Origin of the sequence: Pantoea brenneri (genome assembly GCF_038594305.1) — a bacterium.
In the GTDB taxonomy this organism is placed as follows: Bacteria; Pseudomonadota; Gammaproteobacteria; order Enterobacterales; family Enterobacteriaceae; genus Pantoea; species Pantoea brenneri.
Window position 1 is genome coordinate 57,382 of record NZ_JBCGBG010000007.1, and the last position, 57,671, is coordinate 115,052.

Annotated in this window: 45 protein-coding genes and 3 tRNA genes (2 of these 48 only partly in view); 12 read left to right on the forward strand and 36 right to left on the reverse strand. The window is 56.9% G+C overall.

All coding sequences use genetic code 11. The annotated features are described in order from the left end of the window. Positions 1 to 1,491, reverse strand: partial view of an assimilatory sulfite reductase (NADPH) hemoprotein subunit gene (cysI, locus tag AABB92_RS19800; protein WP_031374741.1) — the 5' portion only. Its footprint begins 231 nt before the window's first position; only the first 1,491 of its 1,722 coding nucleotides appear in the window; its start codon is at positions 1,489 to 1,491; its stop codon lies off the left edge, out of view. Next, a complete protein-coding gene (gene cysJ, locus AABB92_RS19805) occupies positions 1,491 to 3,299 on the reverse strand; it encodes an NADPH-dependent assimilatory sulfite reductase flavoprotein subunit (protein ID WP_031374740.1) in 1,809 nt (602 codons plus the stop codon). The genes cysI and cysJ overlap by 1 nt, the downstream gene beginning before the upstream one ends. A 299-nt stretch (positions 3,300 to 3,598) precedes the next feature. Here cysJ and queD point away from each other — a divergent pair, with 299 nt between their 5' ends. Continuing rightward, positions 3,599 to 3,958: a 6-carboxytetrahydropterin synthase QueD gene (gene queD, locus AABB92_RS19810; RefSeq protein ID WP_031374739.1), complete on the forward strand. Its 360-nt coding sequence runs from the start codon at positions 3,599 to 3,601 to the stop codon at positions 3,956 to 3,958. Between the two features lie 132 nt (positions 3,959 to 4,090). On the opposite strand, the gene queE is transcribed toward queD, so the two are convergent. From queE to rlmD, 6 genes are all read right to left on the reverse strand, one after another. After that, a complete protein-coding gene (queE, locus tag AABB92_RS19815) occupies positions 4,091 to 4,762 on the reverse strand; it encodes a 7-carboxy-7-deazaguanine synthase QueE (RefSeq protein WP_031374738.1) in 672 nt (223 codons plus the stop codon). A gap of 418 nt (positions 4,763 to 5,180) precedes the next feature. Beyond that, complete coding sequence (gene eno, locus AABB92_RS19820; protein WP_031374737.1) at positions 5,181 to 6,476, reverse strand: phosphopyruvate hydratase; 1,296 nt, start codon at positions 6,474 to 6,476, stop codon at positions 5,181 to 5,183. Between the two features lie 76 nt (positions 6,477 to 6,552). Further along, positions 6,553 to 8,190: a glutamine hydrolyzing CTP synthase gene (pyrG, locus tag AABB92_RS19825; protein ID WP_031374736.1), complete on the reverse strand. Its 1,638-nt coding sequence runs from the start codon at positions 8,188 to 8,190 to the stop codon at positions 6,553 to 6,555. 229 nt (positions 8,191 to 8,419) lie between these two features. Then, on the reverse strand, positions 8,420 to 9,208 hold the full coding sequence (gene mazG, locus AABB92_RS19830; protein WP_031374735.1) for a nucleoside triphosphate pyrophosphohydrolase: 789 nt from the start codon (positions 9,206 to 9,208) through the stop codon (positions 8,420 to 8,422). 115 nt (positions 9,209 to 9,323) lie between these two features. Next, a complete protein-coding gene (gene relA / locus AABB92_RS19835; RefSeq protein ID WP_031374734.1) occupies positions 9,324 to 11,555 on the reverse strand; it encodes a GTP diphosphokinase in 2,232 nt (743 codons plus the stop codon). A gap of 20 nt (positions 11,556 to 11,575) precedes the next feature. Further along, positions 11,576 to 12,904 carry a 23S rRNA (uracil(1939)-C(5))-methyltransferase RlmD gene (rlmD, locus tag AABB92_RS19840; protein ID WP_031374733.1) on the reverse strand — a complete coding sequence of 443 codons (1,329 nt, stop codon included), beginning with the start codon at positions 12,902 to 12,904 and terminating at the stop codon, positions 11,576 to 11,578. A 92-nt stretch (positions 12,905 to 12,996) separates the two neighbouring features. Here rlmD and barA point away from each other — a divergent pair, with 92 nt between their 5' ends. Further along, the gene (gene barA, locus AABB92_RS19845) at positions 12,997 to 15,726 is read left to right on the forward strand and encodes a two-component sensor histidine kinase BarA (protein ID WP_031374732.1); all 2,730 of its coding nucleotides are present in this window, start codon (positions 12,997 to 12,999) and stop codon (positions 15,724 to 15,726) included. Positions 15,727 to 15,826: 100 nt separating this feature from the next. Here the strand turns inward: barA and AABB92_RS19850 are convergent, their stop codons facing one another. The 6 genes from AABB92_RS19850 to AABB92_RS19875 form a co-directional block, all read right to left on the reverse strand. Then, on the reverse strand, positions 15,827 to 16,966 hold the full coding sequence (locus AABB92_RS19850; RefSeq protein ID WP_031374731.1) for a glycerate kinase: 1,140 nt from the start codon (positions 16,964 to 16,966) through the stop codon (positions 15,827 to 15,829). A gap of 75 nt (positions 16,967 to 17,041) precedes the next feature. Continuing rightward, entirely contained in the window at positions 17,042 to 17,926 is an 885-nt protein-coding gene (gene garR, locus AABB92_RS19855; RefSeq protein ID WP_046289597.1) for a 2-hydroxy-3-oxopropionate reductase, read from the reverse strand. A gap of 19 nt (positions 17,927 to 17,945) precedes the next feature. Further along, entirely contained in the window at positions 17,946 to 18,716 is a 771-nt protein-coding gene (gene garL, locus AABB92_RS19860; protein WP_031374730.1) for a 2-dehydro-3-deoxyglucarate aldolase, read from the reverse strand. Positions 18,717 to 18,760: 44 nt separating this feature from the next. Continuing rightward, positions 18,761 to 20,092, reverse strand: a complete 1,332-nt coding sequence (gene gudD / locus AABB92_RS19865) for a glucarate dehydratase (protein WP_031374729.1) — start codon at positions 20,090 to 20,092, stop codon at positions 18,761 to 18,763. Positions 20,093 to 20,102: 10 nt separating this feature from the next. Beyond that, complete coding sequence (locus AABB92_RS19870) at positions 20,103 to 21,449, reverse strand: enolase C-terminal domain-like protein (RefSeq protein WP_031374728.1); 1,347 nt, start codon at positions 21,447 to 21,449, stop codon at positions 20,103 to 20,105. Then, positions 21,446 to 22,807 (reverse strand): MFS transporter, encoded by a 1,362-nt coding sequence (locus AABB92_RS19875; protein WP_031374727.1) that lies wholly within the window; start codon positions 22,805 to 22,807, stop codon positions 21,446 to 21,448. Before AABB92_RS19875 ends, AABB92_RS19870 begins: the two co-directional genes overlap by 4 nt. 610 nt (positions 22,808 to 23,417) lie before the next feature. Between AABB92_RS19875 and garD the strand changes: the two genes are divergently transcribed. Further along, entirely contained in the window at positions 23,418 to 24,977 is a 1,560-nt protein-coding gene (gene garD, locus AABB92_RS19880) for a galactarate dehydratase (protein ID WP_031374726.1), read from the forward strand. Between the two features lie 107 nt (positions 24,978 to 25,084). On the opposite strand, the gene AABB92_RS19885 is transcribed toward garD, so the two are convergent. From AABB92_RS19885 to syd, 4 genes are all read right to left on the reverse strand, one after another. Continuing rightward, positions 25,085 to 25,531: a flavodoxin gene (locus AABB92_RS19885; protein ID WP_031374725.1), complete on the reverse strand. Its 447-nt coding sequence runs from the start codon at positions 25,529 to 25,531 to the stop codon at positions 25,085 to 25,087. A gap of 12 nt (positions 25,532 to 25,543) precedes the next feature. After that, the gene (gene truC / locus AABB92_RS19890) at positions 25,544 to 26,323 is read right to left on the reverse strand and encodes a tRNA pseudouridine(65) synthase TruC (protein WP_031374724.1); all 780 of its coding nucleotides are present in this window, start codon (positions 26,321 to 26,323) and stop codon (positions 25,544 to 25,546) included. Next, positions 26,323 to 26,652, reverse strand: coding sequence for a YqcC family protein (locus AABB92_RS19895; RefSeq protein ID WP_031374723.1), 330 nt, complete (start codon positions 26,650 to 26,652; stop codon positions 26,323 to 26,325). The genes truC and AABB92_RS19895 overlap by 1 nt, the downstream gene beginning before the upstream one ends. Positions 26,653 to 27,241: 589 nt before the next feature. Further along, positions 27,242 to 27,790 carry a SecY-interacting protein gene (syd, locus tag AABB92_RS19900; RefSeq protein ID WP_031374722.1) on the reverse strand — a complete coding sequence of 183 codons (549 nt, stop codon included), beginning with the start codon at positions 27,788 to 27,790 and terminating at the stop codon, positions 27,242 to 27,244. A gap of 62 nt (positions 27,791 to 27,852) precedes the next feature. Here syd and queF point away from each other — a divergent pair, with 62 nt between their 5' ends. The 3 genes from queF (at position 27,853) to xni (ending at position 31,022) form a co-directional block, all read left to right on the forward strand. After that, positions 27,853 to 28,698, forward strand: a complete 846-nt coding sequence (queF, locus tag AABB92_RS19905; RefSeq protein ID WP_046289596.1) for an NADPH-dependent 7-cyano-7-deazaguanine reductase QueF — start codon at positions 27,853 to 27,855, stop codon at positions 28,696 to 28,698. Positions 28,699 to 28,867: 169 nt separating this feature from the next. Continuing rightward, the gene (gene ppnN / locus AABB92_RS19910) at positions 28,868 to 30,232 is read left to right on the forward strand and encodes a nucleotide 5'-monophosphate nucleosidase PpnN (protein WP_031374721.1); all 1,365 of its coding nucleotides are present in this window, start codon (positions 28,868 to 28,870) and stop codon (positions 30,230 to 30,232) included. Positions 30,233 to 30,266: 34 nt separating this feature from the next. Next, entirely contained in the window at positions 30,267 to 31,022 is a 756-nt protein-coding gene (gene xni, locus AABB92_RS19915) for a flap endonuclease Xni (protein ID WP_031374720.1), read from the forward strand. 24 nt (positions 31,023 to 31,046) lie between these two features. On the opposite strand, the gene rlmM is transcribed toward xni, so the two are convergent. From rlmM to AABB92_RS19935, 4 genes are all read right to left on the reverse strand, one after another. Then, on the reverse strand, positions 31,047 to 32,147 hold the full coding sequence (gene rlmM / locus AABB92_RS19920) for a 23S rRNA (cytidine(2498)-2'-O)-methyltransferase RlmM (RefSeq protein ID WP_031374719.1): 1,101 nt from the start codon (positions 32,145 to 32,147) through the stop codon (positions 31,047 to 31,049). Beyond that, positions 32,140 to 32,535: a DUF423 domain-containing protein gene (locus AABB92_RS19925; RefSeq protein WP_031374718.1), complete on the reverse strand. Its 396-nt coding sequence runs from the start codon at positions 32,533 to 32,535 to the stop codon at positions 32,140 to 32,142. The genes rlmM and AABB92_RS19925 overlap by 8 nt, the downstream gene beginning before the upstream one ends. A 50-nt stretch (positions 32,536 to 32,585) precedes the next feature. After that, the gene (locus tag AABB92_RS19930; RefSeq protein WP_031374717.1) at positions 32,586 to 33,503 is read right to left on the reverse strand and encodes a transcriptional regulator GcvA; all 918 of its coding nucleotides are present in this window, start codon (positions 33,501 to 33,503) and stop codon (positions 32,586 to 32,588) included. 334 nt (positions 33,504 to 33,837) lie between these two features. Continuing rightward, positions 33,838 to 34,062, reverse strand: a complete 225-nt coding sequence (locus AABB92_RS19935) for a YgdI/YgdR family lipoprotein (protein ID WP_031374716.1) — start codon at positions 34,060 to 34,062, stop codon at positions 33,838 to 33,840. A gap of 209 nt (positions 34,063 to 34,271) precedes the next feature. On the opposite strand from AABB92_RS19935, the gene csdA reads away from it, so the two are divergent. Further along, positions 34,272 to 35,480, forward strand: coding sequence for a cysteine desulfurase CsdA (gene csdA, locus AABB92_RS19940; protein WP_031374715.1), 1,209 nt, complete (start codon positions 34,272 to 34,274; stop codon positions 35,478 to 35,480). Positions 35,481 to 35,482: 2 nt separating this feature from the next. After that, positions 35,483 to 35,938: a cysteine desulfurase sulfur acceptor subunit CsdE gene (gene csdE / locus AABB92_RS19945; RefSeq protein ID WP_031374714.1), complete on the forward strand. Its 456-nt coding sequence runs from the start codon at positions 35,483 to 35,485 to the stop codon at positions 35,936 to 35,938. Here csdE and tcdA read toward each other — a convergent pair. Both tcdA and mltA read right to left on the reverse strand, forming a co-directional pair. After that, positions 35,929 to 36,729: a tRNA cyclic N6-threonylcarbamoyladenosine(37) synthase TcdA gene (gene tcdA / locus AABB92_RS19950; RefSeq protein ID WP_031374713.1), complete on the reverse strand. Its 801-nt coding sequence runs from the start codon at positions 36,727 to 36,729 to the stop codon at positions 35,929 to 35,931. The genes csdE and tcdA overlap by 10 nt on opposite strands. Before the next feature lie 48 nt (positions 36,730 to 36,777). Further along, on the reverse strand, positions 36,778 to 37,926 hold the full coding sequence (mltA, locus tag AABB92_RS19955; RefSeq protein ID WP_031374712.1) for a murein transglycosylase A: 1,149 nt from the start codon (positions 37,924 to 37,926) through the stop codon (positions 36,778 to 36,780). Between the two features lie 203 nt (positions 37,927 to 38,129). On the opposite strand from mltA, the gene AABB92_RS19960 reads away from it, so the two are divergent. The 3 genes from AABB92_RS19960 (at position 38,130) to AABB92_RS19970 (ending at position 38,495) form a co-directional block, all read left to right on the forward strand. Further along, positions 38,130 to 38,206, forward strand: a tRNA-Met gene (locus AABB92_RS19960). A 58-nt stretch (positions 38,207 to 38,264) separates the two neighbouring features. Continuing rightward, a tRNA-Met gene (locus AABB92_RS19965) sits at positions 38,265 to 38,341 on the forward strand. 77 nt (positions 38,342 to 38,418) lie between these two features. Next, positions 38,419 to 38,495 (forward strand) — tRNA-Met (locus AABB92_RS19970). 110 nt (positions 38,496 to 38,605) lie between these two features. Here the strand turns inward: AABB92_RS19970 and amiC are convergent. Beyond that, positions 38,606 to 39,850 (reverse strand): N-acetylmuramoyl-L-alanine amidase AmiC, encoded by a 1,245-nt coding sequence (amiC, locus tag AABB92_RS19975; RefSeq protein ID WP_082097605.1) that lies wholly within the window; start codon positions 39,848 to 39,850, stop codon positions 38,606 to 38,608. 232 nt (positions 39,851 to 40,082) lie between these two features. On the opposite strand from amiC, the gene argA reads away from it, so the two are divergent. Then, positions 40,083 to 41,423, forward strand: a complete 1,341-nt coding sequence (gene argA / locus AABB92_RS19980; protein WP_031374711.1) for an amino-acid N-acetyltransferase — start codon at positions 40,083 to 40,085, stop codon at positions 41,421 to 41,423. Between the two features lie 50 nt (positions 41,424 to 41,473). Here argA and recD read toward each other — a convergent pair whose 3' ends face one another. The 11 genes from recD to ptsP all read right to left on the reverse strand — a co-directional run. Beyond that, positions 41,474 to 43,315 (reverse strand): exodeoxyribonuclease V subunit alpha, encoded by a 1,842-nt coding sequence (gene recD, locus AABB92_RS19985; RefSeq protein WP_046289221.1) that lies wholly within the window; start codon positions 43,313 to 43,315, stop codon positions 41,474 to 41,476. Then, the gene (gene recB, locus AABB92_RS19990) at positions 43,312 to 46,851 is read right to left on the reverse strand and encodes an exodeoxyribonuclease V subunit beta (protein WP_046289222.1); all 3,540 of its coding nucleotides are present in this window, start codon (positions 46,849 to 46,851) and stop codon (positions 43,312 to 43,314) included. Before recB ends, recD begins: the two co-directional genes overlap by 4 nt. After that, a complete protein-coding gene (gene ptrA, locus AABB92_RS19995; protein WP_046289223.1) occupies positions 46,848 to 49,739 on the reverse strand; it encodes a pitrilysin in 2,892 nt (963 codons plus the stop codon). Before ptrA ends, recB begins: the two co-directional genes overlap by 4 nt. Before the next feature lie 107 nt (positions 49,740 to 49,846). Beyond that, on the reverse strand, positions 49,847 to 53,224 hold the full coding sequence (gene recC, locus AABB92_RS20000; protein WP_031376185.1) for an exodeoxyribonuclease V subunit gamma: 3,378 nt from the start codon (positions 53,222 to 53,224) through the stop codon (positions 49,847 to 49,849). Positions 53,225 to 53,327: 103 nt separating this feature from the next. Continuing rightward, positions 53,328 to 53,663, reverse strand: coding sequence for a prepilin-type N-terminal cleavage/methylation domain-containing protein (locus AABB92_RS20005; RefSeq protein ID WP_082097606.1), 336 nt, complete (start codon positions 53,661 to 53,663; stop codon positions 53,328 to 53,330). Next, positions 53,614 to 54,018 (reverse strand): DUF2509 family protein, encoded by a 405-nt coding sequence (locus AABB92_RS20010; RefSeq protein ID WP_031376187.1) that lies wholly within the window; start codon positions 54,016 to 54,018, stop codon positions 53,614 to 53,616. Before AABB92_RS20010 ends, AABB92_RS20005 begins: the two co-directional genes overlap by 50 nt. After that, positions 54,015 to 54,542 (reverse strand): prepilin peptidase-dependent protein, encoded by a 528-nt coding sequence (locus tag AABB92_RS20015; RefSeq protein WP_031376188.1) that lies wholly within the window; start codon positions 54,540 to 54,542, stop codon positions 54,015 to 54,017. The genes AABB92_RS20010 and AABB92_RS20015 overlap by 4 nt, the downstream gene beginning before the upstream one ends. Beyond that, positions 54,539 to 55,009 carry a prepilin-type N-terminal cleavage/methylation domain-containing protein gene (locus AABB92_RS20020; RefSeq protein ID WP_031376189.1) on the reverse strand — a complete coding sequence of 157 codons (471 nt, stop codon included), beginning with the start codon at positions 55,007 to 55,009 and terminating at the stop codon, positions 54,539 to 54,541. The genes AABB92_RS20015 and AABB92_RS20020 overlap by 4 nt, the downstream gene beginning before the upstream one ends. Before the next feature lie 191 nt (positions 55,010 to 55,200). Next, positions 55,201 to 55,995, reverse strand: coding sequence for a thymidylate synthase (gene thyA, locus AABB92_RS20025; protein WP_031376190.1), 795 nt, complete (start codon positions 55,993 to 55,995; stop codon positions 55,201 to 55,203). Next, on the reverse strand, positions 55,992 to 56,873 hold the full coding sequence (lgt, locus tag AABB92_RS20030) for a prolipoprotein diacylglyceryl transferase (protein WP_031376191.1): 882 nt from the start codon (positions 56,871 to 56,873) through the stop codon (positions 55,992 to 55,994). The genes thyA and lgt overlap by 4 nt, the downstream gene beginning before the upstream one ends. Positions 56,874 to 57,136: 263 nt before the next feature. Further along, a protein-coding gene (ptsP, locus tag AABB92_RS20035; protein ID WP_031376192.1) for a phosphoenolpyruvate--protein phosphotransferase crosses the window boundary here: on the reverse strand, positions 57,137 to 57,671 show its 3' portion. Its footprint extends 1,712 nt past the window's final position; 535 of the gene's 2,247 nt are visible here — the last part of the coding sequence; its start codon lies beyond the right edge, outside the window — the gene reads right to left on this strand; it ends in the stop codon at positions 57,137 to 57,139.

The following is a 57,671-nucleotide window of genomic DNA, read 5'->3' on the forward strand; positions in this document are numbered from 1 at the left end:
CGCTTTGCCAACCAGACCGAGTTCAGCCAGCATGGCACGGCCGCAGCCGTTGGGACAACCGGTAACGCGTAACACTATGTGCTCATCACCCACGCCGTGACCGTGCATGATCGCTTCGACTTTGGTCACGAAGGCAGGCAGGAAACGTTCAGCTTCAGCCATCGCCAGCGGACAGGTCGGGAACGCGACGCAGGCCATTGAGTTCTCACGTTGCGCCGAGACGTTTTCCATCAGCCCATGCGCACGGGCAATCGCTTCAATCTTCGCTTTCTCGCTTTCCGGCACGCCCGCCACAATCAGGTTCTGGTTGGCCGTCAGGCGGAAATCGCCCTGGTGGATTTTGGCAATCTCGGCCACACCGCTTTTCAGCGGACGGTCGGGATAGTCCAGCAGACGACCATTCTCAATAAACAGCGTCAGGTGCCATTTATTGTCGATGCCTTTAATCCAGCCAATCCGATCGCCACGGGTAGTGAATTCGTATGGACGAATCGGTTCAAAGGTGACGCCAGCCCGCTTCTCCACTTCCGCTTTGAAGGTATCAACGCCGACGCGTTCCAGGGTGTACTTGGTTTTGGCATTCTTACGATCGGTGCGGTTACCCCAGTCGCGCTGGGTGGTCACCACCGCTTCGGCCACATCAAGGATCTTCTCCAGCGGGAAGTAACCAAACTCGCTGGCGGTACGGGCGTAAGTGGCTTTGTTACCGTGCTCAATCGACAGTCCACCACCGACCAGCAGGTTGAAGCCCACCAGCTTGCCCTTCTCGGCCACGGCGATGAAGTTAAGATCGTTGGCGTGCAGATCCACATCGTTATGCGGCGGGATCACCACGGTAGTTTTAAATTTACGCGGCAGATAGGTCTCACCGAGGATCGGTTCTTCATCGGTGGTAGCGACTTTCTCCTGATCCCACCAGATCTCAGCGTAGGCACGGGTCCGCGGCAGCAGGTGCTCAGAGAGTTTTTTCGCCCACTCGTACGCTTCCTGATGCAGTTCCGACTCCACCGGGTTAGAGGTGCAAAGCACGTTGCGGTTAACATCGTTGGCGGTTGCCAGCGCATCCAGTCCGACTTCATGCAGCATCTGGTGAGTCGGTTTAACGTTCTTTTTCAGAATGCCGTGAAACTGGAAGGTCTGACGGTTGGTCAGACGGATGCTGCCATACAGGGTCTTCTCGCTGGCAAACTTGTCGATCGCCAGCCACTGCGTTGGGGTAATAATCCCGCCCGGCAGACGGCAGCGCAGCATCATCGCATGACGCGGCTCAAGCTTCTGCTCAGCACGCTCGGCACGAATATCGCGGTCGTCCTGCTGGTACATACCGTGAAAACGGATCAGCAGGAAGTTGTCGCCGGTAAAGCCGCCGGTCAGGCCCTCTTCGAGATCTTCACGAATGGTGCCGCGCAGATAGTTACTCTGCTTCTTCAGGCGCTCAGCGTCGGCTAATTTGCCTTCTACAACCAGCGGTCCAGGGTGTTTTTCGCTCATTAGTAAACGTCTCGCTGATAACGGCGCTCAATGCGCAGCTCACTTAAAAATTCGTCGGCCGCTTCACGATCCATTCCGCCGTGCTCGACCACCACATCCAGTAATGCCTGCTCAACGTCCTTCGCCATGCGATTCGCATCGCCGCAGACGTAAAGGTGCGCGCCTTCCTGCAACCAGCGCCACACTTCCGCTCCGTTGGCGCGGATCTTATCCTGTACGTACACCTTCTCTGCCTGATCGCGTGACCAGGCCAGATCGATTCGGGTCAGCAGACCCTCTTTCACATATTTCTGCCACTCCACCTGATAGAGGAAATCATCGGTGAAGTGTGGATTGCCAAAGAACAGCCAGTTTTTGCCGCTGGCACCGTCGTTTTCGCGCTGCTGCATAAAGGCGCGGAACGGCGCGATGCCGGTGCCTGGTCCAATCATGATCACCGGTGCGTCCGGGTTAGCGGGCAGGCGGAAATTATCGTTGTGCTCGATAAACACCCGCACTTCGCCCTCTTCTTCGACCCGATCGGCCAGCCAGGTTGAGGCGCCGCCGCCGCGCTGGCGACCTTCAATATCAAAGCGTACTGCACCGACGGTGATATGCACTTCAGTATCGGTTTCCGCCTGCGAAGAAGCGATGGAGTAGAGCCGCGGCGTCAGGGGACGCAGTAGTGAGGTCAGCTGCGCTGCACTCAGTTCCGCCGGCGCCAGCCGGATCATGTCAACAATCGGATAGCGCTGCGCATACTGTTGCAGCCGGGCTTTATCATCGACCAGCGCCAGCAGCTCGGCATCACGCGACAGCTGGGCATACTGCGCGACGATCTGCGCCGTATTAACCGTCAGCTCAAAATGTTTTTGCAGCGCTTCGGCCAGCGGCAGGGTCGCGCCCTGTACCTCAACCGGCTCGTCCCCTTTCAGCCAGACCAGTTCCAGCAGTTCGCTGACCAGGGCGCTATCGTTTTCATACCAGACACCCAGCGCATCGCCGGGCTGGTAGCGCAGACCTGACTCACCAAGATCGATTTCGATGTGGCGGACATCTTTGTCAGAATCGCGACCGGTAATTTTCTGGTTCACCGCCAGCGTGGCGCTGAGCGGCGCCTCTTTGGTGTACGGGCTGGTAGTGACTTCATTGACGCTGCCCGCGGCAGTGGCGGCGGCCTGCGTCGGTGATTCGGTCGGCACGCGCTGCTTTAAAATCTCTGTCAGCGCACTGCGCCAGGCCGTGGCCTGATCGGCATACTCAACGTCAGCATCCACCCGATCCAGCAACCGCTCTGCGCCCAGTTCCGCCAGCCGGCTGTCAAAATCTTTGCCTGCTTTGCTGAAAAACTCATAAGAGGTGTCGCCCAGGCCAAACACCGCAAACGCGGTGCCATCCATTTTCGGGGCCTTTTTCGACATCAGGAACTTATGCAGCGCCACCGCCTCTTCCGGCGGCTCCCCTTCACCCTGGGTGGAGGTCACCACGACCAGCAGCTTTTCCTGACCGATTTGTTTGAATTTATAATCGCCGGCATTCACCAGGTTTACATTCAGTCTGGCTGCCTGCAGGTCATCACGCAACTGTTCAGCCAGGCGGCGGGCATTGCCGGTTTGCGAAGCCGAGAGCAACGTAATCGCTGGCGCTTCTGCTGCGGCCGGTGCCGGGGCGCTGGCCACTGCGTTACCCGGGGTCTGTTCTACCCTGCCCCAGAAATAACCTGACAGCCACGCCAGCTGGGTGGGGGAATAATCGGTCGTCGCCGCCTGTAAGCGAGCGAGTTGTTCCGGGGAGAGCGGAAGCAGTGAACCTGGTGCCTGAGTCGTCATCGCGTTAAAAATTCCAGTATCAGAAGTCCGGACCGTAAAATGGCGGAAGAGTGCGTAGGTTACCGGCCCGTATATTAACGATTAAATACACCTTCGACATATCAAATAACCAAAATGACTAAATGGTTTTCCTGGTAGGATTAATCGGCAAAAGTGGTAAGTAAAGCGGCGATATATCAGTTAATTAGCTGGGACCGGGGAAGGAAATGGGCCACAACGCGGGCGCATTGTGTGATCTGAGTGCGAAAAATACGGTTATCAGGTAGAATTTAGCGGTTTTTTAATGTCTGAGAACCACTATGTCTACCACTTTATTTAAAGAGTTCCAGTTCGAAGCCGCACACCATTTACCTAATGTGCCGGCCGGACACAAATGCGGTCGTCTGCACGGTCATTCCTTCCTGGTTCGTCTGGAGATTACCGGCGAAGTGGATGCGCACACCGGTTGGGTGATCGACTTTGCCGAATTGAAAGCGGCGTTTAAGCCGGTCTACGATCGTCTCGACCACTACTATCTCAATGATATTGCTGGGCTGGAAAACCCGACCAGCGAAGTGCTGGCAAAATGGATTTGGGATCAGATGAAGCCTCGCCTGCCGCTGCTCAGCGCAGTGATGATCAAAGAGACCTGTACTGCCGGTTGCGTCTACCGCGGTTAACGCTGTCGGATCGAACCCTTCGATCCGGCGCTGCTGCTCCCCTGATTCCCCGAAACGGTTAACTCCCCTGCGGACCGCACGCCTGCCCGGTCACCCCATGGCTGAGGTGCCGCTGCCTACCGCCCGCTTCTGTCAGGCGATATTGAGATATTTGTGGGTTTGCATCGACAAACGCCAGTTGCGCGCAATGCAGGTCTCGATGCAGAGTCGGGTCGCTTCATCTTTGCGGCTGATCGGCTGTAAGGCAATGATGCGCGGTTTCGCGTCATCAAGGCCGGCCAGTAGCGCATCCAGTGCCTCGACATCACGCTGGCGCGCCACCGGATGTTTGATTTCATCGGCCCGAACCAGCGCCTGCGGCAGCACATCATAGCCGCCACGCATATTAACCTTGGGTGAAACCGTCACCCAGGTCTGTTCAGAACAGCGGATCTCATGGGTGCCGCTGGTCTCTATCTGGCACTGGAAGCCGTGCTGCTCCAGCACCGTGGTTAACGGACGCAGATCGTAAATCGCCGGTTCACCGCCGGTGATCACCACATGGCGCGCGGTCCAGCCCTGCTGCTGGATGGCGTTCAGCAAGGTTGCCGCATCGGCATCGCCCCAGGCATCACTTTCCACGGTTTTAATTAAAATATCGCCCAGCGACGTTTCCCGATCCGCCCGCTTTTCCCAGGTATGTTTAGTATCACACCAGCTACAGCCCACCGGACATCCCTGTAAGCGGATGAAGATGGCGGGTACGCCGGTATAAAAACCTTCGCCCTGTAGCGTCTGGAACATTTCGTTAATCGGGTATTGCATTACGGACTCGCTTGAAAAAAACAGGGCGCTGATTATGGCAGATTTGCCGCGCAGCTCAACCACGCGTTGTGCCTTTTCTCCGCGCCGGACAAAAGCTAAAACGTCACAAAGAGAGACTTCAGACGGCTAACAGGCTCAAAAGGTGGATGGCAAGGATCGAATAACAAAGCGTCCCGCGCAAAGGACAAAAATGTCGGGAGCGTTTTTGAACAACGCAAAGCGTTGGCCCGGTAACGGGCGCACCTCAGGGATGAGGTGCGTAATCGCGCGGGCCGAGCCGGCAGGGATGACGCTTTTGCGTCTTTGCGATCGGGCCTTGCCATCCGCGTCCGCACACCGCCACCAACAAAAAAGCCCCGCACAAGGCGGGGCTTCAGAGGCCGATAATGTCACTTAACGCGACATCAACGCACAGTCATTACTGACCTTTAACTTCTTTCAGACCGTTGAATGGCGCTTTAGAACCCAGCGCTTCTTCGATACGGATCAGCTGGTTGTACTTAGCAACACGGTCAGAACGGCTCATTGAACCGGTTTTGATCTGGCCCGCTGCAGTACCTACCGCCAGGTCAGCGATGGTTGCATCTTCGGTTTCGCCTGAACGGTGAGAGATCACGGCAGTGTAGCCCGCGTCTTTCGCCATTTTGATCGCTGCCAGCGTTTCGGTCAGAGAACCGATCTGGTTGAATTTGATCAGAATGGAGTTAGCGATACCTTTTTCGATACCTTCTTTCAGGATTTTGGTGTTGGTCACGAACAGGTCATCACCCACCAGCTGGATTTTGCCGCCCAGAACTTTAGTCTGATACGCGAAGCCATCCCAGTCAGATTCGTCCAGGCCATCTTCGATAGAGACGATCGGATACTGCTTAGTCAGATCTTCCAGGAAGTGGGTGAACTCTTCTGAAGTAAAGGCTTTACCGCCTTCACCGGCCAGCACGTATTTGCCATCTTTGTAGAACTCAGAGGCCGCACAGTCCATCGCCAGCGTGATGTCTTTGCCCAGCTCGTAGCCTGCTGCTTTTACCGCTTCAGCGATAACGGCCAGCGCTTCAGCGTTGGAACCCAGGTTTGGCGCATAGCCACCTTCGTCACCTACCGCAGTGCTCATGCCTTTGCTTTTCAGCACTTTCGCCAGGTTATGGAATACTTCAGAACCCATACGGATCGCTTCTTTCACGTTTGAAGCGCCAACCGGCTGAATCATGAATTCCTGGATATCAACGTTGTTATCGGCATGCTCGCCGCCGTTGATGATGTTCATCATTGGCAGTGGCATAGAATATTTGCCTGGGGTGCCGTTCAGTTCAGCGATGTGCTCATACAGTGGCTGACCTTTAGAGGCTGCCGCCGCTTTCGCCGCCGCCAGTGACACGGCCAGAATGGCGTTAGCACCGAAGTTGGATTTGTTCTCAGTACCGTCCAGGTCGATCATGATTTTATCGATGTTCGCCTGATCTTTCGCGTCTTTGCCTTTTACCGCTTCAGCAATCGGGCCGTTTACCGCAGCAACAGCTTTGGTCACGCCTTTGCCCAGGAAACGAGATTTGTCACCGTCACGCAGTTCCAGTGCTTCGCGTGAACCAGTAGAAGCTCCTGATGGCGCTGCTGCCAGACCAACGAAACCGCCTTCCAGATGCACTTCTGCTTCAACAGTCGGGTTACCACGTGAGTCGATAATTTCGCGACCGATGACTTTTACGATTTTGGACATTACGTTTTTCCTCAGTACAAGTTAGTCAATCCTAAGACAAACAACGCGCGAAAAGTTCGCGCGCTGCTCGTGAATCTTACTTCGCTAAACGCTTCTGATGCTCATGTGCCGCTTTCACGAAGCCGGCAAACAACGGATGGCCATCACGTGGTGTCGAGGTAAACTCCGGGTGGAACTGGCAAGCCACAAACCACGGATGGTTCGGGATTTCAATAATCTCAACCAGTTGATCATCCCCTGAGCGACCCGCAACCCGCAGACCGGCTGCTTCAATCGGCTTCAGCAGCATGTTGTTAACTTCATAACGATGGCGATGGCGCTCAACGATGGTGTCAGAACCGTACAGCTGGCGAACCTGGCTGCCCGGCGTTAACTGACACTGCTGGCTGCCCAGACGCATGGTGCCGCCCAGATCGCTCTGCTCGCTGCGCACTTCAACGTTGCCGTTTTCGTCACGCCATTCGGTAATTAACGCCACTACCGGATATTTACAGTCTGGCACAAATTCAGTGGAGTTGGCGCCTTCCATCCCGGCGACGTTACGGGCGAACTCCATCAGTGCCACCTGCATGCCAAGACAGATGCCGAGATACGGCACGTTATTTTCACGTGCGTACTGCGCGGTCATCAGCTTGCCTTCGACGCCACGGTAACCGAAGCCACCAGGAATCAGAATCGCATCCAAATCTTTCAGTAATTCGACACCGCGTGATTCGACATCCTGCGAGTCGATCAGTTTGATGTTCACGGTGACGCGATTTTTCAGGCCGCCGTGCTTCAGCGCTTCAATCACCGATTTGTAGGCATCCGGCAATTCAACGTACTTGCCCACCATCCCGATGGTGACTTCACCGCCCGGATTGGCTTCTTCGTAAATCACCTGCTCCCACTCGGCCAGATTGGCTTCCGGTGCATTCAGATTGAAGCGTTTGCAGATGTAGTCATCCAGGCCCTGCGACTTCAGCATGCCCGGGATCTTGTAAATCGAATCGACATCTTTCAGCGAAATAACCGCTTTTTCCGGCACGTTACAGAACAGCGCGATTTTGGCGCGTTCGTTGGCTGGAACGGCGCGGTCAGAACGGCAGATCAGCACGTCAGGCTGAATACCGATAGAGAGCAGCTCTTTGACCGAGTGCTGGGTCGGTTTGGTTTTCACTTCACCGGCTGCTGCCATATACGGCACCAGCGTCAGGTGCATATACATGGTGTGCTCACGGCCTACATCCACCGCCATCTGACGAATGGCTTCAAGGAAAGGCAGTGATTCGATATCGCCGACCGTGCCGCCGATTTCGACCAGCACCACATCGTGGCCTTCGCCGCCTTCAATGATGCGCTCTTTAATGGCGTTGGTGATGTGTGGAATCACCTGAATAGTGGCACCCAGATAGTCGCCGCGACGTTCTTTACGCAGCACTTCAGAGTAGATACGGCCAGTGGTGAAGTTATTACGACGCGACATTTTAGTGCGAATGAAGCGCTCGTAGTGACCCAAATCCAGATCGGTTTCAGCCCCATCATCAGTGACGAAAACTTCACCGTGCTGAGTCGGGCTCATGGTGCCTGGATCCACGTTGATATACGGGTCCAGCTTCATGATGGTCACGTTAAGACCACGGGCTTCGAGAATGGCTGCGAGGGAGGCTGCGGCAATGCCTTTACCCAGAGAGGATACGACCCCGCCGGTCACAAAAATATAATTCGTTGTCATGCTGAACCTGAGAGTTTAGGTTTAAAGACGGTGGAATAACCAGGACGGGAAAACAGTATACTGGAAACCGCTATCAGCCACAATTGATGAATCACAGCCATCCTCCAACGCAGTGCTGCGGCTAACATAGCGGATAGCCGTTAATGAAATGTTGATGTACGTCACAAAGTTGTCGCCGCGCTGAATCGTGTAAGCTCAAGCGGCGATTTTATACACAGCGCTGGAATAATCAGCATTTCTCGCTGATTTTCACCTGCTGCCAGGCCGCTTCCATCTGTTCCAGCGTGGCGCCAGGCATGCTCAGCCCCTGCGCGGCAATGATCGCTTCAACCTGGCGGAAGCGACGCTCAAACTTGTCATTAGCCTTTTGCAGCGCGGTTTCAGCTTTGCTGCCAAGATGGCGCGACAGGTTCACCGTGGCGAACAGCAGGTCACCGATCTCCTCCTCCAGCTTCTGGCTGTCCACCACACTTTGCTGCGCCTCGTGCATCACTTCATCGATCTCTTCGTGCACTTTGGCGACCACCGGCCCCAGCGTGTCCCAGTCAAAGCCGACATTGTGGCAACGCTTCTGGATTTTATGGGCGCGCATCAGCGCCGGCAATGCTCTGGGAATGTCGTCCAGCGCCGAATGCTGGGCTTTTTCCGCCCGCTCGGCGGTTTTTATCGCTTCCCAGTTTTTCAGCACCTCGCCGCTGGTTTCCGCGCTGGCGTCAGCAAAAATATGCGGATGACGGCGCTCCAGCTTGTCGCTGATGGCGTGGCAGATATCCTCGAAGGTAAAGCGATCCTGCTCGCTGGCCATCTGGGCATAAAACACCACCTGGAACAGCAGATCGCCCAGTTCGCCGCGCAAATCGTCAAAATCCTCGCGCTGGATAGCGTCCAGCACTTCATAGGTCTCCTCCAGCGTATACGGGGCAATGGTGGCGAAGGTCTGCTCACGATCCCACGGACAGCCGTGTTGCGGATCGCGCAGGGTTTTCATAATGCCAAGCAGGCGATCGATGGCGTTCATTCAGGAAAATCCTTTGCGGTTGGTCTTGAGGTGGCGCGTATACGGCGCCTGAAGTGCAGCACGCCAGCCCGGCCGTTCGCCTCAGTGGCGAAAACCGGACCGGCGGCCAGTGGTATCAGTGTAAACGGCGGGCGTCGATGATATCAGAGACCTGATTCAGGCGTGCCAGTACCCGTCCCAGCACCTGATGGTTATAAATCTCGATATCCATGTCGATAGTTGCCAGCTGCTTTTTGGTATCGCTGCGGCTCGACACGCCCAGTACATTGACTTTTTCATTGGCGAGGATGGTGGTGATATCGCGCAGCAGCCCGCTGCGATCGTTGGCTGTCACCCGTACCACCAGCGAATAACCGCTGGAGTAACTTTCACCCCATACCGCGTCAACGATGCGTTCCGGCGCATGGGAGATCAGCTCAGCCAGCTGGTCACAGTCGGCACGGTGAATCGAAATACCGCGTCCCTGAGTGATAAAGCCGACGATATCGTCGCCCGGAATCGGCTGGCAGCAACGTGCAATGTGGTGCATCAGGTTGCCCACGCCCTCGACCACCACGCGCCCGCTCTCTTTGCGCGACGGTGGCGTGTAGGACTTCTGGGTCAACTGGCGCAGCGCTTCGCGGTCTTGCTCTTCGGCGCTCGGCTTGTTGAGCCGGGCCTGCAGGAAATTAACCATCTGGTTAAGGCGAATATCACCACCACCAATCGCCGCCAGCAACTCCTCCAGAGAAGTAACGTTATAGCGCGGCAGCAGCAGCTTCTCCGCTTCACGCAGGCTGATATCCAGCTGATTCAGCTCGTTATCCAGAATCTGCCGTCCGGCGATGATGTTCTTATCGCGATCCTGCTTGCGGAACCAGTTGTGAATCTTTGACCGGCCGCGGCTGGTGGTGATATAGCCGAGGTTAGGGTTGAGCCAGTCCCGGCTCGGGTTCGGCTGTTTCTGAGTGATCACTTCAACCTGATCGCCCATCTGCAGCTGATAGGTAAACGGCACGATACGGCCGCCGATTTTTGCGCCGATGCAGCGGTGACCGATGTCACTGTGGATGTGGTAAGCGAAGTCGAGCGGCGTTGAGCCGGCGGGCAAGTCCACCACATCCCCTTTCGGTGTAAACACGTACACCCGGTCATCGAACACCTGGCTGCGCACCTCTTCCAGCAGTTCACCGGAATCCGCCATCTCTTCCTGCCAGCTGATCAGCTTACGCAGCCAGGCGATACGCTCTTCATGCCCCGCTGCGCCGCGTGCGCTGCTGGAAGTCGGCCCCTCTTTATATTTCCAGTGCGCCGCTACGCCCAGCTCGGCATCTTCGTGCATCTGGCGGGTACGGATCTGGATCTCCACCGTTTTACCCTGCGGGCCTAACACCACGGTGTGAATTGACTGGTAGCCATTTGGCTTGGGGTTTGCCACGTAGTCATCAAACTCGCTCGGCAGATGACGATAAAGCGTGTGGACCGTGCCCAGCGCGCCGTAGCAATCCTGTAAGCGCTCAGCGACGATGCGCACCGCCCGCACGTCGAACAGCTCATCGAAAGCCAGCGACTTCTTCTGCATCTTGCGCCAGATACTGTAGATATGCTTCGGCCGGCCATAGACTTCGGCACGAACGCCCTCTTTGGCCATCTCTTTACGCAGATTGTTGACGAAGTTGTCGATGTACTGCTCACGGTCAATGCGTCGTTCATGCAGCAGTTTGGCGATGCGTTTGTATTCGTCGGGATGCAGATAGCGGAAGCAGTAATCTTCCAGCTCCCACTTCAGTTGACCAATGCCGAGCCGGTTGGCCAGCGGCGCATAGATATTGGTACTCTCTTTAGCCGCCAGCACTCGCTCATCTTCCGGCGCGTCTTTCATTTCGCGCAGGTTCATGATGCGTTCGGCCAGTTTGAGCACCACGCAGCGGAAATCTTCCACCATCGCCAGCAGCATCCGGCGGACGTTATCCACCTGCTCAGACGCCATCGAGTCATTGTGAATCGCTTTCAGCTGACGGATCGCGTCCATATCGCGCACGCCATGCACCAGCGAGACAATACCTTTGCCGATGGTTTTTTCCAGATCTTCTTCGCTCACCACTTCATCGTTAGCCAGCGGGAAGATCAGCGCCGCACACAGGCTTTCAATATCCATACTGAGCATCGAGAGGATTTCGACCATCTCGATGCCGCGCCACAGCAGCAGCGACTGATCGGGATGGCCCTGGGTTTGCGCTTCACAGTAGCGCCAGGTTTCGGCGACGCGTTGACATGATTGCGGGTTAGCAATACCGAGACTGGCGATCCACTGGTCGAGGGCGAATTCCCCCTCAGTATTTAAATGCGCACTTCTGACCGCAACCATATCCTCTCCTGCACAGCGACTTAGCCCATCGCTTCTGTTTTTCTGAACAGCACCATGGATTCGAGATGACGGGTATGAGGGAACATATCCAGCATCGCGACCCTTTCCAATTGGTAGCCCGCTGACAGCAATGTCTGGCTGTCACGCGCGAGTGTGGTGGGATTACACGAAACATAGACCACGCGTTCTGGTGCAAGTTTAACCACATGCGCCATAACGCCAGCAGCCCCGGCACGAGCCGGATCGAGTAATACCTTGTTAAATCCCTGTGCCGCCCACGGCTGGCGCGACACGTCTTCCTCCAGGTTATGCTGGAAAAAGCGAACATTTTTAAGATTATTCAGCTCAGCATTATACGCTGCCTGCCGTACTAATGCTGCAATGCCCTCCACACCAACTACATTTTGTACGAAGATTCCGATAGGAAGTGTGAAGTTTCCCATACCGCAAAACAGGTCCAGCACCTGGTCTTCCGGCTGCAGATCGAGCCAGCTTAGCGCCTGTGCCACCATCTGCTGGTTCACCGCATCATTTACCTGAATGAAATCCTGTGGACTGAAGGTTAGCTTAAGTTGATGAGAGTGATAAAACGGCTTCGCTTCGGTTAACGGCGTTAATGTCTCATCACCTGCATCCAGTAACAGCATCAGCTGATGCTTATGCGAAAACTGTTCCAGCTTTTCACGGTCTTCCGCCTGCAGCGCATCAAGATGGCGCAGGATCATCAGTGGACCGTTGTCCGCCAGCACCAGCTCAACGTGGCCGAGGCGCCTGACGGCGCGTAAGCCACTCAGGCACTGGCGCAGCGGCGTGATCAATGCCTCAAGTTCGGGCATCAAAATGGGGCATTGCTGGATATCGACCAGATCGTTGCTCGCTTCCTGGCGGAAGCCCATCTGCAGGCGCTGCTGCTTGTTGTGCCACTGCAGGCCCAGCCGGGCGCGACGGCGATAGCCCCAGGGCTCACCGGCAATCACCTCATCAACCGCCACCGGCTGCTGTGCCGCCTGGCTCAGCATCCGGCTCAGCGCCCGGGCTTTGCTCTGCTGCTGCAGTGCCACTTCCACATGCTGCTGCTGGCAGCCACCGCAACGCTGAAAATGCGGACAGCGCGGCGTGACGCGCGCCGGACTGGTGTTTAACAGCCGCGTCACTTTCGCTCGGGCAAATTGCCGTTTATCCTCTGTCAGCGTAATTTCTGCCTGTTCGCCAGGCAGCGCACCGCTGACAAAAATGGTTTTGCCTTTATGACGCGCCACGCCCTGCCCGAACGGATCAAGCTCTTCAATGGTGACGGTAAGGCGTTGTTGCGTCGCCACGCGCTGTTTTGCAGCGTAAAATTGCGCCATAGTGTTGTTAATTCTCTTTCTCTAAAAACGATGTGCACAGGTTTGTCGACGGATGCACAGGGACGTTAAGCCGGAGTAGCCAGGCGACTATTATGACCAAATACAGCCTGCGGGCGCGAATGATGATTTTAATCCTGGCACCCACGCTGATGGTTGGCCTGCTGCTCAGCTCATTTTTTGTGGTGCATCGCTACAACGAACTGCAACGGCAGGTGATGGATGCCGGTGCCAACATCATCGAACCGCTGGCGATCTCCAGCGAATACAGCATGACCTGGCATAATCGCGATGCGATGCGCGAACTGGTCAGTCTGCTGCACCGCCGCCACTCCGGTATTGTCCGGGCGATTTCGGTGTTCGACAACCATAACCAACTCTACGTCACCTCCAACCACAAGCAGAACCTGAGCCTGCTGCAGCAGGATGATATTCGCGCCCTGCCCGATGATGTCTCAATGGAACGGCACGGCAGTCTGCTGATTCTGCGTACCCCGATTACCACCGAACGCTATGACGTGGACGAATTACCGGATGAAGATGCCAAACCGGCGGGTAATCCGCTGGGCTATGTGGCGATTGAGCTGGATCTGCAGTCGGTGCGGCTGCAGCAGTACAAAGAAGTGTTTGTCGCGACGCTGATGCTGCTGTTCTGTCTCTGTATTGCGATGCTGTTCGCCTACCGCCTGATGCGCGACGTCACCGGCCCGATCCGCAATATGGTCACCACCGTGGACCGGATTCGTCGGGGTCAGCTCGACAGCCGGGTCGAAGGCTACATGCTGGGGGAGCTGAGCATTCTTAAAAACGGCATCAACGCGATGGCGATGTCGCTTACTGCCTACCACGAAGAGATGCAGCATAATATCGATCAGGCGACCTACGACCTGCGCGAGACGCTGGAGCAGCTGGAGATACAGAACGTTGAGCTGGATCTGGCGAAAAAACGGGCACAGGAAGCCGCCCGCATCAAGTCCGAATTTTTAGCCAACATGTCGCATGAACTGCGCACGCCGCTGAATGGCGTACTCGGCTTTACCCGTCAGATGCTGAAGACCCAGTTGCGCGCCACCCAGCGCGATTACATGCAGACCATTGAGCGCTCGGCCAATAACCTGCTCAGCATTATCAACGATGTGCTCGACTTCTCGAAGCTGGAAGCGGGCAAGCTGATGCTGGAGGCGATCCCCTTCCCGCTGCGCGCCACGCTGGATGAAACGCTGGTGCTGCTGGCACCGTCGGCCCATGACAAAGGTCTGGAGCTGACGGTAGTGTGCGACAGCAGCGTACCGGATAACGTGATTGGCGATGCGCTGCGCCTGCAGCAGATCCTGATCAACCTGATTGGCAACGCGATTAAATTTACCGAAAAAGGCACCATTGGCCTGCGCGTCGGACAGCGGGTAATCACCCATACCCGGGTCGAGCTGGAAATTCAGGTCGAGGATACCGGTATCGGCATCTCTGAGCAGCAGCAGACCCAGCTGTTCCAGGCGTTCCGTCAGGCGGACGCCAGCATTTCTCGCCGTCACGGCGGGACCGGACTGGGGTTGGTGATCACCCAGAAACTGGTGCGGGAGATGGGCGGGGAAATCACCTTCAGCAGCCAGCCCGATCACGGCTCCACCTTCGTGATTCGGGTGCAGTTGGATCTCAACCCGAATGCGCCAGGTATGCCACGGGTGCTGGAGGCGCTGTCGCATGCGCGTATCGCCTATGTGGAAGCCAATCCTGCAGTAGCCCGGGCGGCACTGGAGATGTTAAGCGCGACGCCGCTGCAGATCGATTACAGCGAGACGCTGGAGGGCTTAAGCGAGGCGCACTATCCGCTGCTGCTGATGGCGATGCCGGTTAATGTCAGCCAGCATCAGTTACTGGCGGAAAGCCAGATTAATGCCCTGCTGGATCGGGCCGATCATGTGCTGATGGCACTGCCCAGCCCGATGATGCTGCTGGCCGATGAGCTGAAGGTGCGCGGCATTGATAGCTGTATCGCTAAACCGATCTCCCTGACCCGCCTGCTGCCGATGTTGCTGGATCTGCACACCCGTCAGAGCAGTGAACTGCCGCTTTCGCCGCGCCTGCCGTTAACGGTGATGGCGGTGGATGACAATCCGGCCAATCTCAAGCTGATCGGCGCTTTACTTGAGGAGCAGGTACAACGCATCGTGCTGTGTAACAGTGCCGAACACGCGATTCGCGAAGCCCGCCAGCAGGCGCTGGATGTGATCCTGATGGATATTCAGATGCCTGATATTGACGGTATCCGCGCCAGCGAAATCATTCGCAGCCTGCCACATCATGCCAGTACGCCGATTGTCGCGGTCACCGCCCATGCGATTGACGGCGAGCGCGAACAGCTGATTAAAGCGGGGATGAATGACTATCTGGCCAAACCGATTGATGAAAGTAAGCTAAGCCAGCTCCTGGCGCGCTACACGCCACCGCCAGCCGCCGCAGTTCCGGAACTGCCGCACATTCTGCCGACGCTCGACTGGCAGCTGGCGCTGCGACAGGCAGCTAACAAGCCGGATCTGGCGCGCGATCTGCTGCGGATGCTGCTGGAGTTTTTACCTGAGGTCCACGCAAAAATCGCGCAGTTTATGGCCAGTAATGAGGTGAGCGCGCTGCGTGAGATCATTCACAAGCTGCACGGCAGCGCCAGCTACAGCGGCGTGCCACGCATGAAGCAACTTTGCCATCAGCTGGAGCGCGAACTGCTTCAGGCCAGCGATATTGCCGCGCTGGAACCTGAACTGCTGGAGTTGCAGGATGAGATGGAGAATGTCGCCAGAGAAGCCCGGCGGATACTGGGCGTCGAATAATACCGGCACGGCATTGCCCTGCTGCCGCACCGGCGGGTGACTCAGCCTTCATCAGACAGCGCGTCATCAGCAATGCCGACGCGCTGAATTGCCCGCCCGGTTAGCGGAAACCGGCCAGCTTCAGCGTCGCCGCGACGTTACGTGCGGTCAGCTGGACGTTCCTGCCGGCGCTGGCCAGCGCCTCGTCCAGTGAACAGATGCTGTAGAGCACGCTGAATACCGCATCAATACCGTGCTGATGCACCACGCCGACATCCGCCGTCAGGCTGCCAGCGATGCCGATTACCGGCTTATTGAAGCGTTTTGCCACGCTGGCGACGCCAATCGGCACCTTGCCATTAATACTCTGGCTGTCGATGCGCCCTTCACCGGTAATCACCAGATCGGCGTCCCTGACCTGTTCCGCCAGCCCCAGCGCTTCGGTGACAATCTCAATACCGCGGCGTAAATCAGCCTGACAAAACGCATGCAGCGCCGCTCCCATACCGCCCGCCGCGCCACCGCCGGGAATATGCAACACATCGATATCCAGATCGCGGTGAATAATCGCCGCGTAGTGGGCCAGCGCCTGGTCAAGCTGCTGCACCAGCGCCGGCGTCGCCCCTTTTTGCGGGCCGAAAATCGCCGAGGCACCCTCTTCGCCGGTCAGCGGATTGGTCACATCACAGGCCACCTCGATCCGGCACTGTGAAATGCGGCTATCCAGCTGGCTGATATCAATCGAGGCGAGGTCAGGCAGTGCGCCGCCGCCATAACCGATTTCACTGCCCTGGGCGTTCAGCAGTCGGGCACCGAGCGCCTGCATCATGCCAGACCCGCCGTCATTGGTGGCGCTGCCGCCGATGCCGATAATGATATGTCCGACGCCCTTATCCAGCGCGTTTTTAATCAGTTCGCCGGTGCCAAAGGAGGTGGTCACCCGCGGATCGCGTTGCGCGGCGGGCACCCGTTCGAGGCCACTGGCAGCCGCCATTTCGATATAGGCCGTGCGCTCGTCACCGGACAAACCATAAAAAGCGTCGACCTGCGCGCCAAGCGGCCCGGTAACCTTTAACCTGACGATTTTTCCTTTCGTCGCCGCCACCATCGCTTCTACCGTGCCTTCACCACCGTCGGCGACCGGTATTTTCACATAATGCGCATCGGGGAAAATTTCACGGAAACCCGTTTCTATCGCCGATGCCACATCCAGGGCGGATAAACTCTCTTTATATGAATCCGGTGCGATTACGATTTTCATAGGCAATCCGAGCGCTGTTAAGGGATTGAAATGCTCTGAAACCAGTCCGGCATCCGCAGACACCGGCACCGGGTTTTAGCGGGCGATTTCAACCTTCGCTAACTTCTCATAATAGCAGGCAAGCGCGCTGTGGTCGGATGAACCCTGACCATCATTACGCAGCGCCTGCATCATCTCCATCACCGCCGCCGTCAGCGGCAGGTGCGCGCCAACGCCGTGTGAGGTATCCAGCGCATTCGCCAGGTCCTTGATATGCAGATCAATACGGAAGCCGGGCTTAAAATTGCGATCCATCACCATCGGCGCTTTGGCGTCCAGCACGGTACTGCCCGCCAGGCCGCCACGGATCGCCTGATAAACCAGATCCGGATTAACGCCCGCCTTGGTTGCCAGTGATAACGCTTCGGACATCGCGGCAATGTTCAGTGCCACAATCACCTGATTAGCCAGCTTGGTCACGTTGCCTGCCCCGATATCGCCGGTATGGACCACCGAGGCCGCCATTGCTTTCATGATGTCGTAGCAGTGATCGAAGACCGCTTTGTCGCCGCCCACCATCACTGACAGCGTGCCTTCGATCGCTTTGGGTTCGCCGCCGCTGACCGGCGCATCCAGCATTTTGATCTGCTTTGTCGCCAGCGCATCGTGAACTTCGCGGCTGGCAAGCGGGGCGATTGAACTCATGTCGATCACAATCAGGCCCGGTTTTTCCGCCGCGATAATGCCCTCTTCGCCGAGACAGACCTCTTTGACCTGTGGCGAATTAGGCACCATGGTGATCACCACGTCACACTGCTCAGCCAGCTCTCTGGCTGATTTCGCAACGGTCGCGCCCAGCTCAACCAGTTCCGCTTCGTTCTCAGGATTATGGTCACGGACCACCAGCGAATAACCGGCTTTCACCAGATTTTTACTCATTGGTTTGCCCATGATTCCCAGGCCGATAAATCCAATTTTCATTGCGTTTCCCCTTGATTGATTAGCGCTTAAATTTGTCGCAAAGCGCCTGTGTGGCGTTGCGGAACACACCGAGATCGCTGCCGACCGCGACAAAGGTTGCGCCCCATTCCAGGTAGCGGCGCGCATCGGCTTCCACCGGCGCCAGAATGCCGCTGGGTTTGCCCGCGGCTTTGGCGCGTTCGAAGATGTGTTTAATCACTTTCAGCACTTCCGGGTGTGCTGGCTGACCGAGATAGCCGAGAGCGGCGGAGAGATCGCCCGGGCCAACAAAGATGCCGTCAACTCCATCTACCGCTGCGATGGCGTCGATGTTGTCCACTGCCTGCTGGGTTTCAATCTGCACCAGCACGGTGATGTTGTCGTTGATGCTGCTGTTGTAGTCCGGCAGGGTGCCGTACATGTTGCTGCGATGCGAAACCGACACGCCGCGGATGCCGGCGGGAGGATAACGGGTTGATGCCACCGCGCGCAGCGCTTCCTCTTCCGTCTCAACAAACGGCACCAGGAAGTTACTGAAGCCGATGTCGAGCAGCCGCTTGATGATTACCGGCTCATTGCAGGGAGGACGCACCACGGGCGCACTGTGACTGCCCTTCAGCGCCATCAGCTGCGGCACAAAGGTGGTGATATCGTTTGGCGCATGTTCGCCATCCAGCACCAGCCAGTCAAAACCGGCCAGACCTAAAATCTCGGTAGAAATCGGGCTGGCAAGCGCACACCAGCTGCCGATCAGGGTTTCACCCGCTAACAAACGACGACGAAATCCATTCGGCCAGGCTGCATTACTCATGGTTAACTCCTGTGGCGGTGGCTCCCCGGGGGGAGCCGAAAAGGTTAACGTACCAGGCAGGGACGTTTATTGTCGTAGGTCCATCCCGGCACCAGAAATTGCATCGCCTGAGCATCATCGCGTGCGCCCAGCCCCTGCTTCTGATACAGCGCATTGGCCTGCATCACCTGATCCATATCCAGCTCAACGCCGAGACCCGGTTTCTGCGGCACCTGCACCATGCCGCCTTTGATCTGGAACGGCTCTTTGGTCAGGCGCTGATTGCCCTCCTGCCAGATCCAGTGGGTATCAATCGCGGTGATTGCGCCCGGCGCGGCGGCGGCAACGTGGGTAAACATCGCCAGCGAAATATCGAAGTGGTTATTCGAGTGCGAACCCCAGGTCAGGCCAAAGTCATGGCACATCTGCGCAACCCGCACCGAGCCCTGCATGGTCCAGAAATGCGGATCGGCCAGCGGAATATCGACCGACTGCAATGACAGCGTATGGCCCATCTGCCGCCAGTCGGTGGCGATCATATTGGTGGCGGTCGGCATACCCGTGGCGCGACGGAACTCCGCCATCACTTCCCGTCCTGAGTAGCCCTGCTCTGCACCACAGGGATCTTCAGCGTAGGCCAGCACATTTTTCAGTTGCTTACCCAGCATGATGGCTTCGTTCAGCGACCAGGCGCCGTTAGGATCGAGGGTGATACGCGCCTCGGGGAAACGCTTCGCCAGTGCGGTAACTGCTTCTGCCTCTTCGCCACCGCGCAGTACGCCGCCCTTCAGTTTGAAATCGTTAAAACCGTATTTTTCATAAGCCGCTTCCGCCAGCCGTACCACCGTCTCCGGGGTTAACGCCTCTTCGTGGCGCAGGCGATACCAGTCACAGGGATCGCTCTCCTGGCTCTGATAAGGCAGGGACGTCTTGCGGCGGTCGCCGATATAGAACAGATAGCCGAGCATCTCAACGCGGTCGCGCTGTTGTCCGTCACCCAGCAGCGAGGCCACATTCACCTCCAGATGCTGACCCAGCAGGTCGAGCAGCGCCGCTTCAATGCCGGTCACCACATGGATAGTGGTGCGCAGATCAAAGGTCTGGGTGCCGCGCCCGCTGGCATCCCGATCGGCAAAGGTGCTGCGCACCAGGCTGAGAATGTTTTTGTATTCACCCACAGTTTTGCCAATTACCAGCGAAGCCGCATCTTCCAGCGTCTGACGGATTTTTTCACCGCCCGGGATTTCGCCGACGCCGGTGTGGCCAGCGTTATCCTTGATAATCACAATGTTGCGGGTGAAGAACGGCGAATGCGCGCCGCTGAGGTTAAGCAGCATGCTGTCGTGGCCGGCAACCGGAATGACCTGCATGGCGGTAACTTTCGGTGTTGAACTCATCTCCTGCTCCTTATGCTGTTGCGCGGCCAAATGCCGGGCGCTTACGGTCGAATGTCCAACCGGGAATCAGATATTGCATCGCTGTGGCGTCGTTACGGGCACCCGCAGGCAGTGACTGGAAAAGCTGATGGGCCTGATGCACGCGGTCCCAGTCAAGCTCGATGCCGAGGCCTGGCGCATCCGGCACGGTGATTTTGCCGTTGCGGATTTGAAGGGGATTTTTGGTCAGGCGCTGATCGCCCTCCTGCCAGATCCAGTGGGTATCAATGGCGGTCGGATTGCCCGGTGCCGCTGCGCCAACGTGGGTAAACATCGCCAGCGAAATGTCGAAGTGGTTATTGGAATGGCAGCCCCACGTCAGGCCCCATTCGTCGCACAGTTGCGCCACCCGCACGGCACCGCTCAGCGTCCAGAAGTGCGGATCGGCTAACGGAATATCGACTGCGTTGAGCATCACCGCGTGGTTCATCTCGCGCCAGTTGGTGGCGATCATGTTGGTGGCGACCGGTAAGCCAGTGGCGCGCCGGAACTCCGCCATTACCTCGCGTCCTGAGTAGCCCTGTTCTGCACCGCAGGGATCTTCGGCATAGCTCAGGACATCCGCCATTCCTTTGCACAGGGCGATCGCTTCATCCAGTAGCCAGGCCCCGTTGGGATCGACGGTAATGCGCGCATCCGGGAAGCGCTGCTTCAGCGCCGCGGCGGTTGCGATCTCCTGTTCGCCTGGCAGCACGCCGCCTTTGAGTTTGAAATCTTTAAAGCCATATTTGTCCTGCGCCGCCTCTGCCAGTCGCACCACCGCTTCGCTACTCAGTGCTTCCTGATGACGCAGGTGATACCACTCATGACTGGCCTGTTCACCGCTCAGATAAGGCAGATCGGTCTTGCGGCGATCGCCAAGGTAGAACAGATAGCCCAGCACCGTGACCTCATCACGCTGCTTGCCGGGCCCCAGTAACTCTGCCACCGGCACGCCGAGGCACTGTCCCAGCAGATCGAGTAGCGCCGCTTCCAGCGCCGCCACCGCATTGACCCGCAACTCAAAGGTCCAGGCACCGTTACCGAAAGTGGTGAAGTCAGCCGACTGATTGCCCTTGTGCACCTGCTGCACCAGGTGGTTCATTCGCGCAATCTGCTGGCCTTTGACCTGCGGAATCGCCTCAACCAGCGTCTGATAGATGGTGTCGCCGCCTGGCGCTTCACCGACGCCGGTGTGACCGGCGCTGTCGGTGAGTACCACAATGTTGCGGGTAAAACAGGCGTTGTGCGCACCGCCAATATTGAGCAGCATGCTGTCATAACCGGCGACCGGGATAACCTGCATCCCGGTGATCACCGGTGAACTTTGTGTATTCATGAGGCATCCTTACCGGACCAGGTTTTCAGTTCGACACGTTTGATATCGCCCGCTATCACCAGGAAGCTGAATGCGGCGACAAAGGCGTGAATACCGACATAAATCAGCGCGCCTTCAAAGGATCCACTGGTGGCGATGATGTAACCGATGGCGATAGGCGTCACGATGCCAGAAAAGTTACCAAACATGTTGAACAGACCGCCGCTCAGGCCACTGATCTCTTTCGGCGCGGTATCTGCCATCACCGCCCAGCCCAGCGCACCGATTCCTTTACCGAAGAACGCCAGCGCCATGAAGAACACTACCACCCACTCGGTATCGGTGTAGTTACACATCACCATCGAAATGGAGAGCAGCATGCCGAGCACTATCGGCGTTTTACGCGCGATATTCAGCGAGCCGGTTTTGCGCATCAGCCAGTCGGAAATCACCCCGCCCAGGACGCCGCCGAGGAAGCCGCACACCGCCGGAATCGAGGCAATAAAGCCCGCTTTAAGAATCGACATGCCGCGCGCCTGTACCAGATAGACCGGGAACCAGGTAATGAAAAAGTAGGTTAAGGCGTTAACGCAGTATTGACCGAGGTAGATGCCTAACATCATGCGTGAGGTCAGCAGCTGTTTGATCTGGAACCACTTCTCGCTCCAGCTCACTTTGCGGCTATCCTTTTTGACATCCATATTGATCAGCGCACCGCCCTGTTCCATATACTCCAGTTCGGCTTTATTCACGCCAGGGTGATCGGTGGGATCGTGGATCACTTTCAGCCAGATGAAGCTGAGGATGATGCCGAGTCCACCCATGAACCAGAATACGTGTGCCCAGCCCACTGAAGAGACCAGCCAGCCCATGATCGGCGCGAAGATGACGGTAGCGAAGTATTGTGCCGAGTTGAAGATCGCCACCGCCGTGCCGCGCTCCTGCGCCGGAAACCAGGCCGCGACAATGCGGCTGTTGCCAGGGAAGGAAGGTGCTTCGGCCAGCCCTACCAGGAAACGCAGCATAAACAATGACATGATGATACCGAAGCCGCTGAACAGGTCGACAAACCCTTGCAGGAAGGTAAATAGCGACCAGGTAAAGATGCTCCAGAAATAGACGCGTTTTGAGCCGAAGCGGTCGAGCAGCCAGCCGCCCGGAATCTGACCAATAACGTACGCCCATGAGAAGGCGGAGAAGATATAGCCAAGTCCGACTGAATCGAGGCCTATATCTTTGGACATCGCCGAACCGGCAATCGAAATGGTTGCGCGGTCACCGTAGTTGAATGAGGTAACAATAAATAACATCACCACAATCCAGTAACGGGCATTGGTGCGCTTCTGCACCGCTTCCGCTGTCTGGCTGAAACTATTCATGATGCACTCCTGAAATATAGCGTGAGCTACATTCGCTCTGACTGCATACACATCGCGTTGGGTATCAGAGAGAAATGAGGTTAAACACGGCGATCTTTTTTTTTTGGCAAATCTTTATTACCCCTTCGCTGTTTCAGCGACTGCCTGCCGGTTAACAGCACCTCATCAGCGATGGGCGGACAAGGCCGGTGCAACAGGCAACAAACCGGGTAAAGCGTCGTGACGGATAACCTGACCTGGGTTAACGAAAATCAGTATAAGAACAGCCTGCCGCGATGACATTGGAGTATCGCCCTGGAATAGGATTGATGTTTGCGGGATTATTTGGCGTTTGCACAGAATCCTGCGGCATGGCTCACGGAACCTGTAAATATCGGACGCGTAACCGGCCAGAAAGCCGGTTTCCCACGCTGTTTGTGAGGGTCTTCACTTGCTTTTGGTTAATCGACCCAAAACGGGGCTATAAATCTTTTCAAAGCCGGTCAATTGCACAATGTACAGCCCACAGCGCCTCCCTATACTGAAGCTGGCAAACAGTGAGCGACTGACAGGTAACACCACGACAACAACGCACCGCACAAGTACGGTACGACAGACGGGAAGGTGAGCGATGACCCCAACAACAACCGAACAACCGCTCTATATCAAAGTCCATGAGCACGACAACGTCGCAATTGTGGTTAACAGCCTCGGACTGCCAGCCGGCACCCGTTTTGCTGATGGCCTGACGCTGACTGAGCATGTGCCGCAAGGGCATAAAGTTGCGCTGAGCGCGATTGCGCAGGGCGCAGCAATTGTGCGCTACGGCGAAATCATTGGTTATGCGCTGCGCGATATTGCCGAGGGCAGCTGGATTGATGAGTCCCTGGTGACGTTACCGGAAGCGCCGCCGCTTGCCAGCCTGCCGCTGGCGACTCAGGTCCCTGCCGAACTGCCTGCGCTGGAAGGTTATACCTTCGAAGGCTATCGCAACGCCGATGGCAGCGCCGGAACGCGTAACCTGCTCGGCATCACCACCAGCGTGCACTGCGTGGCGGGCGTGGTGGATCATGTTGTGCAATTGATTGAGCGTGATTTGCTGCCGCGCTATCCCAACGTCGATGGCGTTGTCGCCCTGAATCATCTTTATGGCTGCGGCGTGGCGATCAATGCCCCGGCGGCTGTAGTGCCGATTCGCACCATCCACAACCTGGCGCTGAACGCCAATTTCGGCGGCGAAGTGATGATTGTGAGTCTGGGCTGCGAAAAATTACAGCCGGAACGGCTGCTGACCGGCACGCCAGACGTACAGCCGATCTCGCTGGAGGAACATGACATTGTGCGTCTGCAGGATGAAAAGCTGGTGGGCTTTGGTGCAATGGTTGACGAAATATTGCAGGTCGCCGAGCGCCACCTTAAGCGACTGAATCAGCGCCAGCGCGAAACCTGTCCCGCCTCAGAGCTGATCGTCGGCATGCAGTGCGGCGGCAGCGATGCCTTCTCTGGCGTGACCGCCAATCCCGCCGTGGGCTTTGCCTCAGATCTGCTGGTGCGTTGTGGTGCCACGGTGATGTTCTCTGAAGTCACGGAAGTTCGTGATGCGATTCATCTGCTGACGCCGCGGGTGATTAATGAAGAGGTTGGTAAGCGCTTACTGGAGGAGATGGCCTGGTATGACGACTATCTCAACCAGGGTCAGACTGACCGCAGCGCTAACCCTTCGCCCGGCAATAAAAAAGGCGGGCTGGCCAACGTGGTCGAAAAAGCGCTCGGCTCCATTGCGAAATCGGGCCGCAGCGCGATTGTAGAAGTGCTGTCACCGGGACAGCGCCCTACCCGTCGCGGATTAATTTACGCCGCCACCCCCGCCAGTGATTTCGTCTGCGGGACCCAACAGATGGCCTCCGGCATTACCCTGCAGGTGTTTACCACCGGGCGCGGTACGCCGTACGGACTGGCGGCCATTCCGGTGATCAAGATGGCAACGCGTAATGCGCTGGCCGAACGCTGGCACGATCTGATGGATATTAATGCCGGGACTATCGCAACCGGCGAGGAGAGTATTGAGCAGGTTGGCTGGCGACTGTTTGAGTTGATTCTGGATATTGCCAGCGGCCGCAAACAGACCTGGTCAGATCGCTGGGGAATACGTAACCAGCTGGCGGTGTTTAACCCGGCACCGATTACCTGATCACAGGCTGCGCCCGGATTGCCACGGCGGCGATCCGGGCCGGTTCTCGTCCGCTACCACGGCAATAAAACGCCTGAGGCCGGCGCAGGGCGCAAAGCAGTTACGGATTACAGCAGCGCGCCCCAGGCCTCAACCCACGGAGAAGTGACCGCTTCCGGCTCGGGATTTTCACTGGCATCAACCAGCAGGACTTCACCCACCCGTTGGGCACTCTGCTCCTGCAGCAACGCATCAAAGGTTTTACCCGCGCCACAAAAATGATCATAACTGCTGTCACCCAGCGCAATGACGCCATAACGCAGCGTCGGCTGATGACCCAGCTTATCTTTTACCGCGTGGAACAGCCCCGAAATGGTATCGGGAAAATCGCCGTGTCCGGTGGTAGAGGTGACAATCAACGCTACATCACTGGCGTAGGCCTGCCAGTCTGCCAGCGTCGGATCTTCAAACACCGTCACGCTGTGGCCCTGCTGTTGCAGAATCGGCTCTGCCTCTTCCGCCACCAGCAACGCATTGCCGTATACCGTGCCCACAAAAATGCCAATCTTTGCCATCTGCCTTCTCCCTTATTCTGAAACGTTATCCTGTCCTGGCGCCGCCGCAAACTCAACCCGCGGCACCTCAGGAATGCGATCCTGCCAGCCAAACTGTGTCATCAGATTCTGCCAGACACTATCCAGCCCGGCACGGATCAGCAACGGCTCGCCGATGACCGGATGGGTCAGCGCCAGGCTGCTGGCATGCAGCATCAGGCGGTTAGCGCCGAAGTGCTGCGCCGCGCCGCGGTTCTGCCGCAGATCGCCGTGTGCAGAGTCGCCGATGATTGGATGACGCAGGTGCGACATGTGCCGGCGCAGCTGATGTTTGCGACCGCTTTTCGGCGACAGTTCAACCAGGCTATAGCGCGATGTCGCATAGCGGCCAATACCCACCGGCATCTCCACCGTGGCCAGTGACTGATAGTCGGTGACCGCCGGCTGCGCCGTACGTTCTTCAGTGGCATGCTTATCGGCTATTTTGTCCAGCTCTTCTACCAGCGGATAATCCAGCGTACCGCTGGTTTCCAGCCAGCCGCGGACTACCGCATGGTAGGTTTTTTGCATCTGATGTTGCTCAAACTGCTGCGACAGCAGCCGTCCGACTTCGCTGGACAATCCCATCAGCAGCACACCGGAGGTAGGACGATCCAGACGATGCGCGGTAAACACATGCTGACCGATCTGATCGCGCACCGTCTGCATGACAAACACCGTCTCATGCCGATCCAGCCAGCTACGATGCACCAGCCAGCCGCTCGGTTTGTTCACCGCCACCAGCCAGCGGTCCTGATAAATAATTTCCAGCATCAGACCGCCGCATCCTTCAGTAACGCATCAAGCTGACGCAGCGTCAGTAACAGCGGCGCAACACCGGGCTGGTCAGGCACCAGCGCCACTTCATAATAGGGGGCAACAGCGAAGTTTTGCGGCAGTGGATGCCGGGCCGCAATCAGGGCGTGCATTCGGGGAATCAACACCCATTGCAGCCATTGCAGCGGTTCGAGCGTATCAAGGCAAAACGGCTCGCGGCTGTCGAAAGCGCTGGCATCAGGGGGTGTGCTTTGCCAGAGATCGTGCTCACGCAACACCGCTTCAACCTGCTCCAGCCGCTGCGTAATCAATTGTTCGGGCGTCATGCGCCACCTCCAGCGGACAGTAAAAAAACAGGCGGCAAGCATATCACTTGTTGGCGCAGGCACAAAAAAAGGGAGCACTGTAAAAACAGTGCTCCCGGTTCGTTTGCAGCCATCCCGCTACGTTAATGCTCCCTGCTCTTCCGTGACAACTTGTCCAGTGCGAACTCCTGTCGCGCATCATCCTGATGAATCCTTAGCCTCCTGGCCCACCACCTCTTCTGAGGGGCTCTCATTCTCCATCCTGGAGGTGTCCCTTGCTCAATCCTGAGCGGTCCTGTTTCAGCCTGAAACCTTCCGTGTGCCGTAAACTCCGTTACGTTCCCGCCTCCTGGCTTATCCTCATCCTGACGATATCTTTGTCCCCAGCATCCTGCCAGTGCGAGATATTCTGACAGAACTAATTGTGCATACAAGTGACTAAAAGCGTAAGTTCAGCATCTTAGCGAAACAATTTCAGACTAATGCCATTAAGTCGATGATTCACAATATTTTTACATCCCGGCCATCCAGATGTCTCAAGCTACATCTGACGATCTCGCACACGCCTTGTAAGAGATATCTCACAAGCAAGCCAGGCGATCACTGCAAGTCACTCGGTAACCGGCTGTAATAACTTAAGAAATATCTCAATATTTCCGGCTAAAACTTCACGCTGTTTACGGCCCGGCTGCTCCAGAACCACTTCCCCGCTGAGGTTCGATAAAGAGACGATCTCCTGTTCTGATTCCGTGGTGGCGATAAACAGCGTTGGCGACTGGCGCAGGCGGCGCTGCATCAGTAAATGGCCAATCAGATTCTCCTGCAGTCGCAGGAAATCCTCTTCACTCCACACCTGCAAAAGCGTCAGCTTCCGTTGCTGGAAACGGGCCTGCATGTCTCCGGCGAACTGAGTGGTGTAAAACGTGGTGATCTGCGGTTGCAACTGGAGGTCGATCGCCCGTCCTACCGCGTCGAGACTGGGCGGCAGGCTAAAGGGCTGTGGCTGCCACAGGACACGCTGGTCACGATCTTCCAGCGCACAAGGCGACGGCACGCCATACAGATCGCTGCTGGCTGGCGCATGGCCCGTGTGCTGCTGCCAATGCTGGCAATAGCGGTTAGTAAAGTCGCGCAGTGCGGCGGCAGTTTGCTCCGTCATTCATATTCTCACTTCTGATAGGTTACACTTAGCCACTTTGATTAATTTTGGTGGTAACCGCAATGACTACTCACGAACAGGATCAGGCCCTCAGCAACCTGACGCTGGGCAAACCCACAGCCTATCACGATCGCTATGACAACAGTTTGTTGCAGGCGGTGCCGCGTAGCCTGAACCGTGAACCGCTCGGCCTGTATCCTGATAGCCTGCCGTTTACCGGCGGTGACATCTGGACCTTATATGAACTGTCGTGGCTTAACAGCAAAGGGCTGCCACAGGTCGCCGTCGGTGAAGTGGTGCTGGATGCGCAGAGCCGCAATCTGATCGAATCGAAAAGCTTTAAGCTCTATCTTAACAGTTTCAACCAGACCCGCTTCGCCGACTGGGGCGAAGTACGCCAGACGCTGGAGCGCGATCTGAGCGCCTGCGCTGAAGGTGAGGTGCGGGTCGCGCTGTTCCGGCTGAATGAAGTCGAAGGACAGCCGATCGGCCATTTCGACGGCTACTGCATCGATGAGCAGGATATCGCGATTGACGATTACCGCTTCAATGCCGACTACCTGGCCGATGCCACCGGCAGCGAGATCGTCGAAGAGACGCTGGTCAGCCATCTGCTCAAATCGAACTGCCTGATTACCCATCAGCCTGACTGGGGTTCAGTGATGATTCGTTATAACGGCCCGCGTATCGACCGTGAAGCGCTGCTGCGCTATCTGGTGTCGTTCCGTCAGCACAACGAATTCCACGAACAGTGCGTCGAGCGCATCTTTAATGACGTGCTGCGTTTCTGCCACCCTGAGGCGCTGACGGTCTATGCGCGCTATACGCGCCGTGGCGGGCTCGATATTAATCCGTGGCGGAGCAATGTGCCCTTCACTCCGGGCTATTCGCGTCTGGTTCGCCAGTAGTTTGCGAGATCTCTCGCAGGCTGTGCGCTGCAGGCGCGGTTCCACTTGAGCTACGCTGGCCGACAAGGCTACTCTGGAGATGGCGGCAATCTGCGGGTTGCCGACCAGGGATTTTCGTCACTGCGTTTGCAGTGTCAACTGTCACCCAGGCGGGTGTAAAGGAGTTCATTTGATTACCCATATCAGCCCTCTTGGCTCAATGGATCTGCTCTCGCAGCTGGAAGTCGATATGCTGAAACGCACGGCCAGCAGCGACCTGTACCAACTGTTTCGCAACTGCTCGCTGGCGGTGCTGAACTCTGGCAGCCAGACCGACAGCAGCCACGAATTACTCTCCCGCTTTGAGAATTTTGATATCAACGTGCTGCGTCGTGAACGCGGCGTCAAACTGGAGCTGATCAATCCACCGGAAGAGGCGTTTGTTGATGGACGCATCATCCGTTCGCTGCAGGCCAACCTGTTTGCGGTGCTGCGCGATATTCTGTTTGTCAGCGGCCAGCTCAACGCTCCAGGCCGTTTAAGCGCAGCCGAAGAGAATGATTCCGCCGCTATCACCAATACCGTCTTTTCAATTCTGCGTAATGCCCGGGCGTTGCACATTGGCGAGTATCCCAACACCGTGGTGTGCTGGGGTGGCCACTCGATCAACGCCGTTGAATATCAGTATTGCCGTAACGTCGGCACCCAGCTGGGGCTGCGTGAACTGAACATCTGTACCGGCTGCGGGCCGGGCGTAATGGAAGCGCCAATGAAAGGAGCGGCGGTAGGCCACGCTCAGCAGCGCTACCGTGACAGCCGTTTTATTGGTCTGACAGAACCGTCAATCATTGCCGCCGAGCCGCCGAATCCGCTGGTGAATGAGCTGATCATTATGCCGGACATCGAAAAGCGTCTTGAGGCGTTTGTCCGCATCGCGCACGGCATCATTATCTTCCCAGGCGGGGTCGGTACCGCAGAAGAACTGCTCTATCTGCTCGGCATCATGATGAATCCGCACAACAGCGATCAGGTGTTACCGCTGATCCTGACCGGACCTGAAGAGAGTGCGGATTACTTCCGGGTGCTGGATGACTTCATCGTCAGTACGCTGGGCGAGCAGGCGCGCAAGCACTATCAGATCATCATTAACGATGCCGCTGAAGTGGCGCGTCTGATGAAGCAGGCGATGCCGCAGGTTAAAGAGTATCGACGCGAAACCGGCGACGCCTACAGCTTTAACTGGTCGATTCGTATTGCGCCGGATCTGCAGGTACCCTTCCTGCCGACCCATGAAAATATGGCCAACCTCAACCTCTACACCAACCAGCCGCCGGAAAAACTGGCCGCCGATTTGCGTCGCGCCTTTTCAGGCATCGTGGCCGGTAACGTGAAAGAGATGGGTATCCGCGAAATTCGCGAGAAAGGCCGCTATAAGCTGCATGGCGACGCCGACATCATGCATCGCATGGACGAACTGCTACAGGGATTTGTCGCGCAGCAACGTATGAAGCTGCCGGGTACCGCCTACATCCCCTGCTACGAAATCATCAAATAAACCAGGAGGCAGCCATTGGGCTGCCGATATTCTCATGGCTTTTCATCTTCTTATCGTAGATGCGTTAAACCTGATACGCCGTCTGCATGCGGTACAAGGATCGCCGTGCGTCGATGGCTGCGTGGCGGCACTGCGTCAACTATTGGGGCATACCCGCCCGACCCACGTAGTGGCGGTGTTTGATGGTGAAACCCGGCATCAGGGCTGGCGTCACCAGTTATTACCGGATTACAAAAGCGGCCGTCCGCCGATGCCGGAAGATTTACAGGCGGAGATGCCGGCGCTGCAACAGGCTTTTCGCGCCGCAGGCGTCAGCTGCTGGATTGCCGATCAGGATGAGGCGGATGATTTAGCCGCGACGCTGGCGGTAAAAATGGCGCAGGCCGGACATCAGGCCACCATCGTGTCAACGGACAAAGGCTACTGTCAGCTACTGGCGCCGGAAATCCGTATTCGTGACTACTTCCAGAAGCGCTGGCTCGATCTGCCGTTTATCGAAGCTGAATATGGCGTTGCGCCGCAGCTGTTACCCGATTTTTGGGGATTGTGTGGCATCAGCAGCAGTAAGATCCCAGGCATTGCTGGTATCGGCCCTAAAAGCGCAAAACAACTGCTGGCAGAGTTTCATTCGCTGGACGGGATCTATCAGCAACTGGATCAGGTGCCGACAAAATGGCGTGACAAATTAGCCAGCGGCCAGCGGATGGCTGAGATCAGTCGCCAGGTGGCCACGCTGAAGCGGGATTTAGTGTTGCAGGGTAATCTGAATACGTTGCGTTACAGCGGCTGAGTGCCGAAACACTCAGCCGTTTGATCAGCGTTCGTCGCGACGACCACCGACTGCCGCCCAGATACGACGAATGTGTACCGTGACCTCTTCGCGATCGTGATAGAGCTGACGCGCCCGGATCTGCGCATTGATGCCGTTCTCACTGAGTCGCTCTTCAATCATCGCCAGATTCTGCGTCACCTCTTCGTAACGCTTTTTCATTGGCAACTTGAGGTTGAAGATCGCCTCGCGGCACCAGCCGTTGACCAGCCAGTCTGTCATCAGGTTCGCTACCCGTACCGGTTTCTCAACCATGTCACACACTAGCCAGCTAATGTTGGTGCGCGGCGGGCGGAATTTGAATCCATCAACGCGTTCATGCATCACCTGCCCGGTCTCCATCAGGCTCGGCGCCATCGGACCGTTATCGACCGCATACACCATCATGCTGCGCTGCACCAGTTGGTAGGTCCAGCCGCCAGGACAGGCACCGAGATCGACAGCATACATGCCGCTGGCCAGACGCTCATCCCATTCGTCCGCCGGGATAAAGACGTGAAACGCCTCTTCCAGCTTAAGGGTTGAACGGCTCGGCGCATCGGACGGGAACTTAAGCCGCGGAATGCCCATATAAAAAGACGAACTGTTTTCTGGCAATGAATAGCCCACGTAACAGGTGCCCGGCGCAATGAAAAATACGTGCACCACCGGACGTTTCGGGCTTTCGTAGTTCAACAGAATTTTGCTTTCACGCAGCGCGGAACGCAGCGGCACGGTGAACTTGCGGCAGAATTTGGTCAGCTCTTTCGCTTCGTTGGTGTCTGGCACCTCAACGCGCAGTTCGCCGCCCTTTTCAACCACGCCGGTCAGCATGCCGACGATTGGCGTGATCCGATCTTCCTGCGGCAGGTCGCGCAGCAGCTCGCCGACCACCAGCATCTGACGCGCAAAGATCAGGTCGTCAAACGGCAACTCACGCACCAGTCGTTCGGCGTCCTCAAACTGATAACACTCAAACAGCACATAGCCCGAGTCATCTTTAACCCGCGGGAAACCGTAGACTTCGCGTTCAGCGGCTTTCGCACTGATTTCTGCCGCACACTCTTTTTCAAAACCGGGACGGCAATAGAGTAAAACTTTATTCATGGCGTTCTGCCCTTCGTTTAAGACGCAGCGCGCCAATCAACATCAATACCCAACCCGCAAGGAAGCATAATCCTCCCACTGGCGTGATAAAAACCCAAAATTTCAGATGTGACAGCGCCAGACAGTAGAGACTGCCGCTGAACAGTACGGTGCCGAGCGCCATCAGCGCACTGCTCCAGTAAAACCAGATATTGGCGCGGCGTAACATTGCCGCACCCAGCCCCATCACCGCTAAGGTGTGGTAAGCCTGATATTCCAGCCCGGTATGAATCCAGGCCATTTCCGCCGGTCCGAGCGATTTACTCAATACGTGGGCACCAAAAGCGCCAAACGCCACCAGCAAAAATCCGCTAATGGCAGCAAAAATAAACATGGCACGACTGGACATGAAACGATCCTCAGAGTGCGTTTGCATCGCAATGCAATTAAATCAAGACGTTATTGTTGATATCGAAAGCGGAATTTTTCTTGTTCGGTTGCAGCTTTTGCCAGGATCCACTGTCGAAAGGCGGCTATTTTACCCAGTTCTGCCTGACTGTCATGACAAACCAGATAAAAAGCGTTTTTACTGACTAATACGTCGTTGAACGGACAGATCAATCGGCCAGCTTCAATTTCGCTCTGCGCCATCACATTATTGGCCAGCGCTACGCCCTGCCCGTGGATGGCCGCCTGCAGTACCATGGCACTGTGGCTGAAGATAGGACCTTGCTGAACGTTGATGTGCTGCAGGCCAAGCTGGCGGATATACGATTGCCAGTCACGTCGTGAAGCATCGTGCAGCAGCGTAAATCGCGACAGATCCATTGGCGTTTTAAGTGGGTTTTCGCCGGTCATCAACGAAGGCGAGCAGACCGGCAATAAATATTCTGCATAGAGCTTCTCAACCCGCAGGCCTGGCCAGTTACCGCGGCCATAAAAAATCGCCACATCGACATCATCGGCCAGCTTCTCTTCATCACGGTCGACAGCCTGAATACGCACGTCGATCCCCGGATAAGCCATATTAAAGCTGGAGAGGCGTGGCACCAGCCACTGAATCGCAAAGCTGGGCAGTAAGCTGACGGTCAGCGCACCCTTGGCACTGCGTGCCTGTAGTTTGCGGGTGGCTTCATTGAGCGCCGAGAAGATCTCTTTAATATCCAGATAGTAGCTTTGCCCTTCTTCGGTCAACAAAAGCGAACGATTCCTCCGGCGAAACAGCTTAAGACCGAGAAAATCTTCCAGAGATTTAATCTGATGGCTTACAGCTGCCTGGGTAACGAAAAGCTCTTCAGCGGCTTTGGTAAAGCTTAAATGGCGCGCGGCGGCATCAAATACCCGCAGTGCGTTGAGAGGAGGAAGGCGTTTCGACATGGTTTTCCGTATCCGGATCGGCGAAAAATACGCGGGCTTATATGCAGCCTTTACGTATTAGAATTTTTAATCCGAGGCATTATAATTTGTCCGTTGAGGAACCTCCAGCAAATACCTATAGTTGCCGCACTTCCTGAGCCGGAACGAAAAGTTTTTAGAGTTGTGAGTGAGTTCGCAGATTTTCTGAAAGCTTTTGGCTTGTGGTCGTGATGTTGTGTTTGCAATTTTTGATCCGACTGTTGCGGATCAAGCTCTTAATTCCTGTAGATTTACCCTGTCTGTCCATAGTGATTTTTAAATAGCACCGCAAATTGCGGTGCTTTTTTTTGCTTAATTACTGACCCATCTCAACCATTTCTTTGACATCGGTGCGGTTGATCTGCTGCTCGTTGCCATTGGCATCTTTATAGCTGATCATACCGGTTTCATCGTCTACCTTAGGTTTGCCGTCGGCAACAATGGTGCGTCCATCATTGGTGTGCATGACATAGTTGCTGGAACAGGCAGTCAGGGTAAAGGCCAGAGTACACACGGCCAGCACTGCGGTGAGTTTTTTCATCTTCTATCTCCTTGCAGATTGATTGCATCAAACCACCCGCGTTACGCTAACCATAGGCAGCAGATAAGTGTGATCGACCAAATATTGTTCGATCGTTGTGCGGGTTTGGTTCAAACCTTGCAATAATCAGCATAACGCGCTTTTCCAGCTTTGCCAGACAGAGACCACTCTTTCAGTCTGGTCCTATTTATTCTCATCATGGGCCGCGTATGACCGTATTTAACCCAACCGCGTTTCGCCAGCAGTTTCCCGCACTGGCCGATGCTGGCGTCTACCTCGACAGCGCAGCGACAACGCTGAAGCCGCAGGCGGTGATCGACAGCATTCAGCAGTTCTACAGCCTGAGCGCCGGTACCGTGCACCGCAGTCAGTTTGCGGCCGCACGTGCCTTAACCGAGCGTTATGAGCAGGCGCGTAGTCAGGTGGCGCGCTGGCTGAACGCCGCTGATGGCCATCAGATTGTCTGGACGCGGGGTACCACTGAAGCCATTAATCTGGTGGCGAACAGCTGGCTGCGACCTCGCTTACAGCCAGGCGATGAGATCGTGGTGAGCGAAGCAGAACACCACGCGAATCTGGTGCCGTGGCTGATGGCGGCGCAGGCCTGCGGCGCCCGGGTAGTTAAATGGCCGTTGGGTGCCGATCGGTTACCGGATATCGCCCGGCTGCCGGCGTTGCTGAACGGCCGTACCCGCTTGCTGGCGGTGAGTCAGATGTCCAACGTTACCGGCGGCTGCCCCGATATCGCTCAGGCCATTCAGCTGGCGCATGCGGTCGGTGCCAAAGTGATGGTGGATGGCGCGCAGGGCGTGGTGCACTGCCCACCCGATGTGCAGGCGCTGGATATCGACTTCTACGCCTTCTCCGGTCATAAAATCTATGGTCCGATGGGAATTGGCGTGTTGTATGGCAAAGCTGCGCTGCTGGAGGAGATGGTGCCGTGGCAGGGTGGCGGCAAGATGCTGACTGAAGTCGATTTCAACGGTTTTACCCCTCAGCCGGTACCGTGGCGCTTCGAAGCGGGAACGCCTAACGTGGCGGGCGTGGTGGGATTAAGCGCAGCGCTAAGCTGGCTGGGCCAGCACGATCGGGCCAAAGCGGAGAGCTGGAGCCAGCAACTCGCCAGTCTGGCAGAGGAGCAGTTGGCTGAATTACCCGGCTTTCGCAGTTTCCGCTGCGGCCATGCCAGCCTGTTAGCCTTTGAATTCACCGGCCTGCACCACAGCGATATCGTCACTCTGCTGGCTGAGCAGGGTATCGCTTTACGTGCCGGTCAGCACTGCGCTCAGCCGCTGCTGGCGGCGCTCGGCGTTAGCGGGACGCTTCGCGCCTCATTTGCGCCCTATAATAATTTGCAGGATGTTGATGCCCTGGTGCGCGCTATGCGCAGCGCCATTTCGCTGTTATCGGAGTTTTAATCATGAGTTCACCGCTGTTAGCGCCACACCCGTTTGGCGATCTGATTACGGTTGCCAGCCTGAAGGAGACGTTTAGCCGCTTTCATCAGTGGGAGGATCGCTATCGTCAGCTGATTCAGCTGAGCCGCCAGCTCCCGGCATTACCCGAAGCGCTAAAAAAAGCGGAGATTGAGCTGAGTGGCTGCGAAAATCGGGTCTGGCTGAGCAGCCAGTTGCGTCCGGATGGCACCCTGCACTTCTATGGCGACAGTGAAGGCCGCATCGTGCGCGGTCTGCTGGCCGTGCTGCTAACCGCGGTGGAAGGCCAGACACCGCAAGCGCTGCTTGAAAACGATCCGCTGGCGCTGTTCGATCAGCTGGGCCTGCGCGCCCAGCTCAGCGCCTCGCGCAGCAGTGGTTTGCAGGCGCTCTCTACGGCGGTACAGCAGGCGGCGCGTCAGGCGCGCGATCAGGCCTGACGGGCAGCGCGCGCCAGATATTTTTTCAGCGCGTGAGAGACGGCAACAAAGCCAAAGGTGGCGGTCACCATGGTGGCCGCGCCAAAACCGGCGGCACAGTCCATTCTTTTCGGCCCTTCTGCCGTACTGCGTGAGGCACAAACGCTGCCGTCCGGCTGCGGATAGACCAGCGCCTCGGTAGAAAAGACGCAGTCGATACCGAGTTTGCCCTTACTGTTTTTCACCACACCAAAAGTTTTCAGCCGCTCACGCAGCTTTGCTGCCAGCGGATCCTGAATAGTTTTAGCCAGATCGGCGACCTGGATCTGGGTGGGATCGATCTGACCGCCCGCGCCACCGGTAGTGATCAGCGGGATCTTGTTACGGCGGCACCAGGCGATCAGCGCCGCTTTAGGCCGCACGCTATCGATAGCATCGATCACATAATCGAATCCGGCCGCCATCAGCTCTGCAGTATTGTCCGGCGTAATAAAATCGTCGATGCAGATCACGTCACAATCGGGATTAATCGCGCGCAGACGTTCCGCCATCACCTCGGTTTTAGCTTTGCCGACGTTGCCATTGAGCGCGTGAATCTGTCGGTTGGTATTGGTGATGCAAACATCGTCCATATCGATCAGGGTGATTTTGCCAATACCGGTGCGCACCAGCGCTTCAGCCGCCCAGGAGCCGACGCCGCCAATGCCGATGACACAGAAATGCGCATCCGCAAAACGCTGTAACGCATCCTGACCATACAGACGCGCCGTGCCACCAAACCGCTGGTGCCAGGCGTCATTTAACACTTTCATAGTTGAACCTGTAACGTCGTGCGGGCCAGCAGGCCCGCAGAGAAGAAATTAGTTGGAACCGAGTAGCAGTGAACCATTATTACCGTTTTGCGGGCTGGAGAACAGCGGTTGTCCGGCACCCGGTGCGGCTTTCAGCACCCAGACGCGGCCATAGTGGTTATAGAAACCGGCCAGATGGGCGGCATCCGGCCCAATCCCCTGATAGATGTCGAAGTGCTGGCCTTTAATCGCCCCACCCACATCCAGCGCGACCATCAGGCGCATCTCATATTTGCCGTTGAATTTGCCTTTCTCATTTAACTGCGGCACTTCCGCCAGCAGGGCCGTACCGGCCGGAATGATTGAGCGGTCAGACGCAACCGACGCTTTTGCCACCAGCGGCACCGCGCTGGCACCGCGTACTGGCGCAAACGGCTCTGGCTTAAAGAAGACGAATGACGGATTGGTTTCCAGCAGTGCACGAACTTCCTGCGGCGAGTGTTCCTGCGCCCACTGGCGAATCGCCTGCATCGACATATCTTCACGCTTCACTTCGCCACGATCGATCAGCTCTTTGCCGATACTGTGGTAGCCCCAGCCATTTTTGCCAGCGTAACCAAAGAAGCTCATCGGGCGACCATCGCCAAAGTCGACGTAACCACTGCCCTGCACATCCATCATGAAATTATCAATCAGCGAGTTGCTGTAGGCGATGACGTAACGATCGTCGAGGCCGCCACTATAGATAGAAGCGCGGCTCGGGAGTTTTTCTCCGCGCTTACGCGGCGGCATGCGATAAATCGGGTACTGGAATTCGCCCTGGCGGGTATAGCGCGCTTCAACCACCGGCGTGTAGTAGCCGGTGAACTGCACGTTACCGTAGTTATCGGTTCCTTCCATCTGCCAGGCATTCAGGCCAAACTGCTGCAGCTGACGGGTATCCGCACCGGCCATCAGCCAGCTTTCGATGGCGCTGTAGGTGCCATTCTGACGACTGTACAGCCCTGACGAGGCGGTCTGGATCTGGCGCACCTGCTCGCCAAAGTCCCGGCCATTCACCGGGCTGCCTTTGGCATTCGGCTGATTAACCAGCGCCAGCGGCTGTTCCAGTTTGCCATCTTTATATTGCTGACCGCGATCGGTCGGTTTAGAACTACAGCTCGCCAGCAGCGCGATCAATGCGCCGGTCAGTGCAATCCTGGCCCAGTGTGCTTTCATTGTTGTCTCTTTTTATAAATGTTCGTCCCGCGACGATAGCAAAGCGCCCGACAGAATGAAATCCATCCGCTTTCTCCTCTTTGCCATCAGTTCAATAATTCGCCAGATGGTTGATTCCTTCAGCAACTGACTGTAAATTTGACCTTTATGTGCAAAAAGGGGTTGCATCAAATAACGCGCGGAGTATAGTGCGCATCCACGGACGCGGGGTGGAGCAGCCTGGTAGCTCGTCGGGCTCATAACCCGAAGGTCGTCGGTTCAAATCCGGCCCCCGCAACCAATACTTCTGCAGCAGTTTACAGAAGTGACAATGTGAAAGTCGCTAAGCGCAATACGGACGCGGGGTGGAGCAGCCTGGTAGCTCGTCGGGCTCATAACCCGAAGGTCGTCGGTTCAAATCCGGCCCCCGCAACCAATACTTCTGTAGCAGTTTACCGAAGTAGAAATGTGAAAGACGCTAAGCGCAAAAATAAGTGCAAAGAGTAATACGGACGCGGGGTGGAGCAGCCTGGTAGCTCGTCGGGCTCATAACCCGAAGGTCGTCGGTTCAAATCCGGCCCCCGCAACCACTCATTTAAACACCTGAAAGGGTGTTTTTTTGTTTCTGCCGTTCCTGATTTCATCTTCATCGCTGCCTGACGTTAAGCAGCAGCGGATAGCACAGGCTACCCGCAAACCTTTATCGGTGCGCCAGCGCCGCCCCACTCTGCACGTATGCCTTGATTCCCTGCAAAATCGCCTCTGCCACCTGATGCTGATAACGGGTGGTGCGCAACTTACGCTCCTCTTCCACGTTACTGATAAAAGCCGTTTCCACCAGGATAGATGGAATATCCGGCGCTTTCAGAACCGCAAACCCGGCCTGATCCACCGTACGCTTGTGCAGATGGTTGATCCGCCCCATACGGTGCAGCACCTCTTTGCCGAACTTCAGGCTGTCATGGATGGTCTGCCGCTGCACCATATCGAACATGGTATGGTCGAGATAACGATCGCCGCTCTTACTGACGCCGCCAATCAGGTCAGATTCATTCTGGGTCTGAGCCAGGAAACGGGCCGCGGCTGAGGTCGCGCCGCTGGTAGAGAGTGCAAATACCGAGGAACCACGCGCCGCCCGGCTGGTGAACGCATCGGCATGAATTGAGACGAACAGATCGGCGCGCTGCTTGCGGGCTTTGGCCACTCTGACGCGCAGCGGAATAAACACATCTTCATTGCGCGTCATGTAGGCCTTCATGTTGGCCTCTTTATCGATTAACGCTTTCAGCCGCCGGCCGATCTTCAGCACAATATCTTTCTCACGGGTTTTATATTTGCCGTGCGCGCCCGGATCTTCGCCGCCATGGCCGGGATCGATCATGATAATGATCGGACGATCGCGCCCGGCTTTACCCGGTAGCGGTGCCTGCACCGTTTCATCTTTCTCAAGATCGCCCTGGTTATAATCCCTCAGCAACGCCAGCAGCGGATCGTCTTCAACCTGATCCTTGCTCGGATAGAGATCCACCACCAGCCGGTGATTGATCCCCGCCACCGGCGACAGGTTAAAGATCTTCGGCGCTACGCTGCGCTTTAGCTCCAGCACCACCCGCACCGTATTGCTGTCAAACTGGCCGACACGCGCATTTTTGATGAAGGGGTCATCCACCCTCACCTGCTTATCGACGCCTTTCAGTACCGTATTGAGATGCAGACCTTCAATATCGATCACCAGCCGTTCCGGATGACTCAGGGCAAACTGCTTGTACTTCAGTGCCACATTCGATTCCAGCGTCATACGGGAATAGGTTGATGACGGCCAGATGCGTACCGCGACGATATGGTTTTTAGCGGCCATACCGACCCGGCTGACGCTTAACAACAGTAACGCGCCGGTTCCTTGTAAAAATCGTCTGCGTGAAAAGTGGGAATTAAAATCCGACATGCCGCTCCAGCTGCTGTGTAATGTCTAAAAAAGCGCCAGTTAATCAAATGGCGGCGAAAACTTTATCCAATCCAGAAGGTGATGTCACCCCGGAAACCCTAAATAATGCAGGCTGTTAGCGGCTTTGACACCCGAAAAAACGTAAATTTTCGTCAGGATTAGCGCTTGCAAAATTGCAGCGAAAAGAATAAAAATACAAAAAATCCGAATAAACATTCACTGAGGGCTGGCTGTGAAGGAACGTAGTACTGAACTGGTTCAGGGTTTTCGCCATACCGTTCCCTATATCAATGCCCACCGGGGTAAGACGTTTGTCATCATGCTGGGCGGCGAAGCGATCGAGCATGAGAACTTCTCGGGCATCGTTAACGATATAGGCCTGCTGCACAGCCTCGGTATCCGCCTGGTCGTGGTCTATGGCGCCCGTCCGCAAATTGATGCCAGCCTCGCTGAACACCAGCTTGAGCCGGTCTACCACAAGTTTACCCGGGTCACCGACGCGCAATCGCTGGAGCTGGTGAAGCAGGCGGCCGGTCGTCTGCAGTTAGATATCACCGCCCGTCTTTCGATGAGTCTCAACAACACCCCGTTGCAGGGCGCGCATATCAATGTGGTCAGCGGCAACTTCATTATTGCCCAGCCGCTGGGTGTCGATGATGGCGTCGATTATTGTCACAGCGGGCGTATTCGTCGTATCGATGAAGAGGCGATTCATCGTCAGCTGGATAACGATGCGATTGTGCTGCTTGGTCCGGTGGCGGTGTCAGTGACCGGTGAGAGTTTCAACCTCACTTCGGAAGAGGTCGCGACCCAACTGGCGATTAAACTCAAAGCGGAAAAGATGATCGGCTTCTGCTCTGAACAGGGTGCACTGGACAGCGAAGGGAATATCATCTCCGAACTGTTCCCGAATGATGCCCAGGCGCGCATTGACGAGATTGAAAGCAGCGGTGATTACCTTTCCGGCACCGTCCGTTTCCTGCGCGGCGCGGTTAAAGCCTGCCGCAGCGGCGTGCGTCGCAGCCATCTGATCAGCTATCAGGAAGATGGCGCGCTGTTACAGGAACTGTTCTCACGCGACGGTATCGGCACCCAGATTGTGATGGAGTCAGCTGAGCAAATCCGTCGTGCCAATATCAATGATATCGGCGGCATCCTCGAACTGATCCGGCCGCTGGAGCAACAGGGCATTCTGGTGCGTCGCTCACGCGAACAGCTGGAAATGGAGATTGATAAATTCACCATCATTCAGCGCGACAATCTGACTATCGCCTGTGCCGCGCTCTATCCCTTTATGGATGAGAAGATCGGTGAGATGGCCTGCGTGGCGGTCCATCCCGACTATCGCAGTTCATCGCGTGGTGAAATGTTGCTGCAGCGCGTGGCGTTGCAGGCGCGTCAGATGGGGCTGCAAAAGCTGTTTGTGTTAACCACCCGCAGTATTCACTGGTTCCAGGAACGCGGCTTTACGCCGGTTGATATTGAGTCGCTGCCGGAGAGTAAAAAAGAGATGTACAACTATCAGCGCCGCTCAAAAGTCCTGATGGCCGATCTGAGCCGAAACACGCTGTAATCGCCAGCAGGGCCGGACGGTTAATACCGCCGGCCCTGTTTGCCTGCCGGTTATCCTGCCTCGCCCAGCCGCTCAACCAGACCGCTACGCCGCTGCGTTTGCAGCTGTACGGCTCGCTGGAACACTCCAGGATCGCTGTAGAGCGTCAGCTGTTTGCGGGCGCGAGTAATCGCGGTATAGACCAGCTCACGGGTCAATACCGGCAAAAACTGGGTTGGCATCACCAGCGCAGTATGTTCAAACTCCGACCCCTGCGATTTGTGTACCGTCATCACCCAGGCAGTTTCATGCGAGGGCAAGCGGCTCGGCTGAATCGCTTTGATGCTGCCATCCGGCAACGGGAAAAAGACTTTCAGGTTGCCTTCTTCGTCGCGCAGCGTAATGCCGATATCGCCGTTGAACAGCCCCAGCGCACTGTCGTTACGGGTGATCATCACCGGTCGTCCGGCATACCAGCGCCCGCCGATCGCGGGGCGACGGATTCGCTGCAGCTGCATCAGCCGTTGTTCAACCCGCTGGTTAAGACCCTGAACGCCAAAGGGCCCGTCTCGTAACGCACACAGCAGCTGATAGCGGCCAAAGGCGGCCAGCACCTCGGCCGGTGATGCCTGTTGCCGGATCAGCTGCAAATAAGGCTGATAGCCCTGCGCCACATCATCCAGCATCGCCTGATAGGCTTCGCCACTGGTTAACGGCTGATAGCTGAGATCCTGATAGCCTGCGGCGAACACCGCTTTCACCTGCTGTGCATCGCCGAGGTTAATTGCCTGAGCCAGCTGGCCAATGCCCGATTTTGCGTCAAAACGGTAACTTTTTTGCAGCAGGCAGATACTGTCGCGAACGGCAGGCGCCAGCCGATCCTCACTGCCCTGCAGCGCACACCCGGTCAGCAATGCGAGCTGTTCCGCACGTGCCAGACTGTAGCCACTTTCGGTACAGCGACAGATATCGCCCAGCACGGCCCCCGCCTCGACCGAAGCCAGCTGGTCACGATCGCCAAGGAAGACTACCCGCGCATGGGCCGGCAGTGCGGCAATCAGCTTCGCCATCATCGACAGATCGACCATTGAGGCTTCATCGACCACCAGCACATCGAGATGCAGCCGGTTACCGGCGTGATAGCGCAGACGCTGGGTATCCGGCTGCGCGCCCAGCAGTCGATGCAGCGTGGTCGCTTCCGTCGGAAAGCGCTGACGTTCTTCCTCGCTGACGGCTAAATTTTGCAACGCGTTGCCAAGCGATTCGGTGAGCCGCGCCGCGGCTTTGCCGGTTGGAGCGGCTAACTGAATCCGTAAGTTGCCGGGATTAAGCCGTATCAGTGCGGCGAGTAGTTTGGCGACCGTAGTGGTTTTTCCGGTGCCGGGCCCGCCGGAAATAACGGCGGTCTTGCGGGTCAGCGCTACAGCGGCGGCGATTTTCTGCCAGTCATCCGGACGATTGCCGAACAGGGTATTCAGCACCTCACTGGCCGCCTCGGCGTCAAACGGCGATTTCACTTCCTGCAGGGCAAAGAAGCTCGCCACTCTGCCCTCGCTGTGCCACAGACGATGCAGATAGAGACGGCGGTTACTGAGTACCAGGGGGGTAATCAGGCTGCCGTCACTGACCGCAGACCAGCCGGCCAGCAGCGATGGCCAGTCATCCGGCGCGCCGGCAGCCTGCCACAGAGCCTGCGCCAGCGCGGGCTGACGGCCCGCAAACAGGCCCGCTTCGCTCAGGTTATCCAGCGGCAGACAGACATGGCCTTCTCCCGCTTCCGCACTAACGCAGGCCGCCGCGAGCAGCAACGCCGGTTGTGATTCATCCGCCAGCAGGCGGGCAAACTGAATATCTAACGGCCGCAGGAGACGCTTTTCTACCGCCTGAAGCAGTAAGCTCAGCATTTCACTCATGACATCTCCCTGGTATGACCAAACAACGCATCTATCTCTTCAATAAAGGCTTCGCTGGGACGGGTGGCGAAAATACCGTTATCCGGCGAACTGCCATCCATCCCGCGTAAAAACAGATAAAACACCCCGCCGAAGTGGCGCTGATAATCATAATCCTGCAGACGGTGCTGAAGATAGCGATGCAGCGCCAGAGTATACAACTGATACTGTAAATCGTAGCGGTGGTCGATCATTGCCTGCGCCATCGCCTGTGGGGTATACGCGGCGTGGCTCTCGCCCAGCCAGTTCGACTTATAGTCGAGCAGATAATATTTTCCCTGCCAGCGGAACACCAAATCGATAAAGCCTTTTAGCATGCCCTGCACCTGACGAAAATCGAGTGCCGCCGCCTGTTGTGATAGCGGGTCGTGACGGCGCAGCAGATCGTCAAGCTCGGCAGCGGTCAGCAGATTATTGATAGGCAGATAGAACTCCATCTCGATCAGCCGGTCACTGCTGTTTATCGCTGACAGCGTCAGGCCGTCATCATTGAGCGGCGTATGCAGTACCCGCTCAATCCACTGCTGGATCACCGGTAACCAGCTCAGCGGATAGCCATGATGCTGCAACTGATCTTCCAGCCAGAACGCATCCGGCGGTTCGGCAAAGTCGATCGATTCAAACAGACCGTGCAAAAAGGTTCCCGGTGCGGCACCGCGTGGAAAGTGGTGAGGCGTGAGAGCCGCTTCTTCGCCGCTCTCCTCTTCGCCTGCCGCATCAATATCGAAATTCGGCAGCGCATCCAGCAGTGCGGAGCTGTGGTGCTGTTGCAGGCCCGAGTAACTGGTGACCCGCCAGGCATCGGCCAGCGCGCGCGTCACCTCACGACTGCTTAAGGCTTCATCGCCGGTCGGCCGATCCTGCCAGACTTCACCCGGCCGCAGATCGTCAGCGATCACCTCGATCCCGTTGCCGCTTAACGCCGCTAACCGCTGGCTGAGCTGTTGTGCATCGGCCGCTTCGCCCCGCTGCACCAGATAACCGAGCGCGCTCTTGTGCAGATCGCTGTCGCCCTCTTTTTTACGCGTTCCTTTGATCAATGGCGCAATACCGACGCTGCAGTGATAAACCGAACGGGTCAGCGCCACATAAAGCAGTCGCAAGTCCTCTGCCAGTCGCTCCTCTTCAGCCAGTTCCATGCTCTGTGCATCACCCTGCACATCCAGCAAGGCGGCAAAACTTTCACGATCGTGATACAGCGCACTGGCCGCCTCACGGTAGCCGGCGGCAAACGGCAGCCAGACCAGCGGATATTGCAGCCCTTTCGATTTATGGATGGTGACGATTTGCACCAGATGGCGATCGCTTTCCAGCCGCAGCTGCTGGCTTGCCGCCTGGCTATTGGGCCGGGCAATCTGCTGGGCCAGAAAGCGCACCAGCGCATGCGGACTGTCGAGCTGCACTGAGGCTTCCTGCAACAGTTCGCCCAGATGCATCAGATCGGTCAGGCGGCGCTCACCGTTTTCGGAGGCCAGCATATTTTCAGCCAGCTGACGCTTGATCATCACGTCGCGCAGCATCGGCAACACGCCACGCTGGTGCCAGAGCTGCTGCCAGACGGCAAACTGCTCGACCAGCGCATCCCATTCGCGCTCATTTTGGGTCAGTGCATCGAGCGTGGCGGCGTCAATGGCGAAGATAGAGGTCGCCAGCGCACTGCGCACCAGTCGCTCCTGCTCCGGTGCCTGGATCGCCTGCAGCAGCCACAGCAGTTCCCGCGCTTCAGGCGTGGTATAGACGCTGTCGCGACTGGAGAGATAGACCGAGGGAATCGACAGTGCATTGAGCGCATCGCGGATCAAACCCGCTTCGTTACGACTACGCACCAGCACGGTGATATCGGATGCGCGCACCGGACGCAGCGAGTCACCCTTTCCTAAGCAGGCGCGTCCCTGCTGTCCGGCCACCAGCCAGCGGCTGATATCCGCCGCACACTGACGCGCCATAAACTGCTGATAATCGCTGCTGCCGACGCCTGCACCGGGTTGTAACCAGAAACGCAGCGCCGGTTGCGGCCGATCGTCATAGATCAGTTTCAGCGCCTGATTCGGTGCCGCCGGTTTGACCTGCAGGAAAGGAATAGCGGAGAACAGAAACGGAGATTCCAGCTGAGAAAACAGCCGGTTAACGCTATCGACCATTTCCGGTGACGAGCGCCAGTTAGTATCGAGCGTGTAGTGAGCGCTAACTTCACTTCGCGCGCGCAGATAAGTAAAAATATCCGCGCCGCGGAAGGCATAAATCGCCTGCTTAGGATCACCGATTAGCAATAGTGCCTGTTCTGGCTGGTTGATATAGAGCGTGCGGAAAATGCGGTACTGCTGCGGATCGGTATCCTGGAATTCATCGATCAGGGCGACCGGGAACCGTGCCCGAATGGTCTCAGCCAGCAGGGTGCCGCCCGGTTGCTGCAACGCCTCATCCAGCTTGCTCAGCAGGTCATCAAAGCCTAACAGCGCCCGCAGCCGTTTCTCACGCTGGACGGTGGCGCGCACGTCAGTCAGCGCCTGTGCAATGATCACATCCCGCAGCGACAGCGGTTCCGCCAGAAACTGATCGATTGCGTCAAACACCGGATGGCGCGGGGCTTCACCTTTTTTGGTTTTCTCCTCCAGCACCTGCTGACCAAAACGCTCCAGCTCTTTCGGCAGTTGGTAATCCAGCGTTTCGCTGTTGGCCCACTGCGTGACTTTCGCCACCCAGACCGGCAGGTTTTTACTGCTGTAGCTGCGCTTATCGACGCCGGATGCGCTGATGATGCCTTCCACGTCGGCACTGAGCGACTGCCACTGCTGCTTGATTGACGTAATGCGCGCCAGATTGCGGGCGTGACGTGACGCCAGAGTCTCATCGGCAGCAGGTGGCCGCTTCAGGCTGGGCGATTCACCCTGTAGCCAGGGGCGCAGCGTGGTCAGCAGGCTGTCCGGCCCGCTCCATTCCGCCGCAATTACCCGCGCCACATCAAGCGACAGCGGATAGCACTGCCGCCGCCAGAAATCGGCGGTCGACTGCTTCAGCAGCGCCTGCTCATCTTCAATCAGCTCCTGCTCAAACAGCATGCCCGATTCAAACGCGTTGAGGTTGAGCATCCGCTGGCAGAAACCGTGGATAGTAAAGATCGCCGCTTCATCCATCTGCCGCTCGGCCGCCAGCAGTTGCGCTGCGGCGTGCGCTAAATCCGGTATCTGGTCAAGCAGCAGCTGATGCATCGGATCGCCGCTGCTACCGCGAATACAGGCCAGCCGCAGCTGATGAATATTCTCGCGGATACGTCCGCGCAGTTCAGCGGTCGCGGCCTCGGTGAAGGTCACCACTAAAATTTCTTCAACCGACAGCGGACGGCTGTAAGCATTTTCGCCGCCCAATCCCAACAGCAGACGAAGATAGAGCAAACCAATGGTAAAGGTTTTTCCGGTCCCCGCTGAGGCCTCAATCAGCCGCTCACCTCTGAGCGGCAGCGTTAAGGGATTCAGGGATTCTGCAGGTAACTGCGTCATTGGGTCTCACTCTTTACCGGCAGCGACTGCTGCAACTGCGCCACTTCATTCCAGGTTTTCCAGCCTGGCAGCTGGGCAAAGGCCACTTTTTCGTTGCTGTTTCCCGCGATCTGCGAGGTCATCACCATACCGGTGTGTTGTATCACCGCATGCTGGAAGAAATCAGCCAGGCTGGCTGGAGTCAGCTGTTTAATCTGCGCAATCACTTTCTGGCGCGTGTCAAAGTCGTCATTCTGGCGGTCAAAGTCGCGGCTATAGCGATCCGCCTCCTCATCCAGTGTCTGAGGACGCTGCTGCAGATCATTGATCATCGCCTGCTGATACTGGGCAAAATCGGCCTGACTCATCGTGCGTAAGCGTTTCTCCGCCTGCGGATAGAAGGCCTGATAGCGCTGCAGCAGCCAGGCCGGTTGTTTGCTGTTGCTCTGCAGCAGGAAACCGATCCCCCACTGACGGCCTACCGGCATCTGGAAGGCAAACACCGCATAACCAAGTTGCTCTTCGGTGCGTAGCTGGTTGTAGAACCACGGCTGCACAATCTGACTCAGCATCGAGCTGTTCGCCATACTCTGGTATTCGCCATAGCCGAGCGGTATATAGAGCGCCGCTAAGGCAGAATCGGTGCTGCTGCCCTTCTGTTGCAGGTTGGCTTTAAGCGGTTTTTCGAACGTCACATACTTACTGCGCCAGGTGTCAGTGCCGGTGCTCTGCATCTGCTGCTTCAGTTCACGCCCCAGCTGGATCACGCTGTCGGCACTCAGGTTACCCACCACCATCATTTCCGGCGTTGCCGCGCGGAACAGTTCATCGCGATAGGCGGTGACATCCTTAAGTGTGATAGCACTGACCAACTTGCGACGCGTTTCCCGCTGGGTGTAGGGCAACTGCGACAGCAACTGCATCGGCTGAATCGCCTGTTCAAAAGCTTTACCTTTGTCCGCTGCCTCCAGCCGTTCCCGATACCAGGATTTGGCCTGCTCCAGCTGCTGTTGCGTCGGCTGGAAGTGAGCATAGCCTTCAACCAGCTTCTTCAGCAGGGTTGGCAGGCGCTGAGTAAAGCCGCTGGCGCTAAACACCAGCCCCTCATTTTCGCCGGTTGAAAAACTGATGCCACCGACCGATGCCTGCGAGTTCAGCTCATCCAGCGCCAGGCTGGAGAGGTAGTCATTGAGGCCAAACAGTACCTGCTGGCGCGCATCACTGATGGCGTTCTTGTTACGCAGCGCCAGGGTAATCGCAGCTTTTGGCTCGCTGGCGTAAAACTGACTGGGCATCCAGTAGATACGCATACCGGCATCATTTTCCAGCCTGACCGGATGTGAATAGTGTTTATCGTCCGCCGGCAGCAGGGTGAAGTCATCCGGAATATAAGGATTCAGCGTGGGCATCGAAAGCGCAATCTGGCTGCTGCGTTGTTGCCAGTCGGCAAAGGTCGCCGGCGTAATTTTTTCAACCTGATACGGCGCATCAACAAAGTACGCCTGTTTATTGTGCGGTTCCTGCGGGCTGATATACCAGATACGCGCCTGCTGTGGCGTCATCTGATCCAGCCGTGCCTTGATGGCCGCGACATCATACTGATCCGCCAGATAAGGCGCATCCAGCGTGTGCTCAACCGGCACCCGCAGCATGGTATCCGCCAGCCATTCGATGTAATCCATATCCCGGGTAATTGAGGGATAGCGGAAGTCGAGCGCCAGCACGTGAGAGACCTCATCGAAATAGCGCTTATCATCTGCCTGCTCACGCAGCAGGTTGATGTAGCTAAAAATGGCTGCGACCACTTCATCGCGCTGCGCCAGACCTTTGTCGGTCAGCGAGGCGGTAATCGCAAACACGCCGCCGTTGCGATCGGTCATCGGGTCAGCCCCGGCATTCACCCCGTCGGCTAAGCCCTGTTTTTGCAGCCAGTCGGTCAGGGTATTTTTACTGCGGTTGCTGATCAGGTAGCTAATCAGGGTGTCGGTTTTGCTACGAAAACGGTCGCTGTTATTAGCAATGCGAAACTCAATCTTAAGCTGTTTGCGTGGCTGAGCCGGAACGTAATGGATCAGAATGCCCTGCTGCTCAGCCGTCACCACCGGTACGCTGATTGCCGGTACGCTGGCGTTATGGTTAGCCACCCGACCAAAGGTTTTGGCCGCAATTGACGCCATCTCCGGCAAGGTTTTGTTGCTGTAGATCACCGCTTTCATCAGATTGGCGGAGTAATGGGTATGGTAGAAATCCAGCAGCGCCTGGTGCAGTTTGCTGTCGGGTTTGTCTTTGAGCGTATCGAGATTACCGCCGGAAAAACGCGACGCCGGGTGGGCCGGGTTGAGCGTTTCTGCCCCGACCTGCGCCATGCGTAACCCGTCGCGCGAGCGCGCCATCGTCAGTTCAGCGTTGACCGCATGGCGTTCCCGATCGGCGTTGACCGGATCAAGTAGCGGCGCGGCAACCGCATCTGCCAGACGATCCACCGCCGGCTCCAGCGAAGCATTTTCCACTTCCAGATAAAAGGCGGTGCGGTAAGAGGCGGTACTGGCATTGTGGCTGCCACCGTGCTTTTTCAGGAACTCAGCCAGATTGTCCGGCTGAGGGTAATGGGTTGATCCCATCAGCACCATATGCTCAAGATAGTGCGCCAGGCCGAGCTGCTGGTCAGGATCGTCCAGTGAGCCAATCGGTAAGGTCAGTGCCGCCAGCGATTTGGGGGCAACCGGATCGGAAACCAGTAATACCGTCATGCCATTGTCGAGCCGGATAGCCTGATACTGACGGGGATCGTGTTCACTCTTGCGAATGATGTCGTTAATTGGTTGCCAGCCCGATTCGGTCTGCGCTATGGCAGTACAAGCCACCAGGCCTATCAGAAGCGCCGCAAACCAGCGTGCGTATGTCCGCATGTAAACCCCTTACGTTACCCAATAAACCGCCAGTGCCTGACACCGCGGCTCAAAGCAGAGCAAACTTTCTATGTAATTGGCCAGTGAGCAAATTGCTGTCTGGCCTGCTATTCATCATCCTGATGTGCAGCCAGCACCGGTAAATAACAGCGTTGTGCCGCCTCAGTTATCTGTTGTAGCTGTGTTTCATCCAGCACGCGGCACAGGCGTTGCAGGTAAGGATCGCTGCCTTCTCCCTCAACCTGATAACTGCCTGACCACGCAGTCAGCAGGCGATTGCGCGCTTTAAGCTGGGTCGCTTCATCGGTCAGTAGCTGCTGACTTTTTTTGTCATAGCTGGCCGTTAACCAGGCACCGCCGCTTTTGTTGAGCAGCATCAGCGGCTGACGCATGCCGGCGAAATAGCCCGCCACATAGTCATTCAGTGCCGCGACGGCCGCCGGCGGGTTTACCGCCAGAAAGCGCCAGCGACTCTGCTGTCGGCCAAACATCCGGCTGCTGCCGGTGCCGCCCAGTGCGCAATAGACCAGATGTTCCAGCCAGAGCAGCAGCCCGTCGTTCATGTTCAGCACCCCAGGCCGCCAGCGCAACAGGCCGTCATCCTGCACCTGGGTGAGCCAGCCGGTCAGGCTGACCTGTTCCAGTTGCAGATTGACTTCCCAGCTCTCGCCTTCACTGCGCTGCGTCACCACTTCTGCCGCCACTTCCTGCATCTCATCACGCTGCGCCTGCCAGAACAGTTCGCCAAATGCGCCGTAAGGCAGATTACCCGCCGCACGGTGATGCGCATAGAGCCGCTGGGTATCCTCCCCTTCCACCAGCGCATTCAGCAACTGCGCGTTAATCTGATAACGCTCCAGATTGTCGAGAGCGAACGGTTCGCTGTCGGGCAGTTCGTTCTCTTCCAGCCAGAAATTTACCCCGAGCCGCTGATGAAACCACGCCCGCACCGGATGGCGCCAGAAGCGCAGAAACGCCTCCAGCGTCAACGCCTCAATCGACGGCGCTTCCAGCGGCTGAACAAAATCGGGTTGCGGTTGGCCTGCGCCCTGTGCGGCAGGTAACCATTCGCGGGCAAAGCTCTGCAGCCTGGCGGCAGGCTGGAAATTCTCGGCAGCAAACGGCATCCGGCTGTGCAGATGTTGCAGATGGTCCCGTACCCGCGCAGCGCTCTCATCCAGATCGCGCTCTTCATCGCCGTCCAGATAAAAACTCTGCCCGATATAATCCAGCAGTTCTGTGACCAGCACCGACGGGTAGCGTTCCGTATTATCCTGAATTGCCCGGCCGATATAGCTGATGTAGAGCTGCTGTTGTGCAGAAATCAGCGCCTCAAGAAACAGATAACGGTCATCATCACGGCGGCTGCGATCGCCTTTACGTGATTGCTGCTGCATCAGATCGAAACCTAACGGCGCTAAAGTGCGCGGATAGACGCCATCATTCATGCCCAGTAAACAGACCACTTTGAACGGGATCGAACGCATCGGCATCAGGGTACAGAAGTTGATCTGCCCGGCCAGGAATCGCTGGCTGATACGCTGCTGATCCAGCCGGCTGCGAAGGTCGTCACGCAGCAGCGTGACCGGAATCACCTCTTCAAACCTGGCGTCCATGCCATATTCAATCAGTGTCTGCCACTGCTCTTCCACCAGCAGCAGCGCCGCTTCGGTTTCGGCATCGGGGCTGAAAAATGCGTTCAGCAATTCCCGGCACAGCGGCAGCCACGCCTGCAGTGGCCGCGGCTCGGCCAGCAGTTGCCGCCAGTGGTTAAGCCGGGACAACAGCTCCGCCAGATGGCCAGCCAGTTCACCCACCAGGCCGCTCGATTCATCGTACGGCAGAATCCCTTCCCAGTCCCCGTTGTGGCTCTCCATCGCGTAGCCCAGCAGCATGCGTTGCAGACCAAAACGCCAGGTATGCTGGCCGGTTATCGGTAATGATAAAGCTTCTACGCTGGCGTCATCCAGCCCCCAGCGTACGCCCGATTCACTGACCCAGCGCCGCAACAGACGCAGCCCGCTTTCATCAATGGCGAAATGGCTGGCCAGCGCCGGCACATCCAGCAGCGCCAGCACATCCTCGGAGACAAACCGACTGTCCGGCAGCGCCAGCAAATGCAGGAATGCCACAATGGCCGGATGCGCCTGACTGGCGCGGCGGTCTGAAATGGCGAAGGGTAAATAACGGTCTGCGGAGGCATTGGCGAAAACCGCCTGAATAAACGGCGCATAGGCGTCGATATCGGCCACCATGACAATAATGTCACGCGCTTTCAGCGTCGGGTCAGCCTCCATCAGCGCTAACAGATGATCCTGTAATACTTCGACTTCACGCTGAGCACTGTGGCATACCTGCACCGCCACCGAACGATCCTGCGGATCGAGCCAGCGTTTCTGATCGCTGTGCGCCAGTTGCGCGGCGTCGAGCCCGATCACGGCGTTGTCCTGCAGATTAAGCAGATCGGACTGCAGGCAGTGCAGCAGGTTGTCTTCTTCCACCTCAACAAAGGCGTCAATGTCGTCATTGGCCTCCATCTGGCTGAGCAGAAACAGATTATCGCGTCCCAGCTTGCCCCATGAGGCGAGCAGTGGATTGGTCAGCTGTTGTTCACCAGCATCATTGAATAACGCGGGCGCCTGCTCCACATCGCGGAATAATCCGCGCTGCTCATCCGCACCATGACGCCGACGCTGGCGGCTTTGCAGCTTAGCCAGAAAGGCATAATCCTGAATATCGCCCCAGTAATCGCGGCAGGGATTGGTAAACAGCAAATGAATATCTATGTGGCGTCCCAGCGCCTGCAACGCCTGTAAATAGACCGGCGGCAGCGCGGAGATGCCGCAGATGAATACCCGTTTCGGCAGATTTTCCGGCGTGTGTTGCGCCTGCTCCAGCGTCTGGATAAATCGCGCATAGAGATTGGCACGGTGCCATTTTGGCTGACGCAGCGTTTCGGTATAACTGACCAGATCGCGCCACAGCGCCGCCTGCCAGCGCTGCGCCTCACCCAGCCCGTCAATGGTTTCACCGCGCTCCCAGCTGTTGAGCCAGTCGGCGCGATAGACCAGATACTGGTCAAACAGATCCGCCACTCGTGAGCTCAGCTGGAACAGTTTTCGCTTGTCGCTATCGTCGTGCAGATAGTGACGCAGCGAGATAAACTCCTCGTGCTCCAGCATCACCGGCAAACGATGCATCAGCTTCCAGCTCATGCTGGCTTTGCTGAACGCACTCTCGACCGGAATATCGGGCAGCACCCGGACAAACATCTCCCAGATGAAACTGGCCGGCAACGGGAATTCAATGTTGGCCGCGATACCAAAGGTCTGCGCCAGCTCCATTTGGAGCCACTGCGCCATACCCGGACTTTGCACCAGCACCATTTCAGAGGCGAAAGGATCATCCAGAGGATCATGTTTAATCACCGCAGCCGCCAGAATCTTCAGCACATCAAGCTGATTAGAGTGATAAACGTGAAACATGAAAACTCCTGTGGCGACTCATAACATAACTGCGGTATTGCGGCCCGGTAACTCTACCGCGTATCGCGGTTGAAGCCCATCAAAAGGGCGTCATTCGGGCGGTTTAACAGCGTAATCGCGTCAGGCTGGCGCTGCGCTGCTGCGGTCCCAGCATGTCGGCGCGTTCCAGCCGGCAGCCCGCCGGGCCGTTCTGGATTTGCAGGGTGGTGCGCCAGCCAGCACTCTCATGCCCAATCAGCCGTTGTTCCGCCACCCGCCACGCCTCTCGCTGATTCCACTGCTGGCTGAACCCGAACGTGAGCGCGCGATGATACTGCAGCAGCGCGCTGCTGCTTAATGCCATTAACAGCAGAGCAAATAACGCTTCCGGCAGGCTGAATCCCGCCGCCTCACAGACAGTCGTCCGTTCTGGCTCGCGGGCAGTAGTCGATCCAGCCATGCGGTAGCGGCTGAATACGACTCTGATGGAGCGAGACCCACTGCCACACTGCCGTTCCGCTGCCACTGGCTTCACCTTTAAGCAGACCTTCTCCATCTTCACCTCGCTGTAAGCAACTGCGCCATCCCTGACGTTCATCATGCTGACAACCGACCGTTTCGCCCGCAGACCAGCTAAGGGAGAGGCCCCATTGCAGCGCCGACTGCGCCCGCCAGAAATCCTGAATAAACTGCTGCTCATCAGCCAGTAGCAGCATCCCCTGCTCTAACATTTTCCGGCTGGCGTGCAGCGTGAGACTGCCGATGACTAACAGCATCAACACCATACCCAGCGTACTGCTGCCGTGCTGCCTCACAGATTTTCAGCCTCCACCCAGCTCTCTACCGTTTCCAGCCAGCGCCCGGCACGTCCCTGCAGCCGCAAATGGATCTGCCTCTGCTGGCGGGTCACACTGAACTGCTCCAGCGTCAGGAAAGCCGGATCGGAGAGCCGTTCCCAGCTACCCGCGCGACAGTCATTAACCCCGCGCTGCATCTCCAGTTGCTGCAACCGCAGGCGATAACCATAGTAATCGCTAGCCGCCTGGTTAACGCCGTCCCACTGACCGTTGCTGTTTTCATCCCAGCGCAGCAGCAGGCAGTTTTCACTGAGGGTGAGCGCGCTGTTGCCGCACTCACCGTGACAATAGCCTGCGCGTCGCACCGCCTTTTCCAGCGTGGCGATAATCTGCTGCAGCTCCTGGCGCAGCTGCGCCCGCTGCAGCAACCCGACATTCTCGCCGAGCAGCAGCGGTAAAAAACGTCCGGCACTGACCATCAGGACGGCGCCGATCGCCATCGCCATCAGCATTTCCAGCAGGCTGAACCCGGCGGTTTTCAACGGCACGCTCCGGCGTCGGTAAAACAAAAGCGGATCCGGGCCCGGGTGGAAATAATCAGCCGCAGCTCTCCTGCCTCATTCCTTAGCTCAATGCTGCCTGCCCGGGCGACGTTGCGACGGCCGTAAAAGCCCGGCTCACCGCGTAGCCCGTTTAACATCACCCCAGCATGGGGTGCAATGAAATGCAGACGCTTTCCTGACTGACACGCCCCGACCGGCAGACTGCCGCCGCCAATACACCAGGGCTTTCCCGGACGCGACCACAGGACCAGGTCGCGATTTTGCCGGTAAGCCTGCGCACGAAGCCGCAACAGAAACCCCTGCAGTTGCTGGGCAGTGTCGCGTAGCTGCTGCCGTTGCTGCCAGCGCTGCCAGCCGTGAAGTGCGCCAAGGCTCAGTATTCCGGCAATCACCATCACCACCAGCAGTTCCGGCAGGGTAAAGCCGCGTAACAAGTGTGTTTTCATCGGGCTAGCGTGCCGGGTGGAGAAAGCGGGGACAAGCGGGTTGTTATGCGGCTGGAAAAAGGGTCACAGAGAGGACGATCATCGGACATCTGGTGGCATGACGCTGCGAGCCATGCCGCATATTTTGCCGCAGACAGGTAAAAAAAAGCCCCGGCGTGCAGGGCAGCACCGGGGCTTTTTCACAGCAGGTATCAGATTGCGACAGGCGCTTTGATCGCCGGATGCGGATCGTAACCTTCAATTTCGAAGTCATCAAACTGGTAGTCAAACAGCGAGGCTGGCTTGCGCTTGATCACCAGCTTCGGCAGCGGACGCGGCTCGCGGGTCAGCTGCAGGCGTGCCTGCTCCAGATGATTACTGTAGAGATGGGTATCGCCACCGGTCCAGACAAAGTCGCCGACCTGCAGGTCGCACTGCTGCGCCACCATATGTAGCAGCAGCGCGTAGCTGGCAATATTAAACGGCAGGCCGAGGAAGATATCGCAGGAGCGCTGGTAAAGCTGACAGGAGAGTTTGCCATCAGCCACATAGAACTGGAAGAACGCGTGGCACGGTGCCAGCGCCATCTGATCCAGTTCACCGACGTTCCAGGCTGAAACGATAATCCGGCGTGAGTCGGGGTCGCTTTTCAGCTGCGCGATCACCTTGCTGATCTGGTCGATCTGCTCGCCGCTCGCCGTGCCCCAACTGCGCCACTGTTTGCCATAAACCGGGCCAAGATCGCCCTGTTCATCAGCCCACTCATCCCAGATTGAGACGTTATTTTCCTTCAGGTAACCGATGTTGGTATCACCTTTCAGGAACCACAGCAGTTCATGAATGATTGAACGGATGTGGCATTTTTTAGTGGTGACCAGAGGGAAACCCTCCTGCAGATTGAAACGCATCTGGTGACCAAAAATTGAAAGCGTGCCGGTACCGGTGCGGTCAGCTTTTGGCGTGCCTTCATTCAGCACATGTTGCATCAGGTCCAGATACTGTTTCATTTTTCCTCGCGAAATTGTGGCTGTGGACGACGACGATAGGCCCAAATCATCATGGCAATACCGGCGATAATCATCGGAACGGAGAGAATCTGTCCCATACTGATCCCGCCTTCAAACAGGCCAAGCTGGGCATCCGGCTGGCGGAAGAACTCAACGATGATACGGAATGCACCGTAACCGATCAGGAACAGGCCAGAGACGCTGCCCATCGGACGCGGCTTACGGATAAACAGGTTAAGGATGATGAACAGCACCACCCCTTCCAGGATCAGTTCATAAAGCTGCGAAGGATGACGCGGCAGCACGCCGTACGTATTGAGCAGCGCCTGATACTGTGGGTTAGTGGCAGCCAGCGCCACATCTTCGCTGCGTGAACCCGGGAACAGCATGGCAAACGGGAAGCCCGGATCGACACGGCCCCACAGCTCGCCGTTAATGAAGTTGCCGAGACGGCCCGCACCCAGACCAAACGGGATCAGTGGCGCGATGAAATCAGCCACCTGGAAGAAGTTACGTTTGGTACGGCGAGCGAACACCAGCATCACCACAATCACCCCGATCAGGCCACCGTGGAATGACATGCCGCCATCCCAGACTTTGAACAGATAGAGCGGGTTTTCGAGGAACAGCGGTAAATTGTAGAACAGCACGTAACCGATACGCCCGCCCAGAAACACGCCGAGGAAACCGGCATACAGCAGGTTTTCCACTTCCTCTTTTTTCCAGCCGCTGCCGGGCTGATTGGCACGGCGCACCGCCAGCCACATGGCGAAAACGAAGCCTACCAGATACATCAGACCGTACCAGTGCAGCGAAACCGGTCCGATCGAGAAGATCACCGGATCGAACTGCGGAAATGCAATATAGCCGTTATTCATCATTCACCGTCTATTTTTCAACCCTAAAAAGGGGCGTTGTCAGGCACATAAATTAAGGCTGCGCATCATAGCACAGCCGGTTTTGTGAATTGTCCCGCAAATGTAAACGCGGATAACGCCCAGAGTCTGACCCGTCAGGCGTACATTGTTGCAGCCAGTCTGGTCATGTACAGCGCGCAACAACCGGAGCGTACACCTGGTACGTGAGGATTGTGAGCACTGCCCAGGACCAGAATGGCAAATAAAATAGCCTGAAGTGGCGCTTAGCGGCCTCCCCGAATCAGCCCGCCCAGTCCACGACGCTCCATAAAGGTCGAAACCAGATGACGAACCTCGGTGGCGGTATGCGCATTCATTCCCTGCTCACTCAACTTTTGCGCTTCTTCATGATCCAGATGGCGCAGCAGGTATTTTACCCGCGGAACGTTTTTACCGTTCATGCTGAGGTGGTGATAACCCATGCCCACCAGCAGCGCGACGCACATCGGATCGCCCGCCATTTCACCACACAGGCAGAGTTCCAGATTGGCCAGACGGGCTTCATGCGCAATGGCATGCAGCGCGCGCAGCATCGCCGGGTGCAGCGAGTCGTAAAGATTGGCCACTCGGGTGTTATTGCGGTCCACCGCCAGCAGATACTGGGTCAAATCGTTGGTGCCGACTGAAACAAAGTCTACGCGCGACGCCAGATGCGGGATCATAAACAGCATCGACGGCACTTCGATCATGATGCCTATGCGCGGCGCGGGAATTGCATAGCCCAGCATCTCTTCCACTTCACGACCGGCGCGATCGATC

Coding starts and splice junctions, on each gene's coding strand:
- csdA (WP_031374715.1), top strand. CDS start 34,272: ATGACCGTATTTAACCCAACCGCGTTTCGCCAGCAGTTTCCCGCACTG.
- AABB92_RS20020 (WP_031376189.1), bottom strand. CDS start 55,009: ATGAAAACACACTTGTTACGCGGCTTTACCCTGCCGGAACTGCTGGTG.
- amiC (WP_082097605.1), bottom strand. CDS start 39,850: ATGTCGGATTTTAATTCCCACTTTTCACGCAGACGATTTTTACAAGGA.
- rlmD (WP_031374733.1), bottom strand. CDS start 12,904: ATGGCGCAATTTTACGCTGCAAAACAGCGCGTGGCGACGCAACAACGC.
- syd (WP_031374722.1), bottom strand. CDS start 27,790: ATGACGGAGCAAACTGCCGCCGCACTGCGCGACTTTACTAACCGCTAT.
- relA (WP_031374734.1), bottom strand. CDS start 11,555: ATGGTTGCGGTCAGAAGTGCGCATTTAAATACTGAGGGGGAATTCGCC.
- pyrG (WP_031374736.1), bottom strand. CDS start 8,190: ATGACAACGAATTATATTTTTGTGACCGGCGGGGTCGTATCCTCTCTG.
- cysJ (WP_031374740.1), bottom strand. CDS start 3,299: ATGACGACTCAGGCACCAGGTTCACTGCTTCCGCTCTCCCCGGAACAA.
- AABB92_RS19850 (WP_031374731.1), bottom strand. CDS start 16,966: ATGAAAATCGTAATCGCACCGGATTCATATAAAGAGAGTTTATCCGCC.
- AABB92_RS19930 (WP_031374717.1), bottom strand. CDS start 33,503: ATGTCGAAACGCCTTCCTCCTCTCAACGCACTGCGGGTATTTGATGCC.
- garR (WP_046289597.1), bottom strand. CDS start 17,926: ATGAAAATTGGATTTATCGGCCTGGGAATCATGGGCAAACCAATGAGT.
- recB (WP_046289222.1), bottom strand. CDS start 46,851: ATGACGCAGTTACCTGCAGAATCCCTGAATCCCTTAACGCTGCCGCTC.
- mazG (WP_031374735.1), bottom strand. CDS start 9,208: ATGAACGCCATCGATCGCCTGCTTGGCATTATGAAAACCCTGCGCGAT.
- truC (WP_031374724.1), bottom strand. CDS start 26,323: ATGCTGGAAATTATTTATCAGGACCGCTGGCTGGTGGCGGTGAACAAA.
- AABB92_RS19875 (WP_031374727.1), bottom strand. CDS start 22,807: ATGAATAGTTTCAGCCAGACAGCGGAAGCGGTGCAGAAGCGCACCAAT.
- ptrA (WP_046289223.1), bottom strand. CDS start 49,739: ATGCGGACATACGCACGCTGGTTTGCGGCGCTTCTGATAGGCCTGGTG.
- barA (WP_031374732.1), top strand. CDS start 12,997: ATGACCAAATACAGCCTGCGGGCGCGAATGATGATTTTAATCCTGGCA.
- AABB92_RS20005 (WP_082097606.1), bottom strand. CDS start 53,663: ATGGCTGGATCGACTACTGCCCGCGAGCCAGAACGGACGACTGTCTGT.
- mltA (WP_031374712.1), bottom strand. CDS start 37,926: ATGAAAGCACACTGGGCCAGGATTGCACTGACCGGCGCATTGATCGCG.
- AABB92_RS19895 (WP_031374723.1), bottom strand. CDS start 26,652: ATGACGCCCGAACAATTGATTACGCAGCGGCTGGAGCAGGTTGAAGCG.
- queE (WP_031374738.1), bottom strand. CDS start 4,762: ATGCAATACCCGATTAACGAAATGTTCCAGACGCTACAGGGCGAAGGT.
- rlmM (WP_031374719.1), bottom strand. CDS start 32,147: ATGAATAAAGTTTTACTCTATTGCCGTCCCGGTTTTGAAAAAGAGTGT.
- xni (WP_031374720.1), top strand. CDS start 30,267: ATGGCTTTTCATCTTCTTATCGTAGATGCGTTAAACCTGATACGCCGT.
- garD (WP_031374726.1), top strand. CDS start 23,418: ATGACCCCAACAACAACCGAACAACCGCTCTATATCAAAGTCCATGAG.
- eno (WP_031374737.1), bottom strand. CDS start 6,476: ATGTCCAAAATCGTAAAAGTCATCGGTCGCGAAATTATCGACTCACGT.
- queD (WP_031374739.1), top strand. CDS start 3,599: ATGTCTACCACTTTATTTAAAGAGTTCCAGTTCGAAGCCGCACACCAT.
- thyA (WP_031376190.1), bottom strand. CDS start 55,995: ATGAAACAGTATCTGGACCTGATGCAACATGTGCTGAATGAAGGCACG.
- gudD (WP_031374729.1), bottom strand. CDS start 20,092: ATGAGTTCAACACCGAAAGTTACCGCCATGCAGGTCATTCCGGTTGCC.
- recC (WP_031376185.1), bottom strand. CDS start 53,224: ATGTTTCACGTTTATCACTCTAATCAGCTTGATGTGCTGAAGATTCTG.
- tcdA (WP_031374713.1), bottom strand. CDS start 36,729: ATGAAAGTGTTAAATGACGCCTGGCACCAGCGGTTTGGTGGCACGGCG.
- csdE (WP_031374714.1), top strand. CDS start 35,483: ATGAGTTCACCGCTGTTAGCGCCACACCCGTTTGGCGATCTGATTACG.
- recD (WP_046289221.1), bottom strand. CDS start 43,315: ATGAGTGAAATGCTGAGCTTACTGCTTCAGGCGGTAGAAAAGCGTCTC.
- lgt (WP_031376191.1), bottom strand. CDS start 56,873: ATGAATAACGGCTATATTGCATTTCCGCAGTTCGATCCGGTGATCTTC.
- queF (WP_046289596.1), top strand. CDS start 27,853: ATGACTACTCACGAACAGGATCAGGCCCTCAGCAACCTGACGCTGGGC.
- AABB92_RS19870 (WP_031374728.1), bottom strand. CDS start 21,449: ATGAATACACAAAGTTCACCGGTGATCACCGGGATGCAGGTTATCCCG.
- AABB92_RS19925 (WP_031374718.1), bottom strand. CDS start 32,535: ATGTCCAGTCGTGCCATGTTTATTTTTGCTGCCATTAGCGGATTTTTG.
- AABB92_RS19935 (WP_031374716.1), bottom strand. CDS start 34,062: ATGAAAAAACTCACCGCAGTGCTGGCCGTGTGTACTCTGGCCTTTACC.
- AABB92_RS19885 (WP_031374725.1), bottom strand. CDS start 25,531: ATGGCAAAGATTGGCATTTTTGTGGGCACGGTATACGGCAATGCGTTG.
- garL (WP_031374730.1), bottom strand. CDS start 18,716: ATGAGTAATGCAGCCTGGCCGAATGGATTTCGTCGTCGTTTGTTAGCG.